General features: G+C 69.5%; 35 protein-coding genes and 1 tRNA gene. 12 read left to right on the forward strand and 24 right to left on the reverse strand.

The window, feature by feature from the left end; translation table 11 throughout:
* Positions 1 to 216: 216 nt before the first annotated feature.
* A complete protein-coding gene (locus ACRDPS_RS22985; protein ID WP_431503990.1) occupies positions 217 to 972 on the reverse strand; it encodes a DsbA family protein in 756 nt (251 codons plus the stop codon).
* A gap of 206 nt (positions 973 to 1178) precedes the next feature.
* Here ACRDPS_RS22985 and orn point away from each other — a divergent pair, with 206 nt between their 5' ends.
* The 3 genes from orn to ACRDPS_RS23000 all read left to right on the forward strand — a co-directional run bounded on the left by orn (position 1179) and on the right by ACRDPS_RS23000 (position 2958).
* Complete coding sequence (orn, locus tag ACRDPS_RS22990; RefSeq protein WP_431504024.1) at positions 1179 to 1826, forward strand: oligoribonuclease; 648 nt, start codon at positions 1179 to 1181, stop codon at positions 1824 to 1826.
* Between the two features lie 48 nt (positions 1827 to 1874).
* A tRNA-His gene (locus tag ACRDPS_RS22995) sits at positions 1875 to 1950 on the forward strand.
* 90 nt (positions 1951 to 2040) lie between these two features.
* Positions 2041 to 2958 carry a bifunctional helix-turn-helix transcriptional regulator/GNAT family N-acetyltransferase gene (locus tag ACRDPS_RS23000; protein WP_431503991.1) on the forward strand — a complete coding sequence of 306 codons (918 nt, stop codon included), beginning with the start codon at positions 2041 to 2043 and terminating at the stop codon, positions 2956 to 2958.
* A 19-nt stretch (positions 2959 to 2977) separates the two neighbouring features.
* Here the strand turns inward: ACRDPS_RS23000 and ACRDPS_RS23005 are convergent, their stop codons facing one another.
* Genes ACRDPS_RS23005 through ACRDPS_RS23015 form a run of 3 tightly spaced genes read right to left on the reverse strand, consistent with a single transcriptional unit; the run spans position 2978 to position 7123 of the window.
* Entirely contained in the window at positions 2978 to 3820 is an 843-nt protein-coding gene (locus tag ACRDPS_RS23005) for a ribokinase (RefSeq protein ID WP_431503992.1), read from the reverse strand.
* Between the two features lie 16 nt (positions 3821 to 3836).
* Complete coding sequence (locus ACRDPS_RS23010; RefSeq protein ID WP_431503993.1) at positions 3837 to 4652, reverse strand: hypothetical protein; 816 nt, start codon at positions 4650 to 4652, stop codon at positions 3837 to 3839.
* Positions 4649 to 7123 (reverse strand): phosphoribosyltransferase, encoded by a 2475-nt coding sequence (locus ACRDPS_RS23015; RefSeq protein WP_431503994.1) that lies wholly within the window; start codon positions 7121 to 7123, stop codon positions 4649 to 4651. Before ACRDPS_RS23015 ends, ACRDPS_RS23010 begins: the two co-directional genes overlap by 4 nt.
* 297 nt (positions 7124 to 7420) lie before the next feature.
* On the opposite strand from ACRDPS_RS23015, the gene ACRDPS_RS23020 reads away from it, so the two are divergent.
* A complete protein-coding gene (locus ACRDPS_RS23020; RefSeq protein ID WP_431503995.1) occupies positions 7421 to 8860 on the forward strand; it encodes a cellulase family glycosylhydrolase in 1440 nt (479 codons plus the stop codon).
* A 711-nt stretch (positions 8861 to 9571) separates the two neighbouring features.
* On the opposite strand, the gene ACRDPS_RS23025 is transcribed toward ACRDPS_RS23020, so the two are convergent.
* Positions 9572 to 11296: an HpcH/HpaI aldolase/citrate lyase family protein gene (locus ACRDPS_RS23025; protein ID WP_431503996.1), complete on the reverse strand. Its 1725-nt coding sequence runs from the start codon at positions 11294 to 11296 to the stop codon at positions 9572 to 9574.
* Positions 11297 to 11446: 150 nt separating this feature from the next.
* On the opposite strand from ACRDPS_RS23025, the gene ACRDPS_RS23030 reads away from it, so the two are divergent.
* Positions 11447 to 12607, forward strand: a complete 1161-nt coding sequence (locus ACRDPS_RS23030; RefSeq protein ID WP_431503997.1) for a TerD family protein — start codon at positions 11447 to 11449, stop codon at positions 12605 to 12607.
* Positions 12608 to 12684: 77 nt separating this feature from the next.
* Here the strand turns inward: ACRDPS_RS23030 and ACRDPS_RS23035 are convergent, their stop codons facing one another.
* A complete protein-coding gene (locus ACRDPS_RS23035) occupies positions 12685 to 13779 on the reverse strand; it encodes a DUF475 domain-containing protein (protein ID WP_431503998.1) in 1095 nt (364 codons plus the stop codon).
* Between the two features lie 66 nt (positions 13780 to 13845).
* Positions 13846 to 14430, reverse strand: a complete 585-nt coding sequence (locus ACRDPS_RS23040; protein ID WP_431503999.1) for a TerD family protein — start codon at positions 14428 to 14430, stop codon at positions 13846 to 13848.
* A 197-nt stretch (positions 14431 to 14627) separates the two neighbouring features.
* Here ACRDPS_RS23040 and ACRDPS_RS23045 point away from each other — a divergent pair, with 197 nt between their 5' ends.
* A complete protein-coding gene (locus tag ACRDPS_RS23045) occupies positions 14628 to 15206 on the forward strand; it encodes a TerD family protein (RefSeq protein ID WP_431504000.1) in 579 nt (192 codons plus the stop codon).
* Between the two features lie 17 nt (positions 15207 to 15223).
* Here ACRDPS_RS23045 and ACRDPS_RS23050 read toward each other — a convergent pair whose 3' ends face one another.
* Positions 15224 to 15511 carry a hypothetical protein gene (locus ACRDPS_RS23050; protein ID WP_431504001.1) on the reverse strand — a complete coding sequence of 96 codons (288 nt, stop codon included), beginning with the start codon at positions 15509 to 15511 and terminating at the stop codon, positions 15224 to 15226.
* Positions 15512 to 15555: 44 nt separating this feature from the next.
* A complete protein-coding gene (mca, locus tag ACRDPS_RS23055; RefSeq protein WP_431504002.1) occupies positions 15556 to 16527 on the reverse strand; it encodes a mycothiol conjugate amidase Mca in 972 nt (323 codons plus the stop codon).
* A gap of 107 nt (positions 16528 to 16634) precedes the next feature.
* Between mca and ACRDPS_RS23060 the strand changes: the two genes are divergently transcribed.
* On the forward strand, positions 16635 to 17078 hold the full coding sequence (locus ACRDPS_RS23060; protein ID WP_431504003.1) for a DUF4307 domain-containing protein: 444 nt from the start codon (positions 16635 to 16637) through the stop codon (positions 17076 to 17078).
* Positions 17079 to 17113: 35 nt separating this feature from the next.
* Here the strand turns inward: ACRDPS_RS23060 and greA are convergent, their stop codons facing one another.
* The 5 genes from greA to ACRDPS_RS23085 all read right to left on the reverse strand — a co-directional run bounded on the left by greA (position 17114) and on the right by ACRDPS_RS23085 (position 23222).
* Positions 17114 to 17623, reverse strand: coding sequence for a transcription elongation factor GreA (gene greA, locus ACRDPS_RS23065; protein ID WP_431504004.1), 510 nt, complete (start codon positions 17621 to 17623; stop codon positions 17114 to 17116).
* 229 nt (positions 17624 to 17852) lie between these two features.
* Positions 17853 to 19088: a threonine ammonia-lyase gene (ilvA, locus tag ACRDPS_RS23070; RefSeq protein ID WP_431504005.1), complete on the reverse strand. Its 1236-nt coding sequence runs from the start codon at positions 19086 to 19088 to the stop codon at positions 17853 to 17855.
* A complete protein-coding gene (locus ACRDPS_RS23075; protein WP_431504006.1) occupies positions 19081 to 20532 on the reverse strand; it encodes an AI-2E family transporter in 1452 nt (483 codons plus the stop codon). Before ACRDPS_RS23075 ends, ilvA begins: the two co-directional genes overlap by 8 nt.
* 10 nt (positions 20533 to 20542) lie before the next feature.
* Positions 20543 to 22066 (reverse strand): glutamate mutase L, encoded by a 1524-nt coding sequence (locus ACRDPS_RS23080; RefSeq protein WP_431504007.1) that lies wholly within the window; start codon positions 22064 to 22066, stop codon positions 20543 to 20545.
* A complete protein-coding gene (locus ACRDPS_RS23085; protein ID WP_431504008.1) occupies positions 22053 to 23222 on the reverse strand; it encodes a cystathionine gamma-synthase in 1170 nt (389 codons plus the stop codon). Before ACRDPS_RS23085 ends, ACRDPS_RS23080 begins: the two co-directional genes overlap by 14 nt.
* A gap of 120 nt (positions 23223 to 23342) precedes the next feature.
* Between ACRDPS_RS23085 and msrA the strand changes: the two genes are divergently transcribed.
* Entirely contained in the window at positions 23343 to 23996 is a 654-nt protein-coding gene (gene msrA, locus ACRDPS_RS23090; protein ID WP_431504009.1) for a peptide-methionine (S)-S-oxide reductase MsrA, read from the forward strand.
* Positions 23997 to 23998: 2 nt separating this feature from the next.
* On the opposite strand, the gene ACRDPS_RS23095 is transcribed toward msrA, so the two are convergent.
* Positions 23999 to 24490 (reverse strand): N-acetyltransferase family protein, encoded by a 492-nt coding sequence (locus ACRDPS_RS23095; RefSeq protein ID WP_431504010.1) that lies wholly within the window; start codon positions 24488 to 24490, stop codon positions 23999 to 24001.
* A complete protein-coding gene (locus ACRDPS_RS23100; RefSeq protein ID WP_431504011.1) occupies positions 24490 to 25029 on the reverse strand; it encodes a DinB family protein in 540 nt (179 codons plus the stop codon). Before ACRDPS_RS23100 ends, ACRDPS_RS23095 begins: the two co-directional genes overlap by 1 nt.
* A 77-nt stretch (positions 25030 to 25106) precedes the next feature.
* Here ACRDPS_RS23100 and ACRDPS_RS23105 point away from each other — a divergent pair, with 77 nt between their 5' ends.
* Together ACRDPS_RS23105 and ACRDPS_RS23110 are read left to right on the forward strand one after the other, a co-directional pair.
* Entirely contained in the window at positions 25107 to 26231 is a 1125-nt protein-coding gene (locus tag ACRDPS_RS23105; protein WP_431504012.1) for an NAD(P)H-dependent amine dehydrogenase family protein, read from the forward strand.
* Positions 26232 to 26371: 140 nt separating this feature from the next.
* On the forward strand, positions 26372 to 27175 hold the full coding sequence (locus tag ACRDPS_RS23110; RefSeq protein WP_431504013.1) for an SDR family oxidoreductase: 804 nt from the start codon (positions 26372 to 26374) through the stop codon (positions 27173 to 27175).
* Between the two features lie 11 nt (positions 27176 to 27186).
* Here ACRDPS_RS23110 and ACRDPS_RS23115 read toward each other — a convergent pair whose 3' ends face one another.
* The 6 genes from ACRDPS_RS23115 to ACRDPS_RS23140 all read right to left on the reverse strand — a co-directional run bounded on the left by ACRDPS_RS23115 (position 27187) and on the right by ACRDPS_RS23140 (position 36356).
* Complete coding sequence (locus ACRDPS_RS23115) at positions 27187 to 28251, reverse strand: GNAT family N-acetyltransferase (RefSeq protein ID WP_431504014.1); 1065 nt, start codon at positions 28249 to 28251, stop codon at positions 27187 to 27189.
* A gap of 182 nt (positions 28252 to 28433) precedes the next feature.
* Positions 28434 to 29057, reverse strand: a complete 624-nt coding sequence (locus ACRDPS_RS23120; protein ID WP_431504015.1) for a YigZ family protein — start codon at positions 29055 to 29057, stop codon at positions 28434 to 28436.
* Position 29058: 1 nt separating this feature from the next.
* On the reverse strand, positions 29059 to 29838 hold the full coding sequence (locus ACRDPS_RS23125) for a TSUP family transporter (protein ID WP_431504016.1): 780 nt from the start codon (positions 29836 to 29838) through the stop codon (positions 29059 to 29061).
* Between the two features lie 93 nt (positions 29839 to 29931).
* Complete coding sequence (locus ACRDPS_RS23130) at positions 29932 to 31989, reverse strand: hypothetical protein (protein WP_431504017.1); 2058 nt, start codon at positions 31987 to 31989, stop codon at positions 29932 to 29934.
* Positions 31990 to 32097: 108 nt separating this feature from the next.
* Positions 32098 to 33501 (reverse strand): magnesium chelatase, encoded by a 1404-nt coding sequence (locus ACRDPS_RS23135; RefSeq protein ID WP_431504018.1) that lies wholly within the window; start codon positions 33499 to 33501, stop codon positions 32098 to 32100.
* On the reverse strand, positions 33498 to 36356 hold the full coding sequence (locus ACRDPS_RS23140) for an AfsR/SARP family transcriptional regulator (RefSeq protein WP_431504019.1): 2859 nt from the start codon (positions 36354 to 36356) through the stop codon (positions 33498 to 33500). The genes ACRDPS_RS23135 and ACRDPS_RS23140 overlap by 4 nt, the downstream gene beginning before the upstream one ends.
* A gap of 144 nt (positions 36357 to 36500) precedes the next feature.
* Here ACRDPS_RS23140 and ACRDPS_RS23145 point away from each other — a divergent pair, with 144 nt between their 5' ends.
* Positions 36501 to 36953, forward strand: coding sequence for a YchJ family protein (locus tag ACRDPS_RS23145; protein ID WP_431504020.1), 453 nt, complete (start codon positions 36501 to 36503; stop codon positions 36951 to 36953).
* A gap of 135 nt (positions 36954 to 37088) precedes the next feature.
* Positions 37089 to 38708 carry a GAF domain-containing sensor histidine kinase gene (locus ACRDPS_RS23150; protein ID WP_431504021.1) on the forward strand — a complete coding sequence of 540 codons (1620 nt, stop codon included), beginning with the start codon at positions 37089 to 37091 and terminating at the stop codon, positions 38706 to 38708.
* Positions 38709 to 38715: 7 nt separating this feature from the next.
* Here the strand turns inward: ACRDPS_RS23150 and ACRDPS_RS23155 are convergent, their stop codons facing one another.
* Together ACRDPS_RS23155 and cydC are read right to left on the reverse strand one after the other, a co-directional pair.
* Positions 38716 to 39378: a response regulator gene (locus ACRDPS_RS23155; protein ID WP_431504022.1), complete on the reverse strand. Its 663-nt coding sequence runs from the start codon at positions 39376 to 39378 to the stop codon at positions 38716 to 38718.
* On the reverse strand, positions 39372 to 41205 hold a 1834-nt coding region (gene cydC, locus ACRDPS_RS23160; RefSeq protein WP_431504023.1), incomplete at its 5' end, for a thiol reductant ABC exporter subunit CydC. The genes ACRDPS_RS23155 and cydC, both read right to left, overlap by 7 nt.

Here is a 41205-nt window from a genome sequence, read left to right on the forward strand (position 1 = left end):
AAATCTTTCTCGATCGCGTGCCGGGTCCAGGACCGCGAAGCGGCCGGCGAAGCCGGCGGGCCGAAGGCCCGTCCTTGACGCGGTACGCGATCGAGAAACAATCAAGAACGGGTCGGCGGCGAACCCCTGAAACGAAGAAACGGTCACCTAAGCGAGGTTTCCTCGATAAGTGGTCTCGACAAGCTCGACCACCGGCAGACTCCGGCAAACCCAGCGTCAGGAGACCTTCTCGATCAACGCGTCCGCCTGCTCCTCGACAGTGTTGCCCTCCTGGAACTGCTCGCCGTCGAGCAGGATGGTGGGAGTCCCCTGGACACCGTCGTCGGCGGCCGCCTTGGTCGCGGCTTCAGCCCAGGCCTTGCCGTCGAGGCTCTCGATGCGGTCCTTGACCGCCGACTCCTCGGCGCCTGCCTCGACGGCGAGGTCGACGAGATCGCCGGCTTCCGGGAAGGGACCGGACTCACTGGGCTGGTTCTCGAAGAGCAGGTCGTGGAACTCCTTGGCGACCTGGTCGCCGGCCTCATCCTGGACGACGGCGAAGGCCGAGGTGGCGAGCTCCGAGTAGGGGCCGACCTGGTCGAGGAGCACGAACGGGCGGTAGTCGACCTGCACCTTGCCGTCGGCGGCCAGCTCAGCGAGATCCTCACTGGTCGCGGCCTCGAAGTCGCCGCAGTAGGGGCAGAGGAAGTCCTCGTAGATGACGACCTTGTGCGGTGCGTCGTCGGGCCCGACGACCAGGCCGTGCGAGCTGCTGCTGGCCTCGGCGGTCACCTTGCTGTCGTTGGACCGGTTCAGGCTGAACAGGACGAGAGCCGCGATGACGACCGCGATGGCGGCGACGACGGCCACCACGATGAGGATCGACTTGCGGGCCTGCTTCTTGCGCAGCGCCTCCAGCTCCGCGGCGGCCTTGGCAGCGCGTGCCTCCCGCTTCTCCTTGCGCGAGGGGCTGTTGGCTGAATCCATGCTCATGCCGCCACCTCCGTAGGGAGATGCGAAGAATACGGACGCGGCGGCCTGAGGCCTACTGCCGCTCGCTGACGCTCGCTCATAGAAGCAAACATAGGCGGGTCTCCTGAGTGCATCCTGAAACCACGCCATGGGAACCGTTATCACTTCGTCGCCTATCCGCTCGCGAGCACGTCGACCGGCGGCGTTATGGTGCTCGGGTGGCTTCTCTGAACGAACGTCTGGTCTGGATCGACTGCGAGATGACCGGGTTGTCCCTCGAGAACGATGCGCTCATCGAGGTGGCGGCCCTGGTCACCGACTTCGATCTCAACGTGCTCGGTGACGGGGTCGACATCATCATCAAGCCCCCGGCCGAGGCACTGGACCAGATGGACGACTTCGTGCGCAACATGCACGTCAAGTCCGGCCTGCTGGTCGAGCTCGAGGGTGGCGTGACGATGCGCGAGGCGGAGGAGCAGGTCCTGGCCTACATCTGGGAGCACTGCGGCAAGGACTCCCGACCGCCGTTGGGCGGCAACACGGTCGCCACCGACCGCAACTTCCTCGCCCGGGACATGCCCGAGCTCGAGGGGTTCCTGCACTACCGCAACGTCGACGTCTCCTCGATCAAGGAGCTCTCGCGTCGCTGGTTCCCGCGGGCCTACTTCTCGGCTCCCCCCAAGCGCGGCAACCACCGAGCACTCGCCGACATCCAGGAGTCGATCGAGGAGCTGCGCTACTACCGCGAGGCGGTCTTCGTCCCGATGCCCGGTCCGGAGTCTGAGGTGGCCAAGGAGATCGCCGGCCGGCACGGCGCCTCGATCACCGGCCTGGGCGACCCGGCGGCCACCCCCGATTCCACAGATCCGGCCTGATTCCACTATCATTCTTGCTGGCTTGGACATGCGCTGTACGAGCCGATGGTGGGTATAGCTCAGCTGGTAGAGCGCCGCCTTGTGGTGGCGGATGTCGCGGGTTCAAGTCCCGTTACTCACCCCATCGAACGGCCCGTCCGAGAGGACGGGCCGTTCGTCATCTCCAGGCGGATCAGCCTTGGAATCTCGGAATTACCTGACTAAAGTCAGGTATATGAGTGTTGACACCTCGGTGATGCGGGCCTTCAACCGCAGCTACGTACGTCGCGTCGGAGCTCTCGAGGAGTCCTTCCTCGGCAGCGGCCTCCCCTACGGCCACGCCCGGCTGCTCCATGAGATCAGCCTCGGCGCCCAGGTCGATGGAGCAATCACCGTCCAGGAGCTTCGGATCCGGCTGGGCGACCTGGACTCCGGCTATGTCAGCCGGATCCTGCGAGCGCTGGAGAACAACGGGTACGTCACGGTGCGGCCGGACCCGAGCGACGGCCGGCGGCGTCAGGTCGACCTGACCGACGCCGGCCAGTCTGCCGCCGAGGACCTGGACAAGCGCTCCGAGGAGCGCGCGCACCAGCTCCTTGACCCGCTCACCCAGCGCCAGCGCGACCGGCTCAACGAGGCGTTGGCCACCGCCGACATCCTGGTCCGCGCGGCCACGATCACCATCGAGAGGGTCGACCCGCGCGACCCGGTCGCCCAGGAGGCGATGGGCCACTACTTCGCCGAGATCGGTGACCGGTTCGGCTTCACCGTCGGCGACGAGGGCTTCGGCGACGACCCCTCCCTGCGCCCGCCCCACGGCGCCTTCTTCGTCGCCGCCAGCGACGGCGCCCCGGTCGCCTCCGGCGCGGTGCGGGAGTTCCCTTCGACAGGCTCAGGACATCGCGATGAACGCACCGGCGAGATCAAGCGTATGTGGGTCGACCCGAGCTGGCGCGGCGCCGGCCTCGGCAGCCGCTTGCTGCGTCATCTCGAGGCGGAGGCGCTGCGGCTGGGTCATCAGGTCGTACGCCTCGACACCCGCGACGTGCTCAGCGAGGCGATCTCGATGTACGAGCGCGCCGGCTACGAGCGCATCGACCGCTACAACGACAACCCTCACGCCACCCACTTCTTCCGCAAGTCGCTGTCCTGAGCCGGTCGACGGAGCTGGGTCAGGCGTAGGTCTCCAGCCGCGCGAGCGGTGGCTGCGCGCTGGGGTGGGCGACCGTGGCGGCGCCGACCGCGCAGGCCGTACGCAGCGCCTGCTCGTCCGGCGCACCCGCGATGACGGCGAGAGTCAGTGCCGCCGAGAACGCGTCGCCGGCGCCGACGGAGCTGACCACGTTCGACACCACAGGGGCCGGCACCCGGGCGGTCTCCTCTCCCCCGACGAGCATGGCCGCGCCCTCGGCCCCGAAGGTCACCGCCACGCGCCTGGCTGCCCGCAGCTCGGGCATCGCGGCGTACTCGCTCTCGTTGACGATGAACAGGTCCACGCGCTCGATCAGGCCCTCCGGGAGCGGCTGCGCCGGTGCCGCGTTGAGCGCGACGAACCCGGGCGCCTGCGCCGCGACCTCCTGGACCAGGTCCAACGACAGCTCGAGCTGCATCAGCACCGCCTCGGTCGCCGCGATCGTGAGTCCGCCGGCGTCCACCTCCGTGTTGGCGCCGCCGCACACCACGATCTGGTTCTCCCCCGCCGCGTCGACCGCGATCAGAGCCGTGCCGGTGGCCGATCGGGCTGTGCGTACGTCCTCCACATCGACCCCGGCACCGCGGATCGTCTCGAGCGCCCACCGCCCGTCCGAATCGTCGCCGACCGCGCCGACCATCCGCACCCGCGCCCCGAGACGGCTCGCGGCGACGGCCTGGTTGGCGCCCTTCCCGCCGACGTCTCGCCGCAGCCGCCCACCTGCGACGGTCTCCCCGGCCCGAGGCAGCCGCTCGACGGTCGCCGTCAGATCAACGTTGATGCTCCCGACGACGACCAGGTCCTGTGGCGAGTGCGAAGTCACCCGCCCAGTCAATCATCTACAGACGCGCGCCCAGCCAGGAGACGATCTCCTCACCGGCGAGTACGCCTGCGGCAGCGGTGACGGTGAGATGAGGAGCGGTCCACGACGTCTCGTGGAGCTCGCCGTGGGCCGGGCGGATCGCGAGATCGGCGGCCTGCAGGAGCTCACGGTCGAGGATCGAGTCGCCGGCGGCGAGCGTGGCCGAGACGCCGAGGATCGCGGCGACCTCGCGCAGCGCGACGCCTTTGGAGAGACCGTCGGGTACGCAGTAGACCTTGCGCCCCTGGACCGAGACCTTCCAGCCGCGCTGCTCGCAGAACCCGGTCAGCGCCACCAGCCAGGACGCGGGCATCTCGGAGCGGCGTACGACGGCATAGCAGAAGAGCGACTCGGCGTTGCGGTGCTTCTCGATGAACCCCTGCCCCACCTCGGAGGAGGCCTGGGCCCCGAGATGGGCCCAGATCTCCTCGAACGACGCGCCCGACGACTCCAGTCGTGAGGACAGCGCAGCGGAGTAGTCGAGGTCCTCGAGGCCGTCACGCAGCAGGCGCCCGCCGTTGGCGGTGACGGCGAACTTCGGCGTGGGACCCGGCAGGTGGATGCGGTGATACTGCTCAGGAGTACGCGTCGTCACCGGCACCAGCGCACCGGCCTCGTTCAGCGTCGCGATCCCGGCCGCCGCCGGTTCGGTCATGAACGAGAGCGGCCGGCCGTCATACACCTCGACACAGACCAGCCGCGGCGCCTCGGCGTCGGGCATCGGCAGCGACAGCGCCGACGGAGAGTAGACGAGCGTGCGGTCCAGGTCGCAGAAGGCGGCTGCGCGGCTCACCCGGTCCCGGCGCCCATGCCGTCGGCCATCACCGCACCCTTGGTGTAATCGGGATGGATCAGCCCGATGCAGGAGAAGGGCAGGTCTGAGACCCGCTCCAGCGGCACCCCGCGCGCCTCGGCGAGCATCTTGACGTGGCCGAGGTCGGCGTCGCGCGCCGGGTTGACCAGGATCTTCCACGGCACCCGGCGCAACAGCACCCGGGTCGTCTCCCCGACGCCGGGCTTGACCAGGTTGACGTCTCTGATCTGGAACCTCTCGGCGACCTCCTCGACGGCGTCCCATCCCGCCCAGGTGGGCGTGTGGACACCGCCGAGGTGGGCATCGAGGTCGCGCATGACCTTGGTGCGCACGATCGGGAACCGGGCCGCGACCGCGTCGACGAACTTCTTGGACACGTCCTCCGCAGCGAGGTCGGCGTAGAACTTCGCGCCGTGGAAGTCGTTGGGACCGATCAGGTCGTCGTTGAGCACGGTCCGCGACACCAGTCCAGACACCGTCGAGTTGAGGCACGCGGACGGGATCAGATAGTCCTCCCGGGTGCCGTAGATCGACACGCTCCTGCCCGGGTCGGCCAGGACGGCGAGCTCCGGGGAGAACGGCGAGGACAGATGGGCGTGCAGTGTCGCGTTGGCCTTCTCGACCGAGGCCGCCAGCTCCCGGGCGATCGCGCCCTTGCCGGTCCAGCCGTCCACGAACATGACGTGAGCGGGGTCGTGGTGGGCGGCCAGATAGGCCAGCGCGGTCTCGTCGATGCCACGCCCGCGGACGATGGAGATCGCATAGTGCGGCAGATCGAGCCCGTGCACCCGCTGCGCCCAGCGACGCATCAGCACACCGATCGGGGTCCCGGCCCGCGCCAGGGAGACCAGCACCGCACCCGACCCGCGCCGAGCCAGCACCTGCTCGGTGACCAGGCCGACGGCGTACGCGATCCTCTCGGCCGACGCGCTCAGGGCCTTGCCGAAGAGCTCCTGATAGGCCTCGTCGGGCTGGTACTCGATCGGCAGCGACTCTGCGTAGTGGGCGCGGCCGGACTGGATGGCCTCCTCGCGCTCCTCGGTGGGCGCCTCGATGTCGGCGTCGGAGAGGTCCTTGAGCAGCCAGGCGACGTCGTCGCGCTCGTAGGAGCCGAACGCGGGACCATGGAGCGGAGCCGGCAGCTGCCGGGCCGGCTGGTCGTGGCGAGGCTCCGGCTTGAACGCCGGGATGGTCACGACCACGACCCGCGGCGTGATCCGGGCGAGCTGGTCGACCAGGCCGCCGGGCTCGTGCAGGGCAGGCGTGTCGGCGGGCTCGTCGACGACGAGCACGATCGAGGCGAACGCCCCCTGACGCAGGTTGTACGCATACCGCGGTCCGTCACCGTCGGCGGGCGAATCGTGGGAGGGGAACGTCATCGACGTACGGATCGCATAGCCCGGGTCGTCGACGTCGAGCACCGGCGACTGCGTGGTCGTCGAGAAGGTGATCTCGTGGCGATGGCCCTCGGCCGCACGCCTGTCGGCGAGCGCGGAGGCGATCCGCAGCGGGGCGTACATCAGCTCCTCGGTGCCGAGGACGTGCACCGGCCCGTCGGGGATACGGCCGGCGATGGCCGCCGCGGTCACGGTCACGGCCGACTCGTAGGAGCCGGCGGCGCCGGTCACGAAGCCGTGCCGGCCGCCCTCGGGGACCGCGCGCGGCCAGGTCGCGACGACCTGGACGACCTCACCGCGCGGACGCGGGGTCTGATCGACACCGGCCAGCTGGCGCAGGTTCTCCACGGTGTCGATGAGGCCGTTGCCGTTGTCGGAGAGGTTCTCGGGAAGCTCGATCTCGCCGGTCGCGAGGGTGACCACGCTCAGGGTCGCGCGCAGCCGCTTGACCGAGCGCTCCATCCGGGCACGGTCGGCCTCGGAGCGAAGGTCGATGAGCGAGGCGACCACGTAGTGCTTGTGCGGGAACTGCTTGTGCAGCGCCCTGAGCGTGTTGACGACGGTCTTGCCGGTCGAGAGCTCGTCATCGACCAGGACCAGGGTGTCGGCACGGCTGAGGAAGCCTGGGTCGGAGGGCAGCAGCCGGTGAGAGGTCGCGTGGGAGTGCTCCTCCTCGAAGTCACCGACGGGCTCGATGCCTTCGACGACCCGGCGGGTGGAGTGCAGATAGGGCGCACCGAGCGCGTCGGCGACCAGGTGGCCGAGCGCGGTCGCGGTCTCGGCATAGCCCAGGACGACCGCGTCGCCCTTGACCGCGGCACGGGCCTTGGCGCCCAGGCGTAGACCGGCCTCGGTGACCAGACGCGGGTCGGTGGGGATGTGCTTGCCCAGGACCGAGGAGACGAGGAGCTGTACGCGACGGGGGTTGCGGCGTACGGCGAGGCCGACCAGGTCGGTGAGCATCATGCCGCTCGGCGCGTCAGTGGTCCGCAGACGCACGCCCAGGCGTTCGGCCACCCAGGTGCCCGACCAGCCGTTCGTTTCGTCTCTCACCGTGACATCATCCCCCACTGCTCCGGATCGGGCTCAACCGTACGTACTCCACCCATGCGCACGCGGTCGGGTTGCTCCGAGACAACCCGATGGTGAGCCCAGTCCACGTTGTCGCGTCCCATGTTGGCCCCTCGTCACCGGTTTTGACCACCGTCGAAGGCGCATCCGTCGAGCCGGAGGGCTCTGTGAGCGGGGAAGCCGTCCTGGAATGAGAACACGTTCTTGTCGCCGAGGGCGCGGGGCAATAGGTTTCGCACCATGCCTCGTCGCTCGGGAACCCACCGAATCCTCGTCGCGGTGGCGATATTCATCACATTCGGGACCGCGCTGCTGACTCCTGCCGGGGTAGCGAGCGACGTCCCAGCAGGTGAGACTCCGCAGCTCTCCCGAGAGGGACGCTGGCTCGTCGACCAGCACGGGCGCATCGTGCTGGTGCACGGTCAGAACCTGGTCTGGAAGCACGATCCGTACGTCCCACCCGACTCCCCCGAGGGCTTCACCGCGCAGGACGCGGAATGGTTGGCCGAGCACGGGTTCAACGGTGCCCGGATCGGCACCCTGTGGGCCGGGGTGACCCCGGACGCCCCCGGCGAGGTCGACGAGGACTACCTCGAGGACTGGCAGCGGGTGATCGACCTGCTCGCCGACGAGGGCATCTGGATGCAGTACGACTTCCACCAGGACATGTGGCACGAGACCTACGGCGGCGAGGGCGTGCCCGACTGGGCGGCGCAGCGGCCGGCTCCGTACAACCTGCATCCCCCGATCAAGCTGCCGTTCCCGGCGGGCTACATCACCCCGGAGCTGGCGACCGTCTTCGACCACTTCTTCGCCAACCGCGACGGGCTCCTCGACGGCTGGGCCTCGGCATGGGGCGCGGTGGCGCAGCGGTGGGGCGACCAGCCCTACTCGATGGGCTATGACCTGATGAACGAGCCGTGGGCGGGGCGCGAGTGGGGACTGTGTCCGCTGACCGGCTGCCGGGGCACGTACGCCAAGGAGATGCAGCCGGCCTATGAGAAGGCGCTCGCGGCCATCCGCGAGTCCGACCCGGACGGCATCGCCTGGTTCGAGCCCGAGGTGCTGGCGAACCAGACCGGGAAGTCCTACTTCAAGCCCGTCCCGGGCGAGGACCAGGTCGGCTTCTCCTGGCACAGCTACTGCCCCTTCGGCTATCTCGAGTCCCAGGGCATCCCGATCGGCGTGGGTCAGTGCAAGAGCTACGCCGAGACCCACAACCGGGCCGCGCTGGACCAGGCGGAGCGGATGAACGGCACCAGCCTGCTCTCGGAGTTCGGCGCGACCGACAACGCCGAGCTGCTGGCGATCGACACCGCCGCCGCGGACGACAGCTTCGCGTCCTGGATGCACTGGGCCTACAAGCACTGGGACGACCCGACCACCGCCGACGGCGCCCAGGGCATGTTCACCGACGACGCCGACCTCTCGACGGTCAAGGAGGACAAGCTGCGTACGTTGGTCCGCACCTATCCGCAGGCCACCGCCGGCACTCCCGTCGACCTCTCCTTCGACCCGGACACCGGCGAGTTCAGCTACACCTATGAGCCGTCCGCAGATATCGACGAGCCGACCGAGATCTTCGTCAGCCCGCTCCACTACCCCGACGGCCCGGACATCTCGGTCGAGGGCGGCGAGGTCGTCGGCACCGCCGAGCACCACCGGATCCTGGTGGAGCCGACCGGTTCCGACCCGGTCACGGTCACGGTCCTGCGTTGAACCGCCTAGGCTTGGGGCGTGTTCTCCTCCCGCGGTCGTAACGAGCGGAGCGAGCAGGCCCGCGAGTCCGCGATCTCGGCAAAGGACTCCGCCGCCGGAGCGTTCCTCGCCCTCGACGACGCCCACAAGATGACCCAGGCGATGGTCGAGGCGTACGTCAGGATCGAGCCGGGCCCGAAGGCCGATCGGCTCGCCTCGGAGCTGGCCCCGCTGGTGCGCTCCTCAGACGCCGTCCAGCGCGACTACATCGGTGTCGACGACCAGCACAACGGCGTGCTCTTCGGTGCCGAACCGACCCTGGACGTGCTCAAGGGCGCCCATGCCGCCTTCTACGAGATCTACGGACGTCTCGAGGAGGCCCGGACCGGTCTGGACAACTTCCGTGCCCGGCACTCGGCCGAGCTCCAGGACCAGATCTCCGCGGTCCAGGAGAGGGTGCAGCCGGCGATCGGCGCCGCCAACCAGGCCCTGGCGCGGGCGCGGTCCGCCGCGGCTCGCGCCCGCGAGGCCGGGATCGTCTCTGCCGACGTCGACACCCGGTTGACCCGGGCGGAGTCCCTGGGCGAGATCGTCTCCAAGGGTGCGTTCGGGTCCGGTGCCCAGGCGGTCATCAACGCCGCCCAGGACCTCGGCGTCGCCGCCGACGCGGTCGAGGAGATCGCGGAGCGCCTGCTGGCGCTCAAGCAGTCGGGCGGGGGCCGGCTGGCGTCCTCACGCACCCGGCTCTCCGGCATCGAGGGCCGCATCCCGGCCGCCCGCGACACCCTCTCGGCCCTGCGCCGCACCTACTCCCTGGCCTGCTCCGAGGATCTCGACCACGTGCCCGATCTGGCCGCTCGCGAGGTCGCCACCGCGGCGGCGCTGCTGGACAAGGTCGCCGCCGCCCAGCAGGCCGGCGACTGGGACGGCGCGGCGGAGCATCTCGAGGATGCCCGCGAGCACCTCAGGACCGCCGACACCGGCATCGGCGCGGTCATCGACCGTCGCCGTGACCTCGACGAGCTCGCCGCGGATCCGGGGGCCGAGCTGGAACGGGTCCGGTTCGTCGTACGCGACGCCCAGCGCCTCGTCGTCGGCGCCGGCACCAAGGCTCCCCGCAACGAGGCCAGCATCCTCGACACCGCCATCGGCCGCCTCGACGACGTCGGCGAGAGGCTCAGCGGCAACCACCCCGACTACTGGAGCTACCTGGTCGAGCTCCGCGCCGTCCGCGAGGTCGTCGACGGCGTCGTACGCCGCACCCGCGAGGCCATCGCCAAGGGTTAGCCTCGTCACAGCCACGCCGGCGACGAGGAGGTCGACGAAGCCGACGTCCTCTTTGAGCACGCCGAAGAGGCGGGCGCGGCGGTGGATGCGCTCGGCCCAGGCGCGATGGGGCTTGGCCTCGTTCATCTTGTTCCGGTAGCGCGAGGAGCGCACGCCCCCACCCGACATGTCGCCACCGAGGATGTCGCAGGCGTCCGACCACTCCTCGTGGGTGACCACCGACAGCGCGTGCACGACGAGCACATGGGTGGGGTGGATGACGGTCTTGCCGGTCAGCCCGTTGGCCTTGTCGAGCACGATCTCCCGGATCAGGCCGTCGAGGTCGTTGCTGACCAGGGTCTGCCGCAGCCCGCGCTCACCCTGGTCGCGGAACGGCGTCTCACGCAGCTGCGGCTTGAAGAGCCGGTCCTGGTCGGCGAAGTACTCCCACACCGGCCCGGTCACCACGAACCCGGTCCCGTCGGCGCGCCCGAGCACGTTGACCACATCCATGATCACCTCGGCCACGAGCGGCACGTCGTAGACGGTGAGGTCACGGCGGCGCCGCAGGCCGTACGCAGCCGACAGGTCGGTCGCGCCCAGCCGGACCGCCAGCACCTTCTCCCGGTGCTTGGCCAGCAGCCGGGAGACGGCCATCAGCATGTCGACGCGCGACTCGCGGTAGATCGCGTCGGGCGACTCGATGACCGGCATCGCCAGCAGCGGCAGCTCGCTGGCCGTCCGCGCGTCCGCCAGCGCGTCGAGGAACGCGGCACCGGTCTCCTCGCTGAACTTCGGCAGCACGAAACCCGAGAGCAGGCCGGCATGCTCGCCCAGCCCAGCGGTGACGTCGAGGATGTGCTGCGGCTCCCGGACGCGTACGAACGTCAGCGGGGTCGCCCGCCGGTCTTGCTCACCCAGGGACGTCAGCTGGCGGACGATGTTGTCGGCCGCGCCGGGCACGTCCTCGTCCGCGATCGCGTCCTCGAGGCAGAGCACGCTGCTCATCACCCCGTTGTCGGCCTGCTTGACCAGGTCCTCGGCCAGCCGTGGGCGGGTGGCCGGCATGTAGAGCGTCGCACCCAGCGCGGTCGCGAGCGTCTCGAGATCGTCTCGACGGTCGAAGTCCTGCGGCGGGCTCAGGAAGAGGTCGGCGATGTCGGAGTCGCGGAGCTGGGCGAAATGGCGCATTCAGTGGTCCGTCCGAGGAATGGGAGGGGGTCGCCTCGACGATGGGAAAAACGGCCCCGGAGCAGGAGTTCTCTCGACGTTAGCACCCAGTTTTCAACCCAGGGCGAAGCACAGAATCCGGTCCTTGGTCAGCTGTGACACGATCCGACCATGAGCGACCCGACGACTTTGTCCAAAGGTGGCAACACCGGCATCTCTGCCGCCTCCGTACTGGTGACCATCACCTGGCAGGCGCGCCCGGATGCCCCTGACCTCGACCTCTCGGGGCTGCTCCTCGGACCGGACGGCAAGGTGCACGGCGACGGTGGCTTCATCTTCTACAACCAACCCACCCATTCCTCGGGGGCGGTCGTGCACCGCGGGAAGTCCGCCGGGTCCGAATCGATCTCGGCCGACCTGGCGACCCTCCCGACCGAGATCGAGAAGATCGCCATCGCGGCCTCCGCCGACGGAGGCACCTTCGACCAGATCTCCGATCTGAGGCTCACGGTCTCCGATGTCGCCACCGGCCAGGATCTGGTGAGCTTCGCCGGCATCGGTGCCTCCACGGAGACCGCCGTCGTCGTCGGCGAGCTGTACCGGCGCGACGGGGCATGGAGGTTCCGCGCGGTCGGCCAGGGGTGGGAGACCGGGCTCGCGGGCCTGGCGACCGACTTCGGGATCTCGATCGCGCAGCCGGCACACACGACCGCGACGTCCGGCACCGCGAGTGCCGATGCCCATGATCCGGCGACCGACAACGTCCCCGTGAACCTCGACAAGGGACAGGTCTCACTGGTCAAGGGACAGAAGGTGAGCCTGACCAAGTCGACCGGCCCAGCACTGAACGACATCACCCTCGGCCTCGGCTGGGACCCGGCGAGCGGGGCCCGCGACATCGACCTGGACGCCTCGGTGATCACCTACGACGCCGCGGGGCACCCGCTGGAGCTGGTCTTCTTCGGCCACCAGAAAGCCTACGGTGCGATCTTCCACTCCGGCGACAACCTCACCGGCGCCGGGGAGGGCGACGACGAACAGATCCGGGTACGCCTCGCGGCGGTGCCGACGAAGGTGCACACGCTGGTCTTCACGATCACCTCCTACAACGGCCAACAGTTCACCCAGGTCGACCGCGCCTTCTGTCGCCTCCTCGATGACAACGGCACCGAGATGGTCCGTTACGACCTGAGTGACTCCGAGCCGAAGACCGGCGTCGTCATGGCCTCGCTCCAGCGTTCGGCAGGCGCCTGGGAGATGAAGGCGATAGGCAGGTACGCGGATGGCAAGACCGCCCGCAAGCTGCTCGAGGCGGCCCGGCCCGTCCACTGACGAGGGGCCGCCCCTTGCAGGAGCGGCCCCTCGACATGCTCAGGACATCGCCTCGCGGCGTACGAACGAAAGTTCGTTCAGGAGACGGACACCGAGTCGTCGGTGTCGGCGTTGTCGTGGTTCCTCCGCTTGAACACGAGCGAGGAGGCGACCGCGGCACCGATGAAGACGACACCGATCAGACCGGTGACGATCTCGTGGATGTGGATGTCCGGGTCGATGGTGACGAGCATGATCACCGCGAGGGCACCGATCGCCCAGTGGGCGCCGTGCTCGAGGAAGACGTACTCGTTCAGGGTGCCCTTGCGGACCAGGTAGACCGTGATGGAGCGGATGTACATCGCGCCGACGCCGAGGCCGACCATGATGATGAAGATGTTCTGGGTGATCGCGAAGGCACCGATGACACCGTCGAAGGAGAACGACGCGTCCAGGACCTCGAGGTAGAGGAACAGGAAGAACGCGGCCTTGCCGGTGGCCTTGGCAGCCTCGCTGGGGCCCTTCGAACCGTTCCCGGACTCCTCGTCGGCAGCCTCGATCTCCGCCTTGCCGGTCTCCTCGAAGAGCTCGCCGAGACCGTTCACGAGGAGGTAGGTCAGCATGCCGAGCGCGCCGGCCATGAGCACGGTGCCGGGGTCCTCGGCCAGGAACTCGGCGGCGAGAACCACGAGCACGAGCGCGACCACGACAGAGACCTGGTCGAGCTTGCCGATCTTCTCCAGCGGCTTCTCCACCCAGGAGAGCCAGGTGAACTCCTTCTCCTCGAAGACGAAGTCGAGGAAGAGCATCAGCAGGAACACGCCGCCGAAGCCGGCGATCGCGGGGTGAGCGGCCTCCAGGTAGTGCGCGTACTCGTCAGGCTGGTTGAGCGCCAGGTCGAAGACCTCGATCGGGCCCAGTTGGGCGGTGATCGCCACCAGGACCAGCGGGAAGATCAAGCGCATGCCGAAGACCGCGATCAGGATGCCGATCGTGAGGAAGATCTTCTGCCAGAACTCGCTCATCCGCTCGAGGATCTTGGCGTTGATCACCGCGTTGTCGAAGGAGAGGGAGATCTCCAGGATCGACAAGATGGCCACCAGCACCAGCGCGGTCGGTCCACCGATGATGAGGGCGCCGACCAGCGCCGCGGCGGTCACCGCGAACGACCAGCCGAAGGTCTTGAAAATCACTGCTGTCCTAAATGTTGGCCGCCCCGAGAGAAGGTCCGGGGCCGGGGGTTGATGTGGCGCGCCCGACTAGCCGACGTTGACGCCGTAGTCCTTGGCGATACCTGCCAGGCCAGAAGCATATCCCTGGCCAACAGCGCGGAACTTCCAGTCCGCGTCCCGACGGTAGATCTCGCCGAAGATCATCGCGGTCTCGGTGGAGGCGTCCTCGCTGAGGTCATAGCGGGCGATCTCGGTTTCGTTGGCGCCGTTGACCACCCGGATGAACGCATTGCTCACCTGACCGAAGTTCTGGCCCCGGTTGTCGCCGTCGTAGATCGCCACCGCGAAGACGTACTTGTCCACCTCCGGGGGAGCCGAGGCCAGGTTGAGCTTGATCTGCTCGTCGTCGCCCTCCCCCTCACCGGTCAGGTTGTCACCGAGGTGCTCGACGGAGCCGTCGGGCGAGGTGAGGTTGTTGAAGAAGACGAAGTGGCGGTCGGAGAGGACCTTGCCGGAGGCGTCGATCGCGAGGGCGCTCGCGTCGAGGTCGAAGTCGGCACCCGTGGTCGTACGGGCATCCCAACCCAGTCCGACCAGTGCGTTGCTGAGTCCGGCCGGTCCGGCCTCCTTGGTCAACGAGACGTTGCCACCCTTGGCGAGCGAGACACTCATGATTCCACTCCTTGGATCTGGACTGCGCCGCCCCCTGTGGCGACCGAGCCCCTCGAACCTATCGCGTACATGTTCAGCAACGTCCGGCGCCGCTGGCGCGTTCCTGATCCATAGCCAGCCGACGGCTAGGTTTGACCTGCCCGCACCATGGTGGTCGAGCTTGTCGAGACCACCTCACCCCAAGTCCGGAGGAACAGATGTCGGTCTCGCTCAGCAAGGGCCAGTCGGTCTCGCTCGTCAAGCGTGACGGCGACGGCCTGACGTACGTCCGGATGGGACTCGGGTGGGACGCGGTGAAGAGGAAGGGCTTCTTCGGCGGCTTCCGCGGCGCCGACATCGATCTGGACGCCTCCGCGATCATGTACGACGCGGCCGGCTCCCACGTCGACCAGGTCTGGTTCCGCCAGCTGAAGTCGAAGAACGGCGCCGTGGTCCACACCGGCGACAACCGCACCGGCGCCGGGGACGGCGACGACGAGTCGATCGTGGTCCAGCTCGACCGGCTGCCTCCCGAGGTGACCCAGATCGTCTTCACGATCAACTCGTTCACCGGACAGAGCTTCGCCCAGATCCAGAACGCCTTCTGCCGTCTCGTCGACGAGAAGACCCGCACCGAGATCGCCCGCTACGAGCTGAGCCAGACCGGCCCGCACACCGCTCAGATCATGGCCAAGGTCAGCCGCGACGGCGGCGGCTGGGTGATGACCGCCATCGGGACGATCGGCAACGGACGTACGTTCCAGGACCTGCTGCCGGCGATCGCGCCGACGCTCTAGCCCATGCCCTGCCAGGGCTAGCGCTTCGCCTTCTTGATCTCGTCCTTGGCGGCCTGCTTGGCGATGGCCTGAGCCTGCGCCTCCTCGCCGAAGACGCCCTCGACCTTGGCCTTCTCGACCTTCTTGAACTGGCGCAGCATGCTCCATCCGATCACCGCCATCGCGACGCACAGCGCGATGAAGATGCCGAAGGCGGTCCAGCCTGCGACGACGTCTTCGTCCTGCGGCGGGGTGGGCTCGGGAGCGGGCTGGGAGGTGTGGATCGACTGCGTCGTCGCAAGGGTCGTCATCGGGAGGCCGGACATGGAGACATTGTCTCACCCCGCCCTGAGCCGGCCCCCAGACGGGCTCAGCCTGTGACGACCTCGCCGAAGCTGACCTCACGGCCGACCGCGGCCTTGCCCTCGTCGTCGGCGGTGGACGCCTCGAGCCCGGTGAACAGGTCGGTCTCCTCGCGCCGCTCGGCCTCGGGCACCGGCACGTAGGAGGTCACCAGCTCGAAGTCCTCGGTCGGCCAGGCCTCCTTCTCGACCTCACGGGGCACCGCGAACCAGGATCCGTCGGGATCGATCTGGGTGGCGTGTGCGAGCAGAGCCTGGTCCCGCACTCCGAAGTAGGCCGCGCACTCGACCTTCGTGGTCACGCGCTCGTCCCAGCCCGGCGGGCGCTTCCAGCTCTCCAGGCGATCCTCGTAGGGCGAGCTGAGCCCGTGGCGCTTCATCGCCTCGTGCACGGCGATCATGCGCGGGTAGTTGAAGGTGTGGCTGTAGTAGAGCTTGAGCGGCTGCCACGGCTCACCGGCGTCGGGGAACCGGTCGGGATCGCCGGCGGCCGCGAAGGCCTCCACCGAGACCCGGTGGCACATGATGTGGTCGGGGTGCGGGTAGCCACCGTTCTCGTCGTACGTGGTGACCACATGGGGGCGGAACGACCTGATCAGCCGCACCAGCCGCTCGGTGGACACCTCCAGCGGCACCAGCGCGAAGCAGTCATCGGGCAGCAGCGAGGGGTCGCGCGTCTCCATGAACGCGTCGGGCATGCCGGAGTCGACGAAGCCGAGCCAGTCCTGCTTGATGCCGAGGATGTCGCGGGCGCGATGCATCTCCTCGCGGCGGATCTCGTGGATGTTCTCCAGGATCCCGGGACGTTCCATCTTCGGGTTGAGGATGTCCCCGCGCTCGCCACCGGTGCAGGTCGCGACGTGGACGTCGACGCCCTCGGCGACATACTTCGCGGTGACCCCCGCGCCCTTGCTCGACTCGTCGTCGGGGTGCGCGTGCACGTGCATCAGGCGGAACGCCTGCTGGAGCTGCTCTGGCATGGGTTCAATCCTAACCACGCTCCGTCTCACGTTTCGGTTACCCGCTCCCACTCCGCGGACATCGTTGGTGGTAGCGGATGTGCGGTCACCTCGGGCGGGATGGGACCATGTCGTACGTGAGCACGCCGTCATCTGCTGAAGCGGGGCCCGAAGCCGTGAACCCTGAGGCTGGATCCGAGGAGGGCCGCATCGCGAGCCGATACGGCCGAGGTCCGCGCCGTCGCCCGGGTGTGCTCATCGTGGGCCTCGCCATCGCCCTGGTAGCGATCGTCGCCTGGTTCGGCTGGGCGCTGTGGGCAGCCCTGCACCCCGAGGTCTCCTCCGGGCTGGAGAAGTGGGAGGCGGTCAGCGAGAACGAGGTCGAGGTGACCTTCGTCGTACGCCTCCACGACAAGGACGCGAAGCCGGTGTGCACCGTCGAGGCCGAGGACGACCAGGAGGAGAAGGTCGGACACCTCGAGTTCACCGCCGGCGAGGGACGCCAGACGATCACCATCCCGACCGAGCGCCGGGCACTACGCGTCGAGTGGGGTGACTGCACGGTCGACTGACCGCGCAGCCACCCGCGGGAGATCGCGCGACCTGCTCAGCCGGTGAAGACCTCGATCTTCAGGATCTCGACCTTGAGCGGCCCGCGCGGGCCCTCGTACGTGACCGTGTCGCCGATGCTGGCGCCGATGAGGGCCGCACCGATGGGCGAGGCGGCGGAGGAGATCTCGACACCACCTGCGTACTCCTTCATCTCGATCGAGGCGATGAGGCGGGTCTCGGCCTCGTCGTCGTCATCGCCCTCGAACTTGAAGGTGACCAGCTTGCCGACCGAGACGACGCCGTCGTCCGCGGGGACCGTGGAGTCCGCCTTGCGCAGCAGCGCCTCGAGCTGCAGGATCTGGCCCTCGAGCTTCCCCTGCTCCTCGCGGGCGGCGTGGTAGCCGCCGTTCTCCTTGAGGTCGCCCTCGTCGCGGGCCGAGCTGATCTCGGCGAGGATCTCCTGGCGCCGGGGGCCCTTCAGGTACTCCAACTCCGCGGTGAGCTTGTCGAATGCACCCTTGCTGAGCCAGATCGTGGCAGCCGTGGTCTCGGTCGACTGAGTCATAGCGAGTTTCTCCTGATGGGTAGTGAATATAGGTAAGGGGCGCCGGTAAACCCCCGATCACCGGCGCCTTGTCTCCCTGCTGTGCGGGCATAGTTCACCCAGCTGAACGTCCTGCGGGAGATTGTCAGAACTTTCAGTTTAACAAGGCAACCACACCGAAAGACAGTTCGCGGCCGATTCGTTGTGCATTCCGACCTCCGGACCGCTCCCCGGACCGTTCCCCGGCACGTCACGGGCTGATCGCTGGATACCCCTTGTTGCGCAGCTGTTCGAGCACGCGCGCAGCGTGGGTCTGGCCGCGGGTCTCGAGCTGTAGCTGCACCCCGACCTCGGCGAGCCGGAGACCGGGGTTGGTGCGCGAGTGCACGACCTCCATGACGTTGGCACCGGTGTCGCCGATGACCGCCAGCAGCGTGGCCAGAGCCCCCGGCTCGTCAGGGATCGTCACCGCGACCGGAAGGTAGCGCCCGGCCAGTGTCATGCCGTGCTGGATCACCTTGCCGAGCAGCAGCGGGTCGATGTTGCCGCCGGAGAGCACCACCACGACCGGTCCCTCGAAGGCATCGGGCGCGTCCATCAGGGCCGCCACGCCGACCGCCCCGGCCGGCTCGACGACCAGCTTGGCCCGCTCGGCCAGAGCCAGCAGCGCGCCGGAGATCGCCTCCTCCGAGACGGTGCGGATCTCGTCGACATAGGACTGGATCATCGGGAAGTTGGTCTCGCCCGGCAGACCGACCGCGATGCCGTCGGCCATCGTCGGCATCTTGTCCAGGCGGATCGGACGGCCCTCACGCAGCGAGACCGGGTAGGCGGCGGCGGTCTCCGCCTGCACGCCGATGATCTTCACATCGGGGTGCTTCTCCTTGATCGCCAGAGCGGCGCCGGCGAGCAGGCCGCCCCCGCCGAGCGGGATGACGACCGTCTTCACCTCCGGGGCCTGCTCGAGGATCTCGAGCCCGATCGTGCCCTGACCGGCCACGACATCAGCGTGGTCGAAGGGGTGGATCATGACCGCCCCGGTGCGCTCGGCGAACTCCAACGCCGCCGAGAGGCACTGGTCGACGTACTGTCCCTCGAAGATCACCTCGGCGCCGTAGGCGCGGGTGGCCTTCTCCTTCGGGATCGGCGCGCCCTCGGGCATGAAAACCGTCGCCGGGATGCCGAGGGTGCGCGCTGCCAGTGCGACGCCTTGCGCGTGGTTGCCCGCGCTGGCGGCCACCACCCCGAGCTTGTGCTGCTCCTCGGGCAGCCGGGCGATGCGTACGAATGCTCCTCGGGCCTTGAAGGAGCCCGTACGTTGCAGGTTCTCGCACTTGAGGATGACCGTGTCGCCGACCAGGTCGGTGAGCCAGCGGGCTCCCTGGACGGGCGTCTCGGTGATGTAGCCGCGAAGCAGCTCGCGGGCGTCGACGATGTCGCCATAAGTTGGCTGACCAGTGCTGGTCTGACCCTGTCTGTCAGGCACTTCCTGCTCCTGGGCTCGATGGTGGCGGTGACGTCGGCCCGCTGGCCGGCACCGGAGGTGGTGGCGGTGTTGGCACCGCTGTCGCCGCCGCCGGTGCCGCGGTCAGGTGGTTGGCCACGGCGTTGAGGGCGGCCACGAGAGGCACGGCCACGAGCGCACCCGCGACGCCACCGAGCACGATGCCGGTCGCGACCGCGAGGATGACGCCGAGCGGGTGGACCCGGACCCAGCGGCCGAGCAGGAACGGCTGCAGGCCGTGCGCCTCGAGCTGCTGGACGAGGATCACGCCGCCGAGCATCAGCAGCGCCGTCACCGGTCCCTGGGACACCAGCGCGACGAGCACCGCGACCGCGCCGGCGACGGTGGCACCGATCAGGGGCACGAAGGAGCTCAGGAAGACCAGCACGCCGATCGCGACCACGAACGGGACCTGCAGGGCCGCGGCGATGATCATGATGCCGACCGCGTCGACCGCGGCGACGATCACCGTGGCCCGGGTGAACTGGGTCAGCGAGACCCAGGCGACACGGCCCGAGCTGTCCATCCGGCTGCGCGCGGCGCGCGGCGCGAGCCGGACGATCCAGCCCCAGATCCGCTCGCCCTCGGCGCAGAAGAAGTAGGTGGAGAAGAGCACGATGAACAGGCCGGCGAAGACGTCGAGCGCAACCCCGCCTACCTCGCTGACCCGGGAGAACGGGTTGGAGGCGTACGCCGCCGCCCAGTCCTCGACCGTCGTCTGGACCGTGTTGAGCCAGGTGTCGATCTGGGTCTCGCTCGCATGGAACGGGCCGTTGATCAGCCAGTCGCGGATCTCGTCGAGTGCCTTGACGGTCTGGCCGGCCAGGTCGGTGAACCCGTTGGCGACCTGGGTGCCGGCGAAGCTCAGCATGGCGATGACCACGGCGAGGACCCCGATCACCACGAAGAGGGCCGAGATGCTCCGCTTCATGCCGATCCGAGCCAGACCGTTGACGATCGGTGCGACGAGTGCGGCGATCAGCAGAGCGATCACCAACGGAACCACGACGATGCTGAGGTGGCCGAGGCCTCGCACGATGAGATAGCCGGCGGCGACGATGACCAGGAACCGCCAGCCCCACTGGGCGGCCAGCTCCACACCGTAGGGAACGTCGGACCGGGTCACCGGCTTCGGTGGGTTGTCCGGCTCGGGCGCGGCCAGCTGCTCCTGGCGTTCCTCGCGCAGGCGCTCGAACTGGTTGACCAGGCGGAGGGCGAAGTTCTCGGCCGACTCGCGCGCCTCGGCGGCGGCCTCCTTGGCCACCTCGGCCGACTCACGCGCGTCCGCTTCCTCCTGGGCCTGGCGCTGGGCCTGGCGCTGTGCCCCGCGCTCCTCCCGGTTGCGCTTGAACGCGCCTGTCACCCGCTCGAAGCTCCCTTTCGCGGTCGACTTGTCGCCGTTGGGAGCATCCCCCTGATCCGTCACCTGACAGAGGCTACCGGGAGGGTGTGAGGTGGGTCGCGAGGGTGCGCGCCGCATCCGGATGTGACCGCGCGAGCAGCCCCACCGCGGCGAGCACGTAGTCGCTGTCGACGGTCCGTCGCGGCGCCTCCGCGCTTCGCGCGGTTACTCCCTCGCTCGGCGCAAGCGGACGATCAAGCTCCGCGCTGCGCGCGGTTACTCCCTCGCTCGGCGCAAGCGGACGAGCAAGCTCGCCGCTCGACCTCGCTCCGGTCGTCTCGCCGCTCGACCTCGCTCCGGTCGTCTCCGGGAGCTGCCAGCCGCCACGAGTCGACCAACGCATCACCCGCTCCTCGATGCGCGGACGACCATGACGGAGTACGCCGCCGGAGCCGATCACCACACCGACCCGGCGCAGGTCGGTGCCGGTGCGCTCGATCACCTTGCCGCCCGGGGAGAGGACCACCCGGGAGCGTCCGGCGTGCCGCTGGAGGGCGGTGGAGATCGCGATCCTCGCCAGCAGCTCGTCGATGTCCTTGTCCTGCTCGGTCCACGGAAGCCAGCCGGGGTTGTTGCGGCGGTGCTCCGCCTCGCCGGTCAGATCCGACTCGGCCAGGGACGGGTCGGCGTGGTTGGCGGCATCCAGGGTCGTGGTCGCCGACCACCGCATCCCGAGATCGCCCTCGACGGTCCGGGTCACCGGGGTGACCGCGACGACCTCCTCGCGTACGTGCTCGGCCTCTGGGTCCGGACGGACCACGCTGTGCACGTCGGTGGTGGCCCCGCCGACATCGACCACGACCACGTCCTCGCCGAGCACCTCGGCCAGCGTCTCGACGCCCTGGAGCACGACGTCGGGGGTCGCGCCCTGGACGATCTCGGTGAACTCTGCGCGTTGACTGAGCCCCTTGCCGCCGATCACGTGCTCGAGGAACGTCTCGCGTACGGCCTCGCGGGCGCTCTGCGGGGCGAGGACGCCGATCTTGGGAACGACGTTGTCGCAGGTCCGGAGGGGGTTGTCGGTCAGGATCGCGGCGACCTCGTCCCGCGCTTCCTGGTTGCCCGCGTAGACGACCGGCCCGGTCCATCCGGCAGAGGCGAGCTGGCCTGCGGCATCGATGACGGCCTGCCTGTTGCCGCCGTCGGTGCCCCCGGTGAGCAGCACCAGGTCAGGGGTTGTGAAGCTGAGAGTGGCCCCTAGGTCACTCTCAGCTTCACGACTTCCTGTGGCGATCACCGCGACGACCTTGCCGCCGCTGGACAGAGCGACTCGACGCCCGGCCTCGGCGGTCACCAGCTCCTCGTTGCCGACCACGGCGATCCGGAGCCCGCCGCCGGCCGAGGAACAGGCGAGGATCTCGGCGTCGGCCGCCCGGGAGTCCTGCTCGGCGAGGGTCGCCAGGCAGGCGTCGTACGCCTCCATCACCTCGTCCAGTGACGTCGGCGCGCTCGTGGTGCCGAGGACCTCACCGGTGTCGAGGTCGACGTGGAGCGCCTTGGTCCAGGTGGAGCCGAAGTCGACGCAGACCGCGGTCTGTGACTCGTCAGCCCTGGTCAAGGGCCTGCTCGAGGTCGGCGACCAGGTCCTCGACGTACTCGATCCCGACCGAGAGCCGCACCAGGTCGGCCGGCACCTCGAGGTCGGTGCCCGCGACGCTCGCGTGGGTCATCTTGCCGGGGTGCTCGATGAGGCTCTCGACACCGCCGAGCGACTCGCCCAGCGTGAAGATCTTGGTGCGCTCGCACACCGCCAGCGCGGCAGCCTCGCCGCCCTCGACACGGAAGGAGATCATCCCGCCGAACCGCTTCATCTGCTTCTGGGCGGTCGTGTGGCCGGGGTGGGTCTCCAGGCCCGGGTAGATGACCTCGCCGACCTTCGGGTGCGAGGTCAGGAAGTCGGCGATGCGCTCGGCGTTGTCGCAGTGGCGGTCCATGCGTACGGCCAGGGTCTTGAGGCCGCGCAGGGTCAGCCAGGCGCCGAAGGGGTCCGCGATCGCGCCGGCGGCATTCTGGAGGTAGCCGATCTTCTCGGCGATCCCGAGGTCGCGGACGACCACGGCGCCGCCGACGACGTCGGAGTGGCCGCCGACGTACTTGGTCGTGGAGTGCACGACCACGTCGGCGCCGAGCGTGAGCGGCTGCTGCAGGTAGGGGCTGGCGAAGGTGTTGTCGACGACCAGCAGCGCGCCGGCCTCGTGGGCGAGCGCCGCCAGGCCGGCGATGTCGGCGATGTTGAGCAGCGGGTTGGTGGGCGTCTCGACCCAGACGACCTTGGTCCTGCCCGGCTGGATCGCGGCCGCGACCGCGTCGACGTCGGCCACCTGGGCCGGCGTGTGCGCGATGCCCCACTGGCTCTCGACCTTGTCGATGAGCCGGTGGGTGCCGCCGTAGGCGTCGTCGGGAATGACCATGTGGTCACCGGGCCGCATCAGGCTGCGGATCAGGGTGTCCTCGGCGGCCAGGCCGGAGGCGAAGGCGAACCCCTTCTCGCCGCCCTCGACCGCTGCGAGGGCGCCCTCGAGCGCGGTGCGGGTCGGGTTGGCGGAGCGGCTGTACTCGTAGCCGTTCCGCAGGCCACCGACGCCGTCCTGCTTGTAGGTCGTGGTGGCGTAGATCGGCGGGATCACCGCACCCGTCGTCGGGTCGGGCTCGTAGCCCGCGTGGATCGCCTTGGTCTCGAAACCGGCCTTGCCGAGGTGCTGCTGCTCGCTCACACGCCGAGCCTACGTCCGATGCTGTATTCCATGCCATCGGGCTCTGCGCCCATCCGGGAACGTTCGCGCGACGAACTGTGTTGGAGACTGGTAGCAGACCCGACTTCTGGAGGACCTCTTATGTTCGGCCGACCGACTCAGCTCGTCTCCGAGGACCGTGCGCTCGCCGGGCGCGACCAGGCGCTCTTCGAGCTGCCCGCCAAGCACCGCGTCCTCGGCACTCCCCTGCTCGCCTCCCCCGAGGACGGCACGGCGCCGGAGGGGGCCGAGGTGGCGTACTTCGGTCTCGGCTGCTTCTGGGGTGCCGAGGAGATCTTCTGGCAGATGCCGGGGGTCTACTCGACCGCGGCCGGCTACCAGGGCGGCACGACGGCCAACCCGACGTACGACGAGGTCTGCAGCGGCCAGACCAACCACACCGAGGCGGTCCGGGTCGTCTTCGATCCTGCCGTGGTCTCCTACGGGGATCTGGTCAAGAAGTTCTTCGAGGTCCACGACCCCACGCAGGGGATGCGGCAGGGCAACGACGTCGGTACGCAGTACCGCTCGGCGCTCTACTACGTCTCCGACTCGCAGCGGAAGACTGCCGAGGAGCTGACCAAGGTCTACGGCGACGAGATCGCGCGGCGTGGCTATGGCGAGATCACCACCGAGATCCGCGAGGTCCCGACCTTCTTCGCCGCCGAGCCCGCCCACCAGCAGTATCTGGACCGCGTGCCCAACGGCTACCGCTGCCACGCGAACACGGGCATCGCGTTCCCCGCGACCGCCTGATCTCAGCCCAGCGGCAGATACATCACGTGGAGGCCGACCCGGCCGTGCGACGTCGAGTCGAACGCGCCGGGGACGGTCCCGATGATCTGGAAGCCGAGGGACTGCCACAGGCGTACGGCGGTGGTGTTGGTCTCCACGACCGCGTTGAACTGGATGCCGTGGAAGCCCTGTTCGCGATGCCAGTCCACGCAGTATTCGCCGAGGGCGCGGCCGACGCCCTTGCCACGAGCGCTCGAGGAGACCATGAACGAGGCCGTGCCGATGTGGCGGCCCCGGCCGGGGCGGTTCGGGCCCATCTTGGCGCTGCCCAGGATGTGCTCGTTCCGGTCGTCTCCCTCGACCGCGACGACCACATGGTCATACATCCACATGTCCTTGGCCTCGTCAGCGGTCAGACCCTCCGGATAGGCGTAGGTCTCCCCCGCTTCCACGATCTCGGACCAGAACGGGTAGATCTGCGGCCAGTCCTCGGCCGTCGCCTCGCGGATCCGCATCAGAGGTCCTTCCTTCCGTCGACGGCTTCACGCATGAGGTCGGCGCGGCCGCAGTGCCGGGCGTACTCCTCGATCATGTGGACCAGGATCCAGCGCAGGCTAATCGACTGGCCGTCGCCGGTCGTGCCGACCGCGATGCGGTCGAGGGATCCAGCGGTGTCGGTGAGGTCGTTGGAGCGAGCGATCGCGTCGCGGAGCAGGGTGCGCAGCGCCTCGGGGTCGTCCCCGGCGGCACTGTTGAACTCCCAGTCCCCGTCGTCGCCCCAGGGGGCCGTGTCGAACGGCGGGACCGGACCGTTGCCGGCCAGGCGTACGCCGAACCAGATGTCCTCCACGTACGCCATGTGCTTGACGAGTCCGGCCAGCGTCATGCTCGTGGGCGGGAATGGGCGGTTGAGCTGCTCGTGGTCGAGGCCCGCGACCTGCCTGAGCAGGGTCGCCCGGTGGAAGTCGAGGAACGTGCGCAGGGTCGTGGACTCGTCCGCGACGTAGGGGGCACCGGTCGGATGGCGGGTGTCTTCGAAGAGTGCCTCGGTCATGGGCGTCAACGTAGCGGCGCGGAGTTTCCTCGGCGAATCACTTTCGCGAAACTGAAACGCGTTCTAGATTTGGGGTCATGCCTCACGTGCCCGGAAGCCCACAGAGTCCCGAAAAGCCCCTCAGAGTCGTCGTCTGGTCCACCGGGACGGTGGGTCGTCATGCGATCACGGGGGTGGATGCGCATCCCGACCTGGAGCTGGTCGGGGTCTGGACCTCGACGCCTGAGAAGGCCGGGAAGGATGCCGGGGAGCTGGCCGGGCTCGGGCGATCGCTCGGGGTGCTGGCGACCACGTCGCGTGAGGAGCTGCTGGCGTTGAAGCCGGACTGTGTGCTCCACGCCGCGATGACCGACGACCGGGTGTTCGAGTCCATCGACGACTTGACCGGACTGATCCGGGACGGGGTCAACGTGGTCTCCTCCGGTCCGGTGATCCTGGTGCATCCTCAGGGGATCCTGCCGGACGAGATGATCGCCGGCATCGACGAGGCGGGGCGGGAGGGCGGCGCCTCGCTGCACGTCAACGGCATCGACCCGGGCTTCGCCAACGACGTGCTGCCGCTGGCGATCACCTCCCTCTCGCAGCGGATCGACCACCTTCGCGTCAGCGAGATCGCGGACTACTCGACGTACTACCAGCCTGTCGTGATGAAGGACCTCTTCGGCTTCGGGCGACCGCTCGAGGACAAGCCGTTCCTGTGGGAGCCCGGGATCTTGAGTACGGCCTGGGGCCCTGTCGTGCGCGTCCTCGCGGCCGGGCTCGGCGTGACCCTCGACGAGCCGCTCATCGAGGACATCGAACGGCGCCCGGCGGCGAAGGACACCTCGACCGTCTCCCTCGACATCCCCGAGGGCACCCAGGGCTCGGTCCGGTTCACCGTCACCGGGACGGTGAACGGGGTCCCCCGAATCACGCTGGAGCACGTCACACGTACCGACTCCGGGTCCGATCCCGACTGGCCGGTCCCGGCCACCGGAGACGGCTGCTACCGCATCGAGGTCACCGGTGAGCCGTCGATGACCGTCGACTTCAGCCATCACGGCGAGCACGGCGACCACAACGTCTCCGGGATGATCGTCACCGCCCAGCGGCTGGTCAACGCCATCCCCGCCGTCGTCGACGCCTCCCCCGGCCTCGTCTCCCCCCTCGACCTCCCCCTCATCACCGGCCGCGGCCTCGTGACCGGCACCCACACCCACTGACAACCCCCGCCGCCGAGAAGTCAGGTATGCAGGCCGAAGAGTCACTTGTGCAGGCCGAGAAGTCAGTGCGGTGACTTCTCGGCCTGCGGAACTGACTTCTCGGCCTGCGGTTGTGACTTCTCGGCATGAAAGGACTTCAGATGAGCATTCTTGATCGATTCAGACTGACCGACCATGTGGCTGTGGTGACGGGGGCGGGGCGCGGGATCGGGGCGGCTACGGCGGTGGCGCTGGCGGAGGCGGGGGCGGACGTGGTGATCGCGTCGCGCACCGAGAAGCAGCTCCGGGAGGTCGCCGAGAGGGTCGAGGCGGTGGGGCGCCGGGCGCTGGTGGTGCCGGCGGACCTGGCCGACACGGCTGCGACGGCGGGGCTGGCGGAACAGGCGTACGAGGAGTTCGGGCGTCTCGACATCGTGGTCAACAACGTGGGCGGGACGATCCCGAACACGTTCCTCGACACCGACGAGGGCTACCTCGAGGAGGCCTTCCACTTCAACGTGACGACCGCGCACGCGCTGACGCGAGCGGCGGTGCCCTACCTGCTGAAGAGCCCTGACGGGCAGCAGTCGGTGGTGTCGATCAGCTCGATGATGGGACGTACGGCGGGGCGTGGCTATCTCGCCTACGGGACCGCGAAGGCGGCGCTGGCGCACTGGACGAGGCTGGCCGCGACCGACCTGGCGCCGCGGATCCGGGTCAACGGGATCTTCGTCGGGTCGGTGCGGACCAGTGCGCTCGAGTTCGTCGCGGGCGACGACCGCATGCGCGGCGAGATCGAGGCGAAGACGCCGCTGGGACGCATCGGCGAGGCGGAGGACATCGCGGCAGCGGCGGTCTATCTGACCTCGCCGGCCGGGAAGTTCGTCACCGGGAAGATGCTCGAGGTCGACGGCGGCACCGAGGCACCGACGCTCGACCTCGGGCTTCCCGACGTCAGCCCCTGATCGTCAGACAATCAGACGGTGACGTCCTTGTGCCACGACTCGGTGATGTAGTCGGTCACCCAGCCCATCGACTTGTAGAGCCCGTCGGCGCCGGTCGGGCTGTCGGCGTCGACCTCCAGGCAGACCCGGTCCCGGCCGCGCTCGATCGCATCGCCGATGACGGCGTACAGCAGGCCCTTGGCCACTCCGCGGCCACGGGCGTGGCGGTTGACGCCGATGTATTCGACATAGGTCCCCTCGACACCGGCCGCGTTGGCGGGCAGCACCGAGGCCACCAGCGTGCCGGCCGGGATGGCCAAAACATCTGAGTCGACGGAGTCAGTCCCGGGGCCAGGCTCGGGTTCGGCCTCGGTGTCGTCGACATAGGCCAGCCACCAGTGGTCCCAGCGATGGCCGGGCTCCTCGCGCAGCCGCTGTACGAACTCCGGGAAGCTCTCCCGGTAGGAGTTGAAGTGGTCCTGGAAGGACTCCTCCAGCGTCTGGTGGACGGTCTGCAGGTCGGCTGCCACGGGCATACCGTTCTCGTGGGTCTCGACGGGATGGATCGTGACGCCGTCGCGAAGCTCGGGCACCTCCTCGTCGGGCAGCACCTGCCGGCTCATGTGCAGCCAGGTGCGCTTGTTGGTGAACTCAGCCGCCACCAGCCACTCCCGCTGCACGGTGTCGTCGGCGAACGGGCTGGCGTCGAGGTGGGACTCGCTGATGCCACGCAGCTCCGCCATCGCCCGGGCCTGCTCCCCGAGCCAGGCGTAGAGCCCGGCGGCGACCTCCGCGGTCTGGGAGATGGTGCGGTCGACGTAGAGGTAGACGAGAGTGCGGCCCGCGGCGCGGTCGTGGGCGATCGCCCAGGCACGTACGTAACCCTCTGGATCAACCGCGAGAAGCTGCTGGCGGGTCCAGGACGCGGCCCCGGCCACCTCACCCGCGATGACGTCCTCATCGACATTCTCGGAGCCTTCGAACGGCGTCTTGTCGGCTGCCCTGAGCCTCAGCAGTGCAGGCAGATCATCGAGGTCTGGGACCTTCGTCGTCCAGCCAGAAGGAAGGTCCACGGGCGTCTCGCTATGGTCGCTCACACGGCCATTCTCCCAAACGTCAGAGGTCGGGCGAGAAGCGGCTGCCGTCGCGAGCGTGGTTCCGGGGCGTGCCCGGCAAGGCGGAGGAGGGAGGCGGCCCGGTGTTGGCCGTCGACCGACGACAACGCAGCCGGGTGCGTGCCGGGGCGGCGCGCAGCAGGCAGGACCTTCTCGCCCGACCTCTAAAGGTCCACCCACTGGTCCTCGCCCGAGACCAGCACAGACGACCCCGCGGTGAGCTCGGCGAGGAGCGATTCGAGGCGTTTCTCCTCGGTCGGCGGAGCCCCGATCCGCAGGGTCACGGCGTCCCCGTAGGCGGTGTCGAGGACGGCCACCCCGCTGGAGCGCAGGTCGGTCTCGAGGCGGCCGGCGGCGTCGTACGCCACCTCGATCTCATACTCCCGGACCAGCTCGCGGCGCAGGGTGCCGACCTCGTCCAGGGCGCTGCGTACCGCCTCGGAGTAGGCCCGGACCAGGCCGCCGGCGCCCAGGAGCGTGCCGCCGAACCAGCGGGTCACTACGGCGACCGTGTCCGAGACGCCCGCGCCACGAAGCACCTCGAGCATCGGCGCTCCGGCGGTGCCGGCCGGCTCCCCGTCGTCGTTGGACCGCTCGACGGGCTGCGGCGGCGGACCGATCCGGAAGGCGGAGCAGGTGTGCCGTGCGTCCCAGTGCTTCTTGCGCAGCCGCTCGACCACCGCCCGTGCCTCCGCCTCGTCCTCCACGCGCGCGAGCGTGCACAGGAACCGGGACCGCTTCTCCTCGATCTCGGCGGCGCCGTCGCGGGCGATGCTCAGGTAGTGCATCTCACCACAGTCCGAGCACGCCGCCGCCGATGCGAACGATGAACCCGGCGACCACGACGATGAAGAAGACGCGTACGAATCCGGCACCCTTCGCGACCGCGGTCCGCGCCCCGAGGTAGCCGCCGACCAGGTTGCACACGCCCATCACCAGGCCGGTCTTCCACATCACCGCGCCCTGGGGGACGAAGACGGCCAGCGCGGCGAGGTTGGTGGCCACGTTGGCCATCTTCGCCTTCGCGCTCGCCTCCAGGAACGAGTAGCCGAGCAGCCCGACGAGCCCGATGACCAGGAAGCTTCCGGTGCCAGGACCCAGTGCACCGTCGTAGAAACCGACCGCCAGCCCGACGACCATCGCGCCGACCACGTGCCGGTGGTCGTCGAACTTCAGGGCGGTCACCTCCCCGAGGGACGGCTTGAACACCACCCACGCCCCTACCAGGATCAGGGCCACGAGGACGATCGGCTCGAAGACGGACGCGGGCAGGTGCGAGGCGACCACCGCGCCCAGCGCCGACCCGACGAAGGCGAGGATCATCAACGGGATGAACGTCTTCGGGTCCGGGCCCACGCGTCTGTAGTAGGTCGCGGCGCTGGTCGAGGTGCCGAACACCGAGGCCAGCTTGTTGGTCGCCAGGATCTGCACCGGGGCGGCGCCGGGCAGAAAGAGCATCAGCGCCGGAAGCTGGATCAGGCCACCGCCGCCGACCACCGCGTCCACATACCCCGCGGCCAGGGCCGCCAGCGCGAGAAGGGCGAGTACGTTCAGGGACACCTCTGGCACGGCCGCACCTTAACCTTCGGTCGCGTCAGGCCCGGCATCGTTTTCTCAGGGCGCGAGAAACGACCGCTCGGCGCCCGAGCTCGCCGCTGTCGGTCAGCCGGCCCACCAGCCCCTGCTGCCGAACGCGTCGGGGTAGTCGCCGTAGGAGTTCGACGTACGCCGCGCCGTGCGGTCACCCAGATAGGACCCGACCACCGCGGCGCCGAGATCGTCCAGCTCGGGTGCGACGACGCGGCCCTCGACGCGACGGGCCATGGAGTCGATGAAGCGAGCCAGGCCGGGGTCGTCGCCGAGGCGGAAGAAGGTGGTCTGGGCGCCGAGGCGGCGCGAGTTCTCCAGCTCCTCGACCGATCTCGCGATGGTCACCGGGTGGGGCGGGTAGGAGAACCAGACCTCACCACCCTGCTCCAGGTGAGCGGTGGGCTCGCCGTCGGTGACGATCAGGAGCACCGGCTGCGCGCCGGGGTGCTTGCGGAAGTGCCGGTTGGCCAGCAGCAGCGCGTGGTGCAGGTTGGTGCCCTTGTCCCAGATCGCGTCGAGCGCGGTCAGCTTCTCGATCTCCATGGTCTGGGCGTAGCGGCCGAACGAGATCAGCTGCAGGTCGTCGTTGCGGAAGCGGCTCTTGATCAGGGTGTGCAGCGCCAGCGCGGTGCGCTTCATCGGCACCCAACGGCCGTCCATGGCCATCGAGAAGCTGGTGTCGACGAGAAGGGCGACCGCTGCCTGCGTACGGGCCTCTGTCTCCTGCACCTCGATGTCGTCGACGCTCAACCGGACCCGGCTTCCGGCGGTCGAGCCTGTCGAGCGCTGTGTCGAGCTTGTCGAGATGGCCCGGCCCTCTCCGACTTCTCGGATGACGGCGTTCGTGATCGTGCGGGGTACGTCCCAGGGTTCGGTGTCGCCGAAGGCCCAGGGCCGCGAGGAGCCGGAGAGGTCGCCCGCCGCACCGGCGCGCTGCAGGTCGCGCTCACCCTGCCGCCCGGAGAGCCGCTGCGCGACGTCGCGGAGCAGGGCCTTGCCGAGCTGGCGCATCGCCTTCGGGGTCAGCCTGAGGTCACCGTCGGAGCCGCGTTCGATCTGTCCGGAGTCACGCAGCGCCTGCTCGAGCTCCCGCAACGTACGCGCGTCGACGGCGGCCTCGTCGCCGAGCTGCCGGGAGAGGGCGTCGAGGTCGATGTCGTCGAGCCGCGAGCCGGCATAGGACTGCTGGAGCTGCTCGGAGAGCTGGTCGAGCTCGGCGATGTCCTGGAGCACACCGGTGCCGTCGCCGAGACCGAGACCCTCGCCGCCCCCGAACTCCTCGGAGCCGTACCAGTCCTCGCCGGGCCGCGCTGCCTGCAGGTTGGCGTCGAGCTGTGCCATCTGCTCCATCAGTGAGGGAGACCCGAAGGCCTGCTGGGAGAGCTCCATCAGCTCACGTCGCTGCTCTTCCGACATCGAGTTGAGCATCCGCTGGGCGGCCGCCGAGCGCTGCGCGAGGGTGTCGAGCAGCTCGTCGATGTTCTGCGGGTTCTCGGGGAAGTTGTGGCCGTGCTTGGCCATGAACTCCTCGAAGTCCTCGGGGGTGTCCTCGCCCCGGTTGTGCTTGTCGAGGAGCTCGTTGAGGTCACGCAGCATCTCGGCGATCGCCTCGCGGTCCTCCTCGGTGGCGCCTTCGAGGGCCTGCTTCATGCCCTGGAACCGCTGGTCGAGCAGCTCGCGGCCGAGGAGGTCCTTGATCTCCTCGTAGGCCTCCCGCGCCTCGCGTGAGGTCCAGTCGTAGGAGGAGAGCTCGCTGACCGCCGCCGCGGTGTTGGGCGAGAGGTTGTCGATCTGCATCTCGCGGAAGGCGCGGTCGCCGTCGTCCATCGTGACGTCGCGGGCGAGCTGCTTGCGCTCCTCGAGGACCGCCTTGTCCAGCAGCTCACGCACCTGCTCGAGCGTACCGTCCAGGTTGTGCCGTTGGAGCAGGTCACGGCGCCTTTCGGCCACCTGCCGGGCGATGTCGTCGAGGCCGCGCTGGTCCTGTCCACCACGCCGCAGGAACTCCCGCATCGCCCGCTCGGGTGAGTAGCCGGACATCACGTCCTCGCCGATCGCGTCCAGCGCCTCGGCGATGTCGACCGGCGGAGCGAGCGGGTCGCCCCCGTCGTACTTCTTGTATCTGCTCACGTGGTGCTCCTCGACGCCTGTAACACGCTGTTCGTAGGACTATCAGGTCGTTCCAATAGGGCGAGTAGTCCTACGAACGACGTGTTACCCCTAGCGCGGCCGCCGGCCTCAGCCGTAGACCGTCTCTCCTCCTGCGGTGTCTTTGCCGATCTTTCTGGCCAGGAACAGGCCTTCGAGGGCCAGCTCGACGGCGCTGGCCAGCTGGCCGTCGTTCTTGGGTCCGCCGGTGCTCTCGTAGACGCGGTCGCCTATCTGGTCGTAGAGGTCGGACTCGCCCAGGACCGGGAGACCGGTGAGGAAGTCGCGGGCGGTGACCTTGTTGCCGGTCGTGACCATGCGGCCGTCCTCGATGGCGGCGATGAGAAGCGAGAAGTCGAGGCCACGGAAGTGCTTGCGGACGGTCTCGGCCACCGCCGTACGCAGCAGGTGGGTGAGGATGTCGGCCTCCCGGCCCTCCTCGCCCGACTCGAACTCGATCTTGCCGCCGAGCACCTCGACCGCGGTCTCGATGTCGACCAGACGGGCGACCGCGTCGGCCTCACCCTGGACGGTCGCCCGGTGCAGCGCCGCGGCCGCGACGGTCTCCGCTCCCGCGATCGAGAAACGCGCCGAGACACCGGAGCGCTGGTCGACGGCGGAGGAGCCACGCAGGTGGCGGGTGAAGACGGCGAGGACCTCGAGCAGATGATCGGGTACGTCGGCGACCAGGGCGGCCTCCTGGCGGATCACCGCCAGCTCGGCCTCGAGCTCGCGCGGGTAGTGGGTGCGGATCTCGGCGCCGAAACGGTCCTTCAGCGGCGTGATGATCCGGCCGCGGTTGGTGTAGTCCTCCGGGTTCGCGGAGGCCATCACGAGCAGGTCGAGCGGCAGCCGCAGCACGTAGCCACGGATCTGGATGTCGCGCTCCTCCATCACGTTGAGCATCGCGACCTGGATCCGCTCGGCGAGGTCGGGCAGCTCGTTGATCGCGACGATGCCGCGGTGGGAGCGCGGGATCAGCCCGAAGTGGATCGTCTCCGGGTCGCCCAGCGAACGGCCCTCGGCGACCTTCATCGGGTCGACGTCGCCGATCAGGTCGGCCACCGACGTGTCGGGCGTGGCCAGCTTCTCCGAATAGCGCTCGGAACGGTGCTTCCACCCGACCGGCAGCGCGTCGTCCTGATCGGCGACCGCACGCTTCGAGGCGACGGTGACCGGGTCGAAGGGGTGCTCGCCCAGCTCAGAACCCTCGATGACCGGGGTCCACTCGTCGAGCATCCCCACCAACGTACGCAGCAGCCTGGTCTTGCCCTGACCACGCTCACCCAGGAGGACGACGTCGTGTCCGGCGATCAGGGCGCGCTCGAGCTGCGGGATGACCGTCTCCTCGAGCCCGTGCAGCCCGGGCCAGGGGTCTTCGCCGGCCGCCAGCTTCGCCAGCAGGTTGTCGCGGATCTCCTCGCGGAGCGACTTGAACACATGGCCACTCTCGCGAAGCTGGCCGAGGGTGCTGATCGTGGGTGCGGCAGTCACGGATGCAACGCTACGCCGCTGCCCAACTCTCTGGTGACGGAGGCGTCGACGTCCTGACCCTCGGAACCGGGCTCCGCGACGGTGGCCAGCAGCTCCTCGACCCGCTCCCTGGTCAGCTCGGTGCGGTCGAGCTCGCCCACCTCGTCGAGGATCGCGAGGACCTCCCGGAGCGTGGCGTGGGCCTGCGCGAACCGCGCGGTGGCGCGCTCGATCACGGCACGGCGTACGAGGACCTTGGCCTCACCCCACCGGTTGCGGTCCTCGAGATGACGGGCCAGCTCGAGACGCAGGTGGCTGTCGGCGTCCTCGTAGCGCTCCAGGCCGATCAGGGCGTCGGCGAGGGTCACCCGCGGCGAGGAGGACTCGACGTCGACGGGGTCCTGGCCGATCTCCTCCTCGATCAGCCGCACCGCGTCCACGTAGCGCGCCATCCGCACATAGACCTCGGCGCGCCCGATCAGGCTGCCACGAGCGCGGTCCGCCATGCCGGCCGCGTCCGCGACGGCGTACGCCTCCTCCAGGGCCGCGACCGCCTCGTCCAGCGCTCCGGTCATGCTCAGCGCCTGGCCGCAGTTGGACAGCGACATCTCCAGTCCCGCAGCGGCCCCGGCATCGCGGAAGACCTCGGCCGCGGCACGGAACTCCGAGATCGCGCGGGGCAGGTCACCCGCCCGGGCACGGCTGATCCCGAGCTGGTTGCGGATGTAGGCCGCATCGACCCGGTGGCCCGCACGGATGGCCGCGTCCAGGCCGACCTCCTGCAGGGCAGCGGTCTCGGCGGGCGAGTGCCGCATGGAGAGGTTGAACATCTTGTTGACCAGCTGGTAGGCGGCACTCAGCAGCCCGCGGCGCACCGCCAGCCGCGCGGCGAGCCCGAAGCTCGGCCACTCCCGGTCTCCCCAGGCCCGGGCCTGCTGGGACGTGGCGAAGCTCAGCGCCGTCACCCCGGGCACGATCGGGTCGAGGGTCATCAGCCGGTGGGACGGCCCGTCGACCTCGGTGGCGGCGACCAGCGAGTGGGTGTACCAGCTCACCAGCCGTCGCAGCGCATCGCCCGACTCCTCCTCGGAGCCCATCTCCAGCGCGTAGTCGCGGACCAGGTCGTGCAGGACGAAGCGCCCGGGGCGGTGCTCGCGGAGCAGGTTCGCCTCGGCCAGCCGGTCCAGGAGCCGGCGAGCGGATCCGGTCCCGACCCCGGCCAGCGCCGCCGCGCTCGGCACGCTGAGGTCCGATCCAGGATGCACCGCGGTCCTACGGAACATCGCTCGCGACTCCTCGTCGAGAGCGTCGTAGGACCAGGAGAAGACCGCCCGCAGGTCGGTGAGCGGGTCATCGGCGGTCTCCAGCGCCGAGAGCCCGCTGGACTCGCCGCTCAGCTCGGCGACCAGGTCGGCCAGAGAGACGTCAGGATGCCGGCTGCAGCGCTCGGCGGCGACGGCGAGCGCCAGCGGCAGGTGTCCACACATGTCGGCCAGCACCCGCACGGCCTCCTCGTCCGAGGCGCGCTCGGCGAGACGCTGCCGGAGGAAGTCCTCCGACTCCGCAGCGGTGAGCATGTCCAGCGCGATCCGCTTGGCACCCTCGCGCGACGCCAGCCCGCGCATCTGGCTCCGGCTGGTCACCAGCGCGAGCGACTCCCCGCCGGGGAGCAGCGGTCGCACCTGCTGGGCGTCGCGGGCGTTGTCGAGGACCAGGAGGACGCGCCGTTGCGCCAGGGTCGTACGCAGCAGGGCCGAGGCCGCGTCGACATCATCCGGCACCGCCTCGCCGTCGACGCCGAGCCCGATCAGGAGGCCCGAGAGCGCCTGCTCCGGCGGCATCGGCTCCCCCGGCCCGTAGCCGCGCAGGTCGATGAAGAGCTGGCCGTCGGGAAAGTGATCGATCGTCCGCCGGGCCCAGTGCACCGCGAGCGCGGTCTTCCCCGCCGCGCCGACCCCGTGCACGGCGACGACACTCGGCCATCCCGACTCGTGGGCGATGGTCACCGCGTCGAGCAGTCGCAGCTCGACCTCGCGCCCGGAGAAGCCGGGTACGTCGGCGGGCAGCTGGTGCGGGACCGCGTCGGGCAGGTTCTCCTCCGAGGTCCGCTGCGCCGGCACCGCCGGCTCGCTGTCCGGCGCGTCCATCTCGGGGTCCGGCGAGGCGCCGACCAGCAGCCGGGTGAAGATCGCCCGCAGCTCCGCTCCCGGGTCTGCACCGAGCTCGTCGGCCAGTCGGGACCGCACCTCCTCGTAGGCCTCCAGGGCCTCGGCGGTGCGTCCCGCGGAGTCCAGCGCGTCCAGCAGGATCGCCCACAGGGACTCGCGCAGCGGATGGTCGCTCACCACGCGACGCAGGTCGGCGACCGCCTTCGAGGCACGACCGGCCGCGACGTCGAGCTCGCCGCGATGCTCCATGGCGGCGAGGTATCGGTCGACCAGCCACGGCCGCATGCGTTCGGCGAGCGACTCCCCGGCGGGTTCGTCGAACGGCTCACCGCGCCACAGCTCGATCGCCTCCTCGAGACGTTCGTAGGCGTCCGCGCCGCCGGTCCGGTCGAGCAGGTCGACGAAGGCGAGCGCGTCCACCGACGAGCGGGGCAGGTCGAGGATGTAGCCGCCGGCGGCGCGGCGTACGACCTCCTTGCCCAGCACGCGACGCAGCCGCCCGATGTAGGTGTGCAGGCTGCCGCGTGGGTTGTCGGGCAGCTCCTCGCCCCAGATCCGGTCGGCGAGGAGGTCCGCGGAGACCGGGGTGCCGGCCTCCAGCGCCAGCAGCGCCAGCAGCGTACGAGGGCGGCGGCCGGGGACCTCCACGGGCGCGCCCGCGCGCGTGACCTGGAGGGGGCCGAGGAGACAGATTTTCACGTCCGTCACCGCAACGCCCCCGTCGTCCCGAGCCGATCGCGCCTGAGAGTCACCCCGCAACCATAGACGGCACGCAACGGCCGATGCGACCGGAATCGGTCGTTGTCAAGGCATCTGTCGGCCTGTCCGCAAACGGTGTCCCACAATGGGCCCATGTCACCCTTCGGTCGCTCCTCCGGATCAGCCGCCTCGGCGGTAACTCTGCCCCAGCTGTGCCCGTGCGGCACCGGTCAGCGCTACGCGCTCTGCTGCCACCGGCTGCACCGCGGCGGGGCACTGGCCGAGACGCCCGAGGAGCTGATGCGCAGCCGCTATGCGGCGTACGCCGTCGGGGACTGGGACTACATCTTCCGCACCTGGCACCCAGGGACCCGTCCGGATGATCTGGGCGTGGCCGCACCTGACTCGCGGATCGCGTGGACGGGCCTCGAGATCGAGGGCTCCGGGACCGACGACGAGACTCACGGCTGGGTGGCGTTCCGGGCCTCCTACGAAGCTCCGTCAGGGGATGGTGTGCTCGCCGAGCACAGCCGGTTCGAGGTCCGCGCCGGGCGTTGGTTCTACGTCGACGGCGCTGTCGGTGGGGAAACTGTTGACGAGGTGTAGCCGCCTCGAACCCGCGACGAATCCGCGGTGAAAACAAGCATCTGAAGGTAAAGGGTGCGCACGATCGAGAAAATGAGCGCGCGACGTCCGGCACATCAGGTGGACTAAGGCCCCTGGAGACGACAGACTCTAATGGTGACCACCGACGTGACCGAGGACCTCACCGGTCTCGAGCCATCGGCGCGCTCGCTCCTGGACGCGGTCATCGCGATGTCGAGCGAGCTCGACCTGAGCGCGATGCTCGAGCGGATCACCCGGTCGGCCTGTGAGCTGACCGGGGCAAGCCACGGCGCCCTCGGCGTCCTCGGCCTGGACGGAGATCTCCAGGACCTGATCACCTACGGACGGCAGCAGGAGCCGACCCTCCGAGTCGTGGGCAAGAGCCACGGACGCCGTGCGCGCGTCGACGCGGCCGCTGACGCCGAGCCTGAAGTCACGCCTCCCGAGGCGCTCCGTCTGCTCGCGCCGCGCGCGGCGGCCGGCGACGGTGGCAGCCACGCGCTGCGTACGGGCGATCCCGGGAAGCGCAAGTTCCTCGAGGTCCCGCTGCGGATCAAGGACCACGACTTCGGACACCTGCTGCTTTCCGAGAAGGTCGGCGACGCCGACTTCACCTCCCACGACGAGCAGCTCGTCGTCGCGCTGGCCCGCGCAGCGGGCGCCCAGATCGACCGGGTGCGCGAGCTCGAGCTCAGCGAGCAGCGCCGCAGGTGGCTCGAGGCGAGCGCCGAGCTCAACCGCGCCCTGACCCCGCCGTTGGAGCACACCGTCGCGCTCGAGCGGATGTGCGAGACGGCGCTGCCGCTGATGCGCGCGATCGGGGTCGGCGCCGGCACCCGCATCGAGCACGGGCAGGTGACAGGTCTCGCCGCGATGCCAGGTCAGGAGGAGCGGGTCCGTGCGGTGACCGAGAAGGTCCCGGTCCTGATCGACCGCCGCATCATCGAGCCGCTGGACCTGGAGGTCGACGGACTGCACGTCGTCGTCGCTCCCGTGCGTTCCTCCCTCGCCGGGCGCGGTGCCCTGCTGGCCATCTACGACAAGCAGTCCGCCGCCCGCGACGAGCACGAACGCGAGCTCTTCTTCGGCTTCGCCGGACAGGCCGCCCTCGCGCTCGACCGGCTCCGGGCCGTCGAGGACCGCGCCGACCTGGCCGTCATCACCGACCGCGACCGGATCGCCCGCGACCTGCACGACGTCGTCATCCAGCGCCTCTTCGCCATCGGCCTCCAGCTGGAGGCCCTTGGCCGTGACCCGATCGAGGTCAAGGAGCTGTCCAAGCGGCTCTCCGACCAGGTCGACGCCCTGGACCAGACCATCAAGGACGTACGCGGCTCCATCTTCGACCTCAGCAACCACGACGCCTCCTCGCTGCGAGCGCAGGTGCGCGAGGTCGTCCGGGAGTACGCCGGGGTCATGGACTTCACCCCGGAGATCAAGATCACCGGGCCCGTCGACACGGCGGTGCCCGAGGCCGTACGCAACCACCTGCTGCCGGTGCTGCGGGAGGCGGTCTCCAACCTTGCCCGCCACGCTCAGGCCCGCAGCGCCCAGATCGAGCTCTCGCTCCTGGACGGCGAGATCAAGCTCGTCGTACGCGACGACGGCGGCGGTGTCCCCGAGGAGGCCGAGGAGAGCGGGCTGAAGAACGCCCGCTGCCGCGCGGTCCAGCTCGGCGGTCAGCTCGAGATCGGCCCGCGGTCGCCCAGCGGCACCGAGCTGGTCTGGCAGGTGCCGATCACCGCCGGGGTCTAGCTTTCCGCTAGTTGCCCCGTCGGGGGTGGAGCAGCTCCTTGGCCATCAGCGCCGCCTGCGTACGCCGCTGGACGCCGAGCTTGGCCAGGATGCTGGAGACGTAGTTCTTGACCGTCTTCTCGGCCAGGAACATCCGGCCGGCGATCTCGCGGTTGGTCAGGCCCTCGCCGATGAGCGCGAGCAGCCGCTTCTCCTGAGGCGTGAGCGCCTGGATCTGCGGCGAGTCGCCCTCGGGGTTGCGCATCCGCTCCATGACCTTCGCGGTCATCACCGGGTCGAGCAGCGAGCCGCCGCCGGAGACGGTGCGGATGGCCTCGACGAGGTCGTTGCCGCGGATGTCCTTGAGGACGTAGCCCTTCGCCCCGGCCATGATCGCCGAGAAGAGCGCCTCGTCGTCGTCATAGGAGGTCAGGATGAGGGCGAGCATGTCGGGGTAGGCGGCGCGGACCTCGCGGCAGACCTCGATCCCCGAGCCGTCGGGGAGGCGGGCGTCGAGCACGCACACGTCGGGTTGGAGTCGGTCGATGTCCTCGCGCGCCTGGGCGGTGGTGCCACCCTGGCCGACAACGGCGATGTCGTCGTGACTGTCGAGCAGGGTCGTCAGTCCTTGACGGACGACCTCATGATCGTCGAGCAGGTAGACCCGGATCGTCCTTGTCTCGGTCAACACCGTCTCACTTCCCCCATTCGTTGAAGGGAGACCACGCTATCGGTCAACCCCAGTCCGGTCGATGTGTGCGTCATCCACAGTACGGTTTTCGTGCCGCCGAGCGGACCGTCTTCTGAACCGACCGTCGGGCCGGTCTCCTGCGGGCCAGTCTCCCGCGAGAGCACCTCCTGCGCCAGTGACGTGGCGGTCTGGGTGTCGAGATGGGCCAAAGGTTCATCCAGAACCAGGACCTTGTGCCTGGCCAGCAGCGACCTCGCCACCGCCAGCCGCGCTCGTTCGCCTCCCGAGACCTGGGCGGCGCCGTCGCCGAGCCTGGTAGCCAAGCCGTCGGGGAGCGCGTCGAGCCAGGCACCCAGGTGAGCGCGCCGGATCGCAGCCTCGACCTCTGCGTCGGTGGCCGTCGGTCGGGCCAGGCGGACGTTCTCCACGAGGTTGGAGGCGAAGACATGTGGGTCGTCGTCGACGAGACCGACGATCCTGCGTACGTCCGTGGGGTCGAGGTCGCGGGTCGGCACGCCGCCGAGCGTGATCGTGCCCGTGTCCGGGTCGAGGAAGCGGAGCAGCAGCGCGGCCAGGGTGCTCTTTCCGGAGCCGGAGGGCCCGACGATGCCGATCCTCGCGCCGGGCCTGATCCACAGATCCGGGATCTCGACCGCCGGCCCACCGCCGGGGCGGGCGGCGACGCCGTCGACCACGATCTCGATGTCGTCGCTCGGCGACCTCGGAGTCTCGGGGGCGGTGACCGCCGGGCTGCGGTGGGTGAGGTCGTCGAGGCGGCACCGCGCGGCGCGGGTGCGTGCCCTGGCCGCCCCGGCATCGGCGAGCGTCGCCGCGGGTTCGGCCAGCGCCAGCGGGATCAGGGCGAGCAGTGCGAGCATCGGTCCGTCGGTGGTTCCCGCGTAGGTCGCGGTGGCCGCGACCGCGGCTCCGCTGACCACCAGCACGATGGCTTTGGCCACCGAGGATGCGCCTGCCGCGGTCACGGTTGCCCTGGTGGAGGTGCGGGCGAGGTCGCCGAGCGCGTGCAGCACCGGCTCGCCGGCCTGCCACATCCGGCGCTCGGCGGCCGTCTGGGTCGCCTCCACCACCTGCTCGGACACCTGCGCGCGGACCGTGATCGCGGTGTGCTCGGCGCGTGCTGCCCCTGCGTACGCGATCCAGAAGGCGGCGCCCGCCGCCAGCGCCGTGGCCGTCGTGAAGGCGGCCGCCATCGGGTCGATGAGGGCGGTCGCGAGGACCGCGAGAGCCGCCACGACGGCGTACTCCCTCGTCGGCAGCCGCACCCTCAGCTCCTCGTCGAGGACCGCGTCGACGTCGTCGACCACGCTCGCCAGCACGTCGCCGCGGCGCCCGGGGATCGCGCCCGGGACCAACGGCACCAGCGCGTCATAGACCTCCACCCGCCGCTGCGCCAGCAGCCGCAGCGCACTGTCGTGGGACCACAGCCGCTCGAGATAGCGCAGCACCGGCCGAGCGATCCCGAACGTACGCACCCCCACCATCGCCGCCACCAGTGTCAGGATCACCGGGTGGTAGGAGGCCTTGATGATCAGCCATCCCGCCAATGCCGTCAGCGCCACCCCCGACGCCCAGCTCAGCCCACCCACGACCGCAGCCCCCCACAGCGCCCCCCGCCCCGTCGAGCCGTCACCCGCCTCGACCGAGGAGTCACGTACGTCAGCCGAAGCGTCACCCCCGCCGGCCGAGGAGTCACCCGCGCCGGCCGAAGCGTCAGTTCTGCGGGCCGAGGAGTCACCCGCGCCGGCCGAAGCGTCAGTTCTGCAGGCCGAGGAGTCACCCGCGCCGGCCGAGGAGTCAGTTCCGCAG

The organism is Nocardioides sp. (assembly GCF_050699375.1).
In the GTDB taxonomy this organism is placed as follows: domain Bacteria; phylum Actinomycetota; class Actinomycetes; order Propionibacteriales; family Nocardioidaceae; genus Nocardioides.

Excerpts from the sequence above, each read along its gene's own strand:
- ACRDPS_RS22985 (WP_431503990.1), bottom strand. The coding sequence starts at position 972 with ATGAGCATGGATTCAGCCAACAGCCCCTCGCGCAAGGAGAAGCGGGAG.
- ACRDPS_RS23000 (WP_431503991.1), top strand. The coding sequence starts at position 2,041 with ATGAGTGTTGACACCTCGGTGATGCGGGCCTTCAACCGCAGCTACGTA.
- ACRDPS_RS23025 (WP_431503996.1), bottom strand. The coding sequence starts at position 11,296 with ATGCGCCATTTCGCCCAGCTCCGCGACTCCGACATCGCCGACCTCTTC.
- ACRDPS_RS23030 (WP_431503997.1), top strand. The coding sequence starts at position 11,447 with ATGAGCGACCCGACGACTTTGTCCAAAGGTGGCAACACCGGCATCTCT.
- ACRDPS_RS23040 (WP_431503999.1), bottom strand. The coding sequence starts at position 14,430 with ATGAGTGTCTCGCTCGCCAAGGGTGGCAACGTCTCGTTGACCAAGGAG.
- ACRDPS_RS23045 (WP_431504000.1), top strand. The coding sequence starts at position 14,628 with ATGTCGGTCTCGCTCAGCAAGGGCCAGTCGGTCTCGCTCGTCAAGCGT.
- ACRDPS_RS23050 (WP_431504001.1), bottom strand. The coding sequence starts at position 15,511 with ATGTCCGGCCTCCCGATGACGACCCTTGCGACGACGCAGTCGATCCAC.
- mca (WP_431504002.1), bottom strand. The coding sequence starts at position 16,527 with ATGCCAGAGCAGCTCCAGCAGGCGTTCCGCCTGATGCACGTGCACGCG.
- ACRDPS_RS23060 (WP_431504003.1), top strand. The coding sequence starts at position 16,635 with ATGTCGTACGTGAGCACGCCGTCATCTGCTGAAGCGGGGCCCGAAGCC.
- greA (WP_431504004.1), bottom strand. The coding sequence starts at position 17,623 with ATGACTCAGTCGACCGAGACCACGGCTGCCACGATCTGGCTCAGCAAG.
- msrA (WP_431504009.1), top strand. The coding sequence starts at position 23,343 with ATGTTCGGCCGACCGACTCAGCTCGTCTCCGAGGACCGTGCGCTCGCC.
- ACRDPS_RS23095 (WP_431504010.1), bottom strand. The coding sequence starts at position 24,490 with ATGCGGATCCGCGAGGCGACGGCCGAGGACTGGCCGCAGATCTACCCG.
- ACRDPS_RS23100 (WP_431504011.1), bottom strand. The coding sequence starts at position 25,029 with ATGACCGAGGCACTCTTCGAAGACACCCGCCATCCGACCGGTGCCCCC.
- ACRDPS_RS23105 (WP_431504012.1), top strand. The coding sequence starts at position 25,107 with ATGCCTCACGTGCCCGGAAGCCCACAGAGTCCCGAAAAGCCCCTCAGA.
- ACRDPS_RS23110 (WP_431504013.1), top strand. The coding sequence starts at position 26,372 with ATGAGCATTCTTGATCGATTCAGACTGACCGACCATGTGGCTGTGGTG.
- ACRDPS_RS23120 (WP_431504015.1), bottom strand. The coding sequence starts at position 29,057 with ATGCACTACCTGAGCATCGCCCGCGACGGCGCCGCCGAGATCGAGGAG.
- ACRDPS_RS23145 (WP_431504020.1), top strand. The coding sequence starts at position 36,501 with ATGTCACCCTTCGGTCGCTCCTCCGGATCAGCCGCCTCGGCGGTAACT.